Here is a 45,004-nt window from a genome sequence, read left to right as displayed (position 1 = left end):
CCAATCGCCAATCGCCAATCGCCAATCGCCAATCGCCAATCGCCAATCGCCAATCGCCAATCGCCAATCGCCAATCGCCAATCGCCCGAAATAAAAAAGAGCCGACACGAATGCCGGCTCTTTTTGTTTATTGGCCCAACTGCGCTTTACTTCTTCTTCGCGTTAGCAAACGCGGCGGCAAAGGCACCACCCATTGCGTTGTTGCTGTTGCTCGGCTGGCGGTCATGGCGCTGGCGAGGCTGTGGGTTGCGCTGGTTACCCTGAGGTCGGTTCTGCTGCGGCTTGCGGGCAGGCTTGTTATCCTGGCCCGGTTCGTCGCTAAGGCGCATCGACATCCCGATACGGTTACGCTGCAGATCCACTTCCATCACCTTGACCTTGACGATATCACCGGCCTTGACCACTTCGCGTGGGTCGGAGACAAACTTGTCCGACAGGGCCGAGATATGCACCAGGCCGTCCTGGTGGACACCGACATCGACGAAGGCACCGAAGTTGGTGACGTTGGTGATCACCCCTTCAAGCACCATGCCCGGGATCAAATCTTTGACCTCGTTGACCCCTTCGGCGAAGGTGGCGGTCTTGAACTCCGGACGCGGGTCGCGGCCCGGCTTGTCGAGCTCGCTGATGATATCGGTTACCGTCGGCAGGCCGAATTTTTCATCGGTATAGTCAGCGGCCTTGATGCTGCGCAGGAACTCGGTGTTGCCGATGATGGCATCGAGCGCCTTGTCGTTGGCTGCGGCGATGTTCTTGACCACGGCATAGGACTCCGGGTGAACCGCCGAGCTATCAAGTGGGTTCTTGCCGCCCATGATACGCAGGAAACCAGCACACTGCTCGAATGCCTTTGGCCCGAGGCGCGCGACTTTCTTCAGGGTGGTACGGCTGTCGAACCGGCCGTTCTCATCACGGTAGTTCACGATGTTCTGGGCGATGGTGCCATTCAGGCCAGCCACACGGGTTAGCAGCGCAGGAGAGGCGGTATTCACATCAACACCGACGGCGTTTACACAGTCCTCGACCACGGCATCCAGGCGCTTGGCCAGCATGCTCTGGCTGACGTCGTGCTGGTACTGGCCCACACCGATGGATTTCGGATCGATCTTCACCAACTCGGCCAGTGGGTCTTGCAGGCGGCGGCCGATAGACACGGCGCCGCGCAGCGACACATCCAGCTGCGGGAATTCGTTGGCCGCCAATTCTGACGCCGAGTAAACCGATGCACCAGCTTCACTGACCATCACGCTCTGGATCTTGAGATTATTGTCCTTGAGCACGCTGGCAACAAAGCTGTCTGTTTCACGTGAAGCAGTACCGTTACCAATCGCTATCAAATCAACCTTGTGCTTGTTCAGCAGTGCCAGCAAGGTCGCTTCGGCTTCCGCCACGCGGGCACGGGCGGTGTGCGGGTAAATAGTGGCCGTATCCAGCAGTTTGCCGGTCGCATCGACTACCGCTATCTTACAGCCGGTACGCAGGCCCGGGTCAAGAGCCAGTGTGACTCGGGGGCCGGCCGGGGCTGCCATCAGCAAATCTTTCAGGTTGTCGGCAAACACCTGCATGGCACCGTCTTCGGCTTTTTCCTTCAGTGCTGCCATTAGTTCGGTTTCCAGGTGCATGGCAATCTTGATGCGCCATGTCCAGCTGATCACCTGCTTGCGCCAGGTATCAGCGGCCTGGGTGCCCAGTTTCACGCCTAGGTGGTCGGCAATCATCACTTCGCAGTAGGAGCCGCGCACGCCTTCTTCCTGGTTGGGATCGGCGTTGAGGCTGATCTGCAAAAAGCCTTCGTTGCGACCACGGAACAGGGCCAAAGCGCGGTGCGAAGGAATATTCTTGAAGACTTCGTTGTACTCGAAGTAGTCTTTGAATTTGGCGCCTTCCTGCTCTTTGCCTTCCACCACACGCGAGGTCAGTTCGGCCTGTGAAAGGAGGTGGCGGCGGATTTTCTCCAGCAGCGCAGCATCTTCGGCAAAGCGCTCCATCAAGATAGCGCGGGCACCGTCGAGCACGGCTTTGGTGTCGGCAAAGCCCTTGTCGCTATCGACGTAAGCTGCAGCGCTGTCTTCCGGTGTTTGGCTCGGATCGTTCCACAGTGAGTCTGCCAGTGGCTCAATGCCTGCTTCAATGGCGATCTGACCTTTGGTACGGCGCTTGGGCTTGTAGGGCAGGTAGAGATCTTCAAGGCGGGTCTTGCTATCGGCACCCGTGATGGCCGCTTCGAGCTCGGCCGTTAATTTGCCCTGCTCGGTAATGGATTTGATGATCACCTGGCGGCGGTCTTCGAGCTCGCGCAGATAGCCGAGGCGAGATTCCAGGTTGCGGAGCTGGGTGTCATCCAGCCCACCAGTGACTTCCTTACGGTAACGGGCCACGAAAGGCACGGTGTTACCATCATCGAGCAAAGTGATTGCGGCTGTGACTTGTTCCTGGCGAACATTCAGCTCAGTGGCAATCATCTGGTTGATCGTATTGCTCATCCGTTCATTTCTCTTGTTGTCTGGTATTGGCCCATTTTACGGGCGATAGGAATGCAGGCAAGGCATCGCGTGTTAGCGGACTGTCAGTAACTGATGGCACTTCCACGCCTTGGGCTCACCTTGTGGCTATAGCCTCGCTTTACTGATAGCGAATGCTGTTGACGAACCACTCTTTCTTGCCGGCAGGCGTATTGACCTCGACGTCGTCATCGACTTCTTTTTTCAGCAGTGCTCGGGCCATCGGCGAGTCAATCGAGATGTAGTCGTTGCGGCCGTAGATTTCGTCCGGACCGACAATGCGGAAAGACTTGGTTTCGCCATCGTCGTTCTCGATTTCGACCCAGGCACCGAAGAACACCTTGCCATCTTGCTGGGGAGAGTAATCGACGACCTGTACCTGTTCGAGCCTTTTGCGCAGGTAGCGGACCCGGCGGTCGATTTCGCGCAGGCGTTTTTTATTGTACTGGTAGTCGGCATTCTCTGAACGATCGCCTAGGCTAGCGGCCCAGGTGACTTTCTTGGTGACTTCGGGGCGCTCTTCCTTCCATAGGAAATCGAGCTCGTTTTTCAGTTTGTCATAGCCCTCGCGGGTAATGAGGTTGGTTTTCATCGCAGGATCCGGTTTTTATCGGGTTGCTGGAAGCTGAATGTCTCTGTTGTTGCCAATAGTCGTTCGGCACGGGGCACAGATCAAGTCTCAACCACTCAGAATGCGTATTGCTTTGGATAGTTCCTTGAATTTAGGTTAGTTTAAAGGGTAGGTAAACAAAGATTGTTGTCACTATCGTAGAGATAAGCCACTCGAAAACGAGCGGTCCTGACATAAACGGTAACAATTTAGTGGTTATTTTAGCGGCAAATTTCAGCTAACCGCTGGGAACGTCGAGTAAAATACGCCCAAAGCACGATAACCTCAGTCGATGCAAGTAAGGTGAGATATGCAGGAAAATTATAAGATTCTAGTTGTTGATGATGACATGCGCCTGCGTGCGCTGCTGGAGCGTTACCTGTCTGAGCAGGGCTTCCAGGTGCGTAGCGTGGCCAACGGTGAGCAAATGGACCGCTTATTGTCCCGTGAAACCTTCCACCTGATGGTATTGGATTTGATGCTGCCGGGCGAAGATGGCTTGTCGATTTGCCGCCGTTTGCGTAATGCCAACAACATGCTGCCAATCCTGATGCTGACCGCCAAGGGTGACGAAGTAGACCGTATTGTCGGCTTGGAAGTCGGCGCTGACGACTACCTGCCTAAGCCATTCAATCCGCGTGAACTGCTGGCACGTATCCGTGCCGTACTGCGCCGCCAGACGGTTGAAGCACCCGGTGCTCCGAGTGTCGACAGCAAGATCATCGAATTCGGCGAGTTCCGCCTGAACTTGGGTACTCGCGAAATGTTCCGTGGCGAAGAGTCGATGCCGCTGACATCGGGTGAGTTTGCGGTATTGAAAGCGCTGGTAACCAATGCCCGCGAGCCAATGTCCCGCGACAAGCTGATGAACATGGCCCGTGGCCGTGAATACTCTGCGATGGAGCGTTCGATTGACGTTCAGATCTCCCGTCTGCGCCGGATGATCGAAGAAGACCCTAGCCGCCCACGCTACATCCAGACCGTATGGGGACTGGGCTACGTATTCGTACCGGACGGCAGCGAGGCGTAAGCCATGCGACTGTCGCCACGTAGTACCTTTACCCGGACACTGATCCTTCTGGCTGGCTTGTTGATAGCCAGCCAGATTTTCTCTTACCTGGCGGTACTCAACTATGCCTTGCTGCCAAGCTTGCAGCAGTTCAACCGGATCCTTGCCTACGAGGTGCGCTTAATGCTCAAGGAGGATGTTGAGCTCGCTGACGGCAATACTTTCCATCTCGATACCCCGCTGAGGCGGCAGTTGCTCGAGCAGCTCGGGGTGACCCTGCATGCCGAGGACGGGAGTGATCCTGACCACGATGATGAGCTGCAGGAATTCGCCAAAGCCACGGTGATTGAATATCTCAGCGCGGAGATGACCCAGGAGCTGGCGTCGCCAACCGAAGTGCGCTTGGTGCTGGGGGCCGACAGCTATGTGCTGTGGCTCAGGAGTGATTCAATACCCGGTTTCTTGATGCGGATCCCGCTGTCCGAATTGCAGGAAGACGACTTCTCACCGCTGTTCCACTACAGCTTGATCATTGCCTTTATGGTGATTGCCGGTGGCTGGTTGTTCATCCGGATCCAGAACCGCCCGCTGGTGGCGCTGGAACAAGCGGCCTTGCAGGTGGCAAAGGGGGAGACTCCACCGGTATTGCCTGAACGAGGCGCGTCGGAAATTCGTGCGGTAACCAAGGCATTCAACCGGATGTCGGCGGGGATCAAGCAGCTCGAAGATGACCGTGCCCTGCTGATGGCCGGTGTCAGTCATGACTTGCGTACACCTCTGACCCGCATTCGCCTGGCAACCGAGATGATGTCGCCGGAAGACAGCTATTTGGCCGAGAGCATGATCAACGATACCGAAGAGTGTAACGAGATCATCAGCCAGTTCATGGACTATCTCAAGTCGACCAAGAAGCAGGCAGAAGAGGAGCTCGAGCTCAACTACCTGCTGGAAGAGGTGGCTGAAGCCGAAGGGGGCTACGAGCGCCAGGTCGAGCTGGAGTTGGCGGATATCCCTGGTGTGATCATCGGCAATGGTGTCTCCATCAAGCGCTCTATCACCAACCTGGTGGTCAATGCCCAGCGCTACGGCAATGGCTTGGTCAAGATTTCCAGCGGTACCGCTGCCGATCGCAAGAGTGCCTGGTTCTGTGTCGAGGATGATGGCCCGGGTATCGACCCTGATCAGGTAGCGAGGATGTTCCAGCCGCTGACCCGCGGCGATACTGCCCGTGGTACTGACACCGAAGGCACCGGTTTAGGGCTGGCAATCGTCAAACGTATTATCGATCAGCATGAAGGGGTGATCCAGGTGTCCAATCGTCGTGAAGGTGGCCTGCGGGTGCAGATCAGCTTGCCGTTGCATGCCAAGAAATAGCTGCTAAGCAAGCTTGTTCAATGATAAAAAAGCGAGGATGAGACCTCGCTTTTTTATTGCCTGTTTTCAGGAATTAGCCCTGTTTTTAAGCATTGGAATAGTTCTCCCGCTGGCCGAGCCAGCGGTCGATGATGGCCTTGGCGTTGTCCGGGTAGTTATCGTGCAGGTAACGGGCCAGCTTCTGGACCTGCGGGATCAGGTGTTGGTCACGGACCAGGTCGGCGACCTTGAACTCGGCAATACCGGTCTGCTTGGTACCTAGCAATTCGCCGGGGCCGCGGATTTCCAAATCACGCTGGGCGATGACAAAGCCGTCACTGCTCTCGCGCAGTACCCCAAGGCGTTTCTGCGCGGTTTTCGACAGCGGTGCATGGTAGAGCAGTACACAGTGGCTGGCGACGCTGCCCCGACCAACCCGGCCGCGTAACTGGTGCAGCTGGGCCAGGCCGAGACGCTCCGGGTTCTCGATCACCATCAAACTTGAGTTGGGAACGTCAACACCGACTTCGATGACGGTGGTGGCAACCAGCAGGTGCAAATCCCCATCTTTAAATCGCTTCATCACGTCCTGTTTTTCAGCCGGTTTCATCCGGCCATGAACCAGCCCGATATTGAGTTCGGGTAATTGTGCGGTCAGCTCGTCGGCGGTATCGGAGGCGGCTTGGGCTTCCAAGACCTCGGACTCATCAATCAGGGTGCAGACCCAATAGGCTTGGCGGCCTTCATTGAGGCAGGCCGAGCGGATGCGCTCGATGATTTCCTGGCGGCGTGAGTCGGGCAGGGCGACGGTTTGGATCGGGGTCCGGCCCGGTGGCAGCTCATCGATGACCGAGGTTTCCAAATCGGCATAAGCGGTCATTGCCAGGGTACGCGGGATCGGGGTGGCGGTCATGATCAGCTGGTGTGGATAGCAGCCGCCATTGGCCCCTTTCTCGCGTAGCTCGAGGCGCTGGTGGACACCGAAGCGGTGCTGCTCGTCGATAACTACCAAGGCGAGGTTATTGAAGACGACTTGCTCCTGGAACAGGGCATGGGTACCAACCACCATCTTAGCTTCGCCGCTTTCGATGCGGGCGAGCTCCTTGTCGCGCGCCTTGCCCTTGAGCTTGCCGGCCAACCAGCCGACTTCAATCCCCAGCGGGTTGAGCCAGGCGGCGAAGTTGATCGCATGCTGCTCGGCCAGCAGTTCGGTTGGCGCCATCAGCGCGACCTGGTAGCCATGCTCGATGGCACGCAGGGCTGCGAGTGCTGCGACAAGGGTTTTGCCCGAGCCAACATCGCCTTGGACCAGGCGCATCATCGGGTGGGGTACAGCAAGGTCGCGCTCGATATCAGCCACTACCCGCTGCTGGGCACCGGTCGGGGTAAATGGCAGGCTGGCCAGCAATTTGCCTTTGAGGGTATTGCTCTCAGCCAGCGGCCAGGCGGCATGGCGCTGGCTTTTGTGGCGCACTGCCAGCATCGACAGGTTCTGTGCCAGCAGCTCTTCGAGGATCAGGCGCTGCTGGGCCGGGTGCTTGCCTTCCTCGAGTTGGTCGAGGGAAACATCCGGTGTTGGCCGGTGCATGATATGCAGGGCCTGCGCCAGGGTCATCTGGCGGTCGTACAGGCCTTCTGGCAGCAGCTCTCGCACCGCCGATTTGTCGAGCAGGCGCATGGCCTGGTCGGTGAGGTTGCGCAGGGTCAGCTGGCGCAGGCCGTCGGTAGTCGGGTAGACTGGTGTCAGGGTTTCCTCGGTACTGAGCTCGGTCGGCTCTGAGAAGACTTTGTAATCGGGGTGGATGATCTCAAGCCCGTACTTGCCGCGCTTGATTTCGCCATAGGCTTTGACCTGCTTGCCCTCACTGAGGCTATTTTTCATTGCGGCATTAAAGTTGAAAAAACGCAGGGTGGCACTGCCGCTCTGGTCACTGATCTTGACGGTCAGCATCCGGCGTTTGCCGAAAGTGATGTTGCTGCTCAGCACTTCGCCTTGAATTGTGAGGTGCTGGCCCGCCATGGCGCTGGCAATCGGCCAGATCCGGGTGCGGTCTTCGTAGCGGAGCGGCAGGTGGAAGAGGAGATCCTGCACCGTATGCAGGCCGATTTTTTCCAGTTTTTCTGCCATTTTGGCACCGACACCCGACAGTTCGGTCAGGGCTATAGTATCGAGAAGTTGTCCGCTCATTACTACTCCATTATGGCCACATCCGTTATGGCTGCATCCGTTTAAGGTAAGGTCTTTTTCTTTTTCGGCTCGGTCGCCTGCATGATGCTCCACCATTGTTCGTCGGCAGCGATTTGGCCATGCTCGTCCAGCGGCGGGTAAGGCAGCCCCTTGCGGCGGGCGACTTTTGCCAGCACTGGATGGCCGCGCTCGAACAGGATACGATGAACCACCTCATCAGGCAGCAGGGTTTTCTCCCGGTTATACATACCGGCGTTCTGGCGCTGGCGCTGTGCTTCGTACAGGATCAGGGCACTGGCGACTGAGACATTCAATGACTGTACCATACCTACCATCGGGATGATGATATCCTGATCGGCCATCGACAGCGCTTCAGCGGTGATCCCGTTTTTCTCACCGCCTAGAATTACAGCGGTCGGCTTGGTGTAATCCACTTCACGAAAATCAATTGCGGTGTCCGACAGGTTGGTGGCCAGTACCTGCATGCCCTGTGCCTTGAGGGTGCTGACCGCATTGACCATGGAGTCGTGGGTTTCAAGCTCGACCCAATTACGAGCCCCGGCTGAAGTATTGCCCAGCATACGCATGCCGCTGCTTGGCCATACGGCATGGACCTTGTGGATCCCGACTGCATCGGCGGTGCGGACAATGGCCGAGACATTGTTAGGCTTGTGGACTTCTTCCATGCACACCGTCAAGTCTGGCTGACGGGTGGCAAGGACCTCATGGATACGTTGGAAGCGTTCTGGGCTCATGTTCTGTTACCTAAAGAAAACGCCCGCGAGCGGGCGTTTTTTATTCTGTGGCGGGCCAGTTGGATACTGGCGTGGTTTAGTTTTTCTGGCGTGAAACACGCACCACGTTGGGCATTACTCGGATCCGGCGCATGATATTGGCCAGATGGATACGTCCCTTGGTGGTCAGGCGCACGGTAATGGTATAAAGGCGACCGTCTTTTTCTTCCGTTGCCAGGCCCTGGATATTCGATCCGGTGGCAGCAATGGTGTTGGTCAGATCGGCCAGTGCACCTTGGTGGTTCTGCATATCGACCTTGAGTGAGGTGACAAACTCCTGCTCGAAGTCCTCGCTCCACTCGACCGCCATGTATTTGTCCGGCTCTCGCTGGTAGCCGCGGATGTTGGCACATTCTTCGCGGTGAATAACCAGGCCTTTACCCGGGCTGACATGGGCCATGATCGGATCACCATGGATAGGGTGACAGCAGTTGGCAAAGGTCAGCAGGATGCCGTCCGCACCGCGGATAGGCAGGCGCTGATCGGACTCCTTCGGCGTTAGCTCATCGGCACTGCCAAGCAAGCGGCGGGCAATCACCACGCTCATCAGCTCACCAAGGCCAATCTCGGCCAGCAGATCTTCGAGGCTGGCCAGACGCAGGTCAGTCAATACCTGATGCAGGTTACCTTCATCGATCTGATCGATGTTGATCGCTCCCAACGCATGGTTGAGCAGGCGGCGGCCAAGGGTAATTGACTCTTCGCGACGCATGGTCTTGAGCACCTGACGGATCTTGGTGCGGGCGCGGGAGGTCACCACGTAGTTGAGCCATGCCGCGTTCGGGCGGGCACCCGGCGCACTGATGATCTCAATGGTCTGACCGTTTTTCAGCGGTTTGCTGAGCGGATAAGGCTGGCGTTCGACTCGGGCGCCGACACAGGCGTTGCCGACATCGGTATGTACTGCATAAGCAAAGTCGACCGCTGTCGCACCGACCGGGAGCTCAACAATTCGGCCTTTCGGTGTAAAGACGTAAAGCTCATCCGGGAACAGATCAGATTTAACGTTCTCAATAAACTCGAACGAGCTACCGGCACTCTGCTGCAGTTCCAGCAGGCTCTGCATCCAGCGCTGGGCTTTAACCTGTGCGGTGGTACCGGAGCTTTCACCATCTTTGTAGGCCCAGTGGGCGGCAACCCCTTTGTCGGCCATCTGATCCATATCTTCGGTACGGATCTGGACTTCGACGGGTACCCCGTGCGGGCCGACCAGTGAGGTATGCAGTGACTGATAGCCGTTGGCTTTCGGAATGGCGATATAGTCTTTCATCCGGCTCGGACGCGGCTTGTACAGGTTGTGGACCTGTCCCAATACGCGATAGCAGGTATCCAGATCCTTGACCAATACGCGGAAGGCGTAGATGTCCATGATCGAATGGAAGCGCTGCTCCTTGTTCTTCATCTTGTTGTAGATGGAGTAAAGGTTCTTCTCGCGGCCTTGTACCGTGCCTTCGATCCCCGCGTCTTTGAGGCGACCCTCAATTTCGGCGTGGATCTTGTTAATCATTTCTTTGCGGTTACCCCTCGCGGCAGCCACCACTTCCTTCAACACACGGTAACGGTTCGGATACAGGGCTTCGAAACCCAGCTCCTCCAGTTCGGTCTTGATGTTGTGGATACCCAGGCGGTGCGCCAGCGGAGAGAATATCTCCAGCGTTTCGCGGGCAATTCGGCGGCGTTTGTCCGGACGCAGGGCGCCTAAGGTGCGCATGTTGTGCGTGCGATCAGCCAGCTTGATGAGGATAACGCGGATGTCATGGGCCATTGCCATGATCATCTTGCGGAAGTTCTCGGCTTGCGCTTCTTTGCGGTCGCGGAACTTCAGCTTGTCCAGCTTGGAGACCCCATCTACCAGCTCGGCCACGGTAGAGCCAAAGCGACTGTCGAGATCGTCTTTGGTGACCTCGGTATCTTCGATGACATCGTGGAGCAGGGCTGCCATCAAGGTTTCGTAGTCGAGGCGCATTTCGGCCAGGATACGGGCAACGGCAATCGGGTGGATGATGTAAGGTTCGCCACTGGAGCGGGTCTGCCCTTCGTGGGCATCGCGCGCAACGAGATAGGCCTGCCTGAGCGCCTCTATTTGGGACTCAGGCAGGTATTCGATCGCGACTTCTTTCAGGCTATCAAAAAGATACAATTCGCCCGGTTCCCTGAATTAACGGTTGTCGCCGGCAATAGCGCTAACAGCGGCTAGCTCTGCTGCTTCTTGCTCTTGAAGTTCCTGACGCTCACGAGCATCTAGGATATCTTTGGTGATCAGGCCTTCTTCGATTTCACGAAGCGCGATCACTGTGTACTTGTCGTTTTCTTCTGGAACCAGTGGATCCTTACCGCCAGTTTGCATCTGACGAGCGCGGCGTGAAGCAATTTGGATTAGATCGAAACGGTTGCCAATTTTATCAACAGCGTCTTGAACGGTTACGCGTGCCATGGAGGACTCCAGTGGTTATATAAATAAAGATGGAAAATTGTACAAAAATACTTACTGTTCTGCCAGTAGAGCATTGAGCATGCTGTTATATTTAGCAGCTTGCTTGTCTTGCTTCAATCGTTCTGCACGGATAATGGCTTTGAAATCCATCAGCGCGACATCGAAATCATCATTGACGATCACATAGTCGTATTCGTTGTAATGGGAGATTTCCGAACGGGCTTCCTCCATGCGGCGGGCGATAACAGCATCGCTGTCCTGGCCACGGGCATTGAGGCGGCGCTCCAGCTCTTCTTTCGAAGGCGGCAGGATGAACAGGCTTTTTGCTTGTGGCATCTGCTTGCGGATCTGGCGGGCACCCTGCCAATCGATATCGAGGAATACATCGATACCCTTGTTCAGTTGCTGCTCGATCCAAGGGCGAGATGTGCCGTAGTAGTTGCCGAAAACTTCAGCGTGCTCAAGGAATGCACCTTGCTCTACTAGTTCTTGGAACTCTTCTACGCTAACGAAATTGTAATGAACACCGTGCTCTTCGCCCGGGCGCATGCCGCGGGTGGTATGAGAGACGGATACTTTCATGTCATAGATCGGGTTGGTTTCCAACAGGGCGTTAATCAGACTGGATTTGCCTGCGCCGCTCGGGGCCGACACAATGTATAGAGTACCTTTGCTCATTGCCATTTTCACTCAGTGATAGAAGGGCGCGCAGATTATCATGATCCGCGCGCAAAAGAAATTAGCTGGTTGCTTGAAAATTCAACTTTTTGCTCGAGTTAAAGTTAAGCCTAGTTGGAATTTATGATCATTTCATAATTGGCTGCCGCTGGCGCTCTGGTAATAGCCCGGATCAGGACGGGTCCGGGCCCGGTTCATTGCCTGCCTGCGTGAAGCCGCCATAAAGATCGAGCCTGCGGTGGCGCAGGTTGGTGACGGATCCTTCGGTATTGAGGAACTTGAGCTTGTCGAGCTCGACATCGGCGAAGATGATCATCTCCGTATTGGCACTGGCTTCGGTAATCGTGGCATCGTGGGGGAAATAGATATCGGAAGGCGAAAAGACCGCGGATTGGGCGTATTGGATATCGACATTATTGACCCGCGGCAGGTTGCCGACACTGCCACCGAGTGCGACATAGCATTCATTTTCAATGGCTCTTGCTTGGGCGCATAGCCTGACTCGCAGATAACCATTCTTGGTGTCCGTCCAGAACGGCACGAACAGGATTTGCACCCCTTGCTCTGCCAGCATTCGCCCCAACTCGGGGAATTCGGCATCGTAGCAGATGAGGATGCCGACCCGTCCGGCATCGGTCTCGAACACCTTGACCTTGTCGCCACCGTCAATGACCCAGTCCTTCTGCTCGTGCGGTGTAATATGGATCTTGTACTGCTCGTCGATACAGCCGTCGCGGTGCAGCAGATAAGAGACGTTATACAGGCGGTCATTTTCCAGCACCGGCATGCTGCCGGATATGATGTTGATGTTGTAGGTGACCGCCATTTGGGAAAAGCGTTGTTTGATGTCCTCGCTGAACTCGCTCAGGAAACGGATCGCCTCCACTGAGCTAAGATCGGGCCTGAGTCCCATCAGCGGAGCATTGAAGAACTCGGGGAAGAGCGCAAAGTCGGCCTGGTAGTTGGACAGCGAGGAGACAAAGAACTCGGCCTGGTCTATTAGGTCGTCCAGCGACACCATCTTCCGCATTTGCCACTGGACAATCCCTATCCGCACGATTTTCTTCTCGGACTCGATGACCGATGGCATTTCCTCGTCGTAGAACACATTGTCCCACTCCAGCAGGGTGGCGTAGCCGCAGGACTTGGCATCCTCCGGCAGGTAGTTCTTCATCAGCCGCTTGACATCAAAATCATTGGCAAGCTGGAACGACAGGATGGGATCGTGGATTTCCTTGCGCTTGACCTTCTCGAGGTACTCGATCACCGTGAGCTGGTCGGCCACCTTGTGGTAGCCTGGGAGGCGGCCGCCGGCCAGGATGGCCTTGAGGTTGGTGCTGCGGCACAGCTCCTTGCGGGCGTCGTAGAGGCGCCGGCCGAGGCGGAGCCCACGGTAATCCGGGTGGACAAAGACATCCAGACCGTAAAGTGCATCTCCCGTGACCTGGTGCTGGATGACGTTTTGTTCGGTGATGATATCGGTGTAGGCGTGGTTGAGGGAGAAGCGGTTGTAGTTGACCTTGATGGTCAGGGCGGCCCCGACTATCTTGCCGCTGTCCTCGATACAGATCTGGCCGTCGGGAAACTGGTGGATCAAATCCATGATGGTCATGCGCGGCCAGGCACCGCCGACATCGGCGAAGACCAGATCCATTAATGCAGCCAGCTCGTCGTAATCGCTCGGCTCGATGGCCCTAAGGTTCAGCAGGGGGGTATTGGTATCCATTCTCACCATCTCTTTTGTCGTGGGGCTCACCAGGTAAAAGAGAGCATGGCATGATACTGATGCGCTGCGTGAGCCACTTTGTGGTTTGGTGTTACTTAACTGTAGCTATTATGTATCGTTTTGGGCTGGTTGAGAATGGCTAATGTTAGGACGAGGTTATCAAAAGGAGCAAGGAGAGGATGAGCGATGGGGCCGGTAATATGAGCAGAAAGCCCTAAAAAATAGGGCTTTGTCGGTAGGCGGCGCGGTGGCTTATTCAATATTCTGGATCTGCTCGCGCATCTGCTCGATAAGCACTTTGAGCTCAACGGCTGCGGCAGTGATCTCGGTGTTGATCGATTTCGAGGCCAGGGTGTTCGACTCGCGGTTGAATTCCTGCATCATGAAGTCGAGGCGGCGGCCACAGGCTCCGCCTTTTTTCATGATTTTCTGGGTTTCCTTGACGTGTGAGTCTAGGCGGTCCAGCTCTTCGGCGACATCGCTCTTTTGCGCCAGCATGATCAGTTCCTGCTCAACGCGGTTGGCGTCTAGCTCGACCTTGGCTTCTTCCAGGCGGGTCATGATGCGCTCGCGCTGCCAGTTCAGTACTTCCGGCATCATGCTGCGTACCTTGGTTGCCTCGACAGAGATTGCCTCAAGGCGCTGATCGATAAGCGCTTTCATGTTTTCACCTTCGCTGGCGCGGGCGGCAATGAAGTCATCGACTGTGCTGTCGAATGCAGCGAGCAAGTCTTTGTTGATGGCATCGAGATCTTGCTCCGGCGCTTCCATCACACCCGGCCAGTTCAGAACCTGGAATGGGCCGACACTGCCTTCGCCAGCCGTTTCTTTCACCCACTTGGCGGCATTGATCACCTGCTTGGCCAGCTCTTCGTTGATTTTCAGCTCGGTATTGGCTGCCGGGTTCACTTCGAAACGCAGGTTGCACTCTACCTTGCCGCGGGCCAGACGCTTGCGGAAACGCTCGCGCAGAACAGGCTCCAGGCTGCGGAATTGCTCAGGCATACGCAGGTAGGTCTCAAGGTAGCGTTGGTTTACCGAGCGGATTTCCCATACGGCAGTACCCCAGTCGGCTTTGACTTCGCGACGGGCGTAGGCGGTCATGCTATGAATCATTGGCTAGTGGCCTCTAATAGTGGTGGTTGATAACTGCTTAGGGTGGGGTGCCATGGGCAAGCCACCGTCATTGATGTACAAGTGGTGCGCAGTTATCCGGATGTCACGATTATACTTAGCCTTAAGCATATACCCAAGTAACTTCAAGCGGCTTGGTTTAGCGACTGTGAGTTGGTGGCGAGATGGTGATTCTGCCAGCAGTCAGTGCGGTAAATACCGCGCTGGTTGGGTTTCACGTGCACAACCGGTTGGTTGTGGCTATAATCGCCGGTTAATGTCATCCAGCCAGAGGGAGCCACTGATGCGTCCAAGCGGAAGAAGCAACAACCAAGTTCGTCCTATTACTATTACCCGTAACTTTACTGCCCATGCCGAAGGTTCGGTACTGGTAGAGTTTGGTGATACCAAGGTAATTTGTACTGCAAGTGTGGAAGAGAACGTGCCACGCTGGCTGAAAGGCAAAGGACAAGGTTGGGTGACGGCGGAATACGGCATGCTGCCGCGTGCAACACACTCACGCAACCGCCGTGAAGCAGCTGGTGGCAAGCAAGGTGGTCGCACCATGGAAATCCAGCGCCTGATCGCTCGTAGCCTGCGTGCTGCGGTTGATCTTGAAGCACTGGGTGAGCAGATGATCACGGTTGACTGTGATGTTATCCAGGCTGATGGCGGTACCCGTACTGCTTCTATTACCGGTGCGATGGTCGCTTTGGTTGATGCTATCAACTATATGCTGGAAAAAGGCATGCTCAAGGCCAGCCCGCTCAAAGGCATGGTCGCGGCGGTGTCTGTAGGCATCTATAACGGTGAAGCCATTTGTGATCTGGAGTATGTCGAAGACTCGGCAGCGGAAACGGACATGAATGTGGTCATGACCGAAGAAGGCAAGATGATCGAGATCCAGGGTACGGCAGAAGGCGAAGCCTTTAGCCACGAAGAGTTGCTGGCGATGCTGGCTCTGGCGAAAGACGGCATTGCCGACATTGTTAGCGTTCAGAAGCAAGCGCTGGAAAGTTAGTTTTTTGAAGCGGTTCCTATTGGAGCCGCTTTTTTTTGGCCTGGATTTCGGTTGCCTGGCACTGCAATCCAGACCTTAGATTTGAATCGTGTAATCACAAGTTGCATCTAATAAGGAGAAACCATGAAAGCATATCAGCGTCAGTTCATCGAATTTGCCTTGGAGAAGGGCGTACTGAAGTTTGGTGAGTTCACACTGAAATCTGGCCGCAAGAGCCCGTACTTCTTCAATGCGGGTTTGTTCAACACAGGTCGTGACCTTGCACGCCTAGGCCGTTTTTACGCTGAGGCTTTGGTAGATGCCGGTGTCGAGTACGATGTGTTGTTCGGCCCTGCGTACAAGGGGATCCCAATCGCGACAACAACAGCGGTGGCGCTGGCGGATCACCATGATGTGGACACCCCATACTGCTTCAACCGTAAGGAAGCCAAAGCCCACGGTGAGGGTGGCAACCTGGTAGGTAGCGCGCTGGAAGGCCGTATCATGCTGGTTGATGATGTGATCACTGCCGGTACGGCAATCCGTGAATCGATGGAAATCATCAAGGCGAACGGTGCTGACTTGGCTGGTGTATTGGTTGCTATCGACCGCCAGGAGAAAGGCAAGGGCGAGCTGTCTGCTATCCAGGAAGTCGAGCGTGACTTCGGCTGTGCGGTCATTTCTATCGTATCGCTGGGCGATGTGGTGAATTACCTAGCCGAGCAGGACGGCATGGAGCAGCACCTGGAAGCGGTGAAAGCGTACCGTGCGGAGTACGGGGTATAAAAACTGGCCCCGGGGAAGAGCGGCTATTGGCGCGAGGCAGAGCAGGTTGGTCGTCGCTGGTCATATCATGTTTGCCAATAGCCAATAGCAGGCTTGGCCGAAAATTAAAAAAGCGAGAGACTTACGCCTCTCGCTTTTTTATTTATTTTTTCTATGAACTAGGATCTAGCAGCCTGTTGCGGTTTTACCCAAGCTCTGCGCTCAGCAGGTGCCAGTAGTCATCGAAGTTGGCGGTCGGCTTGTACTTGAAGTTCGAGCGGACGAAGCGGTTTAGGCTGCCTTCTACTTGGCCCAGCAGTTGGGCGGCAAGGATAGACTCGTCAACCGGGAAGCCCTTGCCTTCGCGCAGTTTGCGCTCGCGCAGGATCTGGCGCAGCTGGGTTTCGATACGCTCGAACAGCTGGTTGATACGGGCCTGGAGGCGGTCTTGTTCAAACATCAGGGCGTGGCCGGTCATGATGCGGGTCAGCCCCGGGTTGCGCTCGGCAAAGCCGAGGATCAGCTGCAGCACCATGCGCAGGCGTTGCAGGGTGTCTTTCTCGTCATCGAGGATGCGGTTGATCCGGGTGGTGATGGCGTCTTCGATAAACTCGATCAGCCCCTCGAACATTCTCGCCTTGCTTGGGAAGTGGCGGTAGAGGGCGGCTTCCGAGACACCAACCTGGGCGGCCAGCTTAGCGGTCGTAATACGTTGGCTGCCTTGGGCAGATTCCAGCATTTGTGCCAGCGCTTGCAAAATTTCTTCGCGGCGGTTGTTTTTCTTGTTGCCAGCCATGAATAACCGTTCCTTTTCAAAATAAGACTGTCAATGGACAGGATGAAACCCGCCTATCTTAGCGGCGTAAACCTGCCGTGAAAAGCACTGCCCGCCGATACTGATCTCTTTATCGACAAAAAAAGCCCAACCTGAAGTATTGGGCTTTATATTTGATCTTATTCGGTTAATTCATCAGCAACAGCGGGAGGAGTAAACCTATTTCCCGGCTTTGAATAGCGAGACGATTTCGCTGACCAGCTGTGCACCCAGCTCGGCCTTGGTGGTCAAAGGCAGGGCTTTGTCGCCTTGCGGCCAGAATAGGTGCAGGGCATTCTGGTCGCTGTTGAAGCCTTGTCCTTCGTTTGAGACATCATTGGCACAAATCAGGTCGAGGTGCTTGCGAGCCAGTTTGCCACGGGCGTACTGCTCGACATCCTGGGTCTCGGCGGCAAAACCGACGGTGAAGGGGCGCTGGGCATCAAGCGCTGCAACACAGGCGATAATGTCAGGGTTCTTGACCAGACGGATCACCATGTCATCTTCGCCGTCTTTCTTCTTCATTTTCTGCTCGCTGACGTCTGCCGGGCGGAAGTCGGCCACAGCGGCACAGCCGATGAAAATATCACTGGTCGTGGCATGCTCCATCGCAGCCTGGTGCATTTGCTCGGCGCTGCTGATATCGATGCGCTCGACGCCTGCCGGGGTCTTTAGGTTGGTCGGTCCACTGATCAAGGTGACCGTTGCGCCGCGTTTGGCAGCCGCTTCGGCAATGGCATAGCCCATTTTGCCGGAGCTGTGGTTGGTCAGGTAGCGCACCGGATCGATCGCCTCTCGGGTTGGCCCGGCAGTAATGGTCAGTTTGAGGCCACCTAGGTCTGCCGGCTTGAAGAAATCTTCTGTCATGTGCACTAGCTGCATGGGCTCGAGCATCCGGCCTGGACCAACGTCGCCACAAGCCTGCTCACCGCTGGCAGGGCCCCAGATATGACAACCGCGGCGGGCAAGGGTGGCAATGTTTTCCTGGGTTGCCACATGGCGGTACATCTGCTGGTTCATCGCTGGCGCAACGGCAACCGGTGCGTCTGTTGCCAGGCAAAGGGTGGTAAGCAGGTCATTGCCCATGCCTGCGGCCATACGGGCAATCAAGTCGGCGGTTGCCGGTGCCAATAGCACCAAGTCAGCCCATTTGGCGAGTTCGATGTGGCCCATTGAGGCTTCAGCTGCTGGGTCGAGCAAGCTGTCGGAGACCGGCCTGCCGGATACCGCCTGCATGGTAAGCGGGGTAATGAACTCCTTGGCGGCCTTGGTCATAACGACTTGTACTTGGGCACCGCGCTCAATCAGTCGGCGTGTTAGCTCTGCACATTTGTATGCCGCGATGCCGCCGCTGATCCCAAGAAGAATTTTTTTTCCTGCCAAAGTTTGCATCTTATTGCCTGCTCTCGATATCCGGAATGTCAATGCGCCACACCTTACCACCAAAAAATGCCAGCCACCAAAAAAAGCCGGCTTCCTTGCCCGGGATCAAAATTTAGCTGGGGGCAATAGGGAGATAGGCCAGTGGCACAATGCGAGCGGGTTGGCAATTCTCTGTTGGGTGCAACCGTCATGTATGGGCATTTTGCGGTAAGGGCAGGAGAACAGGGTGACTTGCCTTGGCAAACAAATGGCAAGCGCCCTAGCTTGGCCTCAGGAGGAAACAATATGTCGCTAAAGCTATTGCCTGAGCAATCCAGGCCGAGAGAAAAACTGTTGGATCGTGGACCGGGCGCGCTCTCGGATGCCGAGCTTTTGGCTATTTTTTTGCGGACCGGGATTGCCGGGATGAATGCGATAGAGCTGGCAACAGAGCTTTTGCAACAGTTCGGTTCGCTACGGGGGCTGCTGGCGGCGGACAGGGCGACGTTCTGTCAGTATAAAGGGTTGGGGCCGGCCAAGTATGCCCAATTGCAGGCGGTACTAGAGATGAACCAGCGTCATCTCGAGGAAACGCTTAAGAAGGAGGATGCACTGACAAGCCCTTCCCATACAAGGCGTTACCTCACCCATGTACTGCGCGATCGCCATCGCGAAGCGTTTTATATTTTGTTTCTTGATAACCAGCACAGGGTGCTCAGCGGCGAGGTACTTTTCGAGGGGACCATCGATGCTGCGAGCGTTTATCCACGGGAAGTTGTAAAAAGATCGCTAGAACTTAATGCAGCCGCGCTCATTTTAGCGCATAATCACCCGTCAGGCGTGGCAGAGCCGAGTCAGGCAGATCGCCGAATTACCCGCCGGATCAGTGATGCACTGGCATTGGTGGATATTCGGGTTCTGGATCACTTTGTTGTCGGTGACGGAGACATCACTTCTTTTGCAGAGCGAGGATGGCTATAAAATAGTCATTTTTTGCTTAAAAAGTTGAGAAAGGACTGCTCGGGACTTGAGCAACTGGTTTTGACTTAGTATAATGCGCGACCTTTGATAGCTGTGGTTGTATGTGAGAATTCATTTTCCGCATTGAAATAGCCATGGTAGATATCGAGCTGAAACGATTTGGAGAAGACAGTAATGTCCCGAGTATGCCAAGTAACTGGTAAGCGTCCTGTAACGGGTAACAACCGTTCACACGCACGTAATGCCACCAAGCGTCGTTTTCTGCCGAACCTGCAAACTCATCGTTTCTGGGTAGAAAGCGAAAAACGCTTCGTTAAACTACGCCTTTCTGCGAAAGGTATGCGTATCATTGATAAGAAAGGTATCGACGCCGTTCTTACTGATATGCGTGCTCGCGGCGAGAACGTTTAAGAGGATTTGAACAATGGCTAAAGGCATTCGTGAGAAGATCCGTCTAGTATCATCTGCTGGTACAGGCCACTTCTACACTACCGACAAAAACAAGCGTAACATGCCAGGCAAATTCGAGATCAAAAAATTTGATCCTGTAGTTCGCAAGCACGTTATGTACAAAGAAGCTAAAATCAAGTAATTGGTTATTTGCTTTTTTGATAAAAACCCAGTTTTCTAACTGGGTTTTTTTATACCTGAAACTCGCCTCCCAACTCCCATAGCTGCTTTTCCTGATCGTTTCCTGCTTCAATAACCCTGCATTCTTTTAACCTTGGCGGTATAGTTTGTTAATCCATACTTTGCCGGACTTTCAAGGAGTGTTGCCATGAGGCTGTCTCGCCGTGGCTGGAACAATGTCATTATCATTGCTGTGATCTGCTTTATTGCCGTGGTCCAGTTACCGGAGTTGGTCAAACAGCGCTTTGGCGGTGAGGAAGAGGCCCAAGCCCGAACCCAGGCAGGGATGACCGCACTGTTGCCTGAACAGTCGGTTATCGAGCAACTGCATCTACCACTCACCAGCCTCAACCTCGAGGATAATAGTTGGCGGGCCCAACCAAGGGTGGCATTGCCGGCTGATCAGCTTATCGACCATTGGCAGTCCCTGGCAGGGACCGCTGTCAGTGATGAGGTGGTGGGCAAGCTCAAACCGACCCTGCCGCCCCCGAGCAGCGTCGAAATATGGTTGGCAAAAAAAGAAGAGCCAATCAGGGTAACCGTCTATCAGCAACCGCAGTTTTGGCTGATGAACAACTGGCAGGGGGAATGGCTGGCGGTATCGGTAGAAGAAGCCTATTTGTTTCCGCCAGTGTTATAGTGAACCGATAATTCGAACAATTACTGAGAAAGCCATGCCTGAATTGCCTGAAGTTGAAGTCAGTCGGATGGGGATCGCTCCCCATGTCACCAATCAGACAGTCACCCGGATTATTGTCCGCAACGCCAAACTGCGTTGGCCGGTACCGGAGGAAATCAGTCAGATCGAAGGACAGGTGATCCGCCGGGTCACCCGGCGGGCGAAATACCTGATGCTCGAGACTGACGCTGGCTATGCCATCGTGCACCTGGGGATGTCAGGTAGTCTGCGGGTACTACCAGCGGGGATCCCGCCGGAAAAACACGACCATGTTGATTTGTGCCTGTCGAGTGGTGAAGTATTGCGTTACAACGACCCCCGCCGCTTTGGCGCCTGGCTGTGGCAGGCCGATGACGGTGAGCATCCGGTTTTGGCCAAGCTAGGCCCTGAACCGCTCAGCGAGGCATTCACCGCAGATTACCTGCAGGAGAAAGCCAAAGGCAAACGCACGGCGGTGAAGCAGTTTATTATGGATAACCATGTGGTGGTCGGGGTCGGGAATATCTACGCCAATGAGTCCTTGTTTGCCGCGGGGATCCACCCCAAGCGGGAGGCTGGCAAAATCTCGGGCCAGCGTTTGGCGTTGTTGGTTGACGAAATCAAGTCGGTATTGGCCTTTGCCATCGAGCAGGGCGGCACGACCCTGAAAGACTTCAAGAATGCTGACGGCAAGCCGGGGTATTTTGCCCAGGAGCTCCAGGTCTACGGCAAAGGCGGAGAGCCTTGTCCGCGCTGCGACAAGCCGCTTAGCGAAGTGAAAATAGGTCAGCGGGCGTCGGTCTACTGCAGTGATTGCCAGAAATAAGCTTGCTCAAAGTTGATTGTTTCAAGCTTACTGAACCTTGGTGTCAGATATATTGACCCGGCTTTTGCTTTGTGGCGCTACCGTCGTTAGCACGCGGGTGCTATGATCCGGCCACGCATCGTTATACTAAGTATGGGTAACGACTACATTTTGTAAGGTCTATGCAGATGAAGAAGTATTTGGTTACCGGCGCAGCCGGCTTTATCGGGAGTGCCGTGGTGGAGCGGCTGTGTGCCATGGGGTACGAGGTGGTCGGGATTGATAATCTCAATGATTATTATGAGGTGTCGCTCAAAGAAGCGCGCCTGGCGAGAATTTCCCACCCGCACTTCACTTTTACTGCGCTAGATCTGGCTGACCGCGACGGTATTGCCAACTTGTTTGCCGAGCAGCAGTTTGACCGTGTGATCCATCTTGCGGCTCAGGCTGGTGTTCGTTACTCGATCGACAACCCGCTGGCGTATGCCGACAGTAACCTGGTTGGTCATTTGACTATTCTTGAAGGCTGCCGCCACCATAACATCGAGCACTTGGTATATGCCTCTTCCAGCTCGGTTTATGGCCTTAACCAGAAGATGCCGTTCGATACCGCCGACAGTGTCGATCACCCAATCTCCCTATATGCTGCGACCAAGAAGTCGAACGAGCTGATGGCGCATACCTATTCGCACCTCTATGGCGTACCGACTACTGGCCTGCGTTTCTTTACTGTATACGGCCCTTGGGGGCGCCCGGACATGGCGCTGTTCAAGTTTACCAATGCGATCATCGAGGGGCGTGAAATCGATGTCTACAACAACGGTGACATGCGCCGTGACTTTACGTACATCGATGACATTGTTGAAGGGATCATCCGTATCCAGGATGTCATTCCTGCCAAGACGCCAGACTGGACAGTCGAAGCCGGTACCCCAGCCACCAGCTCGGCCCCATACAATGTGTACAACATTGGTCATGGCAGCCCGGTCAAATTGATGGACTTCATCGAGGCGCTGGAAGAAGCGCTGGGTATCGAAGCGAAGAAGAACTTCATGCCGATGCAGCCAGGCGATGTCTATGCCACTTACGCGGATACCAAAGATCTGTTTGAAGCGACGGGCTACCAGCCAGAAGTGAAGGTCAAGGAAGGCGTAAAAGCCTTTGTCGACTGGTACCGTAAGTACTACCAGCTGTGAGGGTTAATGCAGCCCGAGGCGGACATTCAGAATGAATAAAGAAGGAGGCGAATGCCTCCTTCTTTGTCTTTGCGGGGGTTATTTTTTGCTGAGCTTTTCTAGCAGCGCATCGCAAATAACCGGATCGACGAACTGGCTGACATCGCCTTTGTGCAGGGCGACTTCCTTGACGATGGTGGAAGAGATAAAGGAGTTCTCCTCGGCTGGCGTCAGAAATACTGTCTCCAGTTCAGGCATCAGGCGGCGGTTCATGTTGGCCAGTTGGAATTCATATTCGAAATCAGATACTGCACGCAGGCCGCGCACTAAGACATTGGCTTGGTATTCTTTGGCAAAATCGACCAACAGCCCTGAGAAGCCGACAATATCGACGTTGGGCAAGTGCTGGGTGATTTGCTGTGCCAAATCAACACGCTCACTGAGGTCAAACAAGGGCTTCTTGCTCGGGCTGTAGGCAATGCCGACCACTACATGGTCAAACATGGCCGCCGCGCGCTCGATCAAGTCGAGATGACCATTGGTAATGGGATCAAACGTGCCAGGGTAAATTACGCGGGTTGTCATATTGAATACCAGTCAGTAAATATCAAATTAGGAAATCAGTTGGTCCAAAATAGCCGTGACATCATCAAGCTGGATGTCTTGCATTAGAGTGTCACCCTTGACCCGGGTACCCCATGGCAGCTCCGACACGGGCTTGCCATGCTGTTGTTCGGCATGCTTGTCATAGACACTGGCAACATAGGCTAGGCTGTTGTAAGGGCCGGTACGTTTTGGGTTACTGTGGGCATACAGGCCAATAACCGGAGTCCCCTGGGTGGTAGCCAGGTGGGCCGGGCCGGTATCGGGGGCGACAACGACGTCGGCTGCGCCAAGCAGGGCGGTCAGCTGTTTGAGGCTGGTCTTGCCGATCAGGTTCACCGGGGCATACTGGCAATGTTGGCTGATAGCCTCGCCCAAAGCGATCTCGCGCGGTGCCGGCGAGCCACACAGGATGACCTGCATCCCTTTCTCCGTCGCATAGTCGGCGAGTTGGCTGTAGCGCTCGGTCAGCCAGTTGCGCTCGTCCTTACTTGCCGCGGGAGAGATGATCAGGGTGGGTTTGCTATCGATCTGCTGCTGGGCAAAGGCTTGGTCATCGTCGCTCAGCGGAATGTTCCAGTGCGGGGCATCGAAAGGAACACCGAGATAGCGAGCGAAGTCGGCAAAATTATCCAACACGTGGAAGCTTTCAGTATTTGGCAGGTGGCGGTTGGTGAACAGCCACTGGCCTTCTTTGGTGCGGTTTTTGCTAAAACCGATACGGTATCTAGCTTTGATCCCAACAGACAGAGCACTGGCACGAAGCGCTGCCTGCATATGGAGCAGCGCATCGAATTTCTGGCCTTTGAGTGCTTGCCATACGGCCTTCATCCCGGCCCATCCCGCTTTCTTATCAAAGACCACTACCTTGATACCGGGCAGATCGCCGATCAGCTGGGCTTCGATTTTCCCGCTTACCCAAGTGATCTCGGTAGACGGCCAGTGGGCTTGGATAGCCTGCACGACAGAAATAGCGTGGCAGACATCGCCGATGGCAGATAGCCTGAGAATACAAATTGAGCGTGGCGGGGCGGTAAATAACGCCATGACAAAGTCCTGTTAATCAATCAGAGGTGAAATTATGCAGTTCAGGTAAGTGATTGTAAAATACTCTGTCCCTTAAGTTTGGAGATAAAGCGTGCAAGAAATAGCAAGCCGTAACCAGCGGATCTGGTTTGCCCCGGATTTGCTGGCGGAAGATCCGCAGCAGTGCTTCGACCCCGCCTTCTGGCAGCACCAGGGCTTGGTGATTGGATCAGCCCAGGGCCGTGGTACTACATGGTTTGTCAAAGGGGGCCATCTTGAGATGGCATTGCGCCATTACCGCCGGGGTGGGTTGTTCGGCAAGCTAGTCGAGGATGCATATTGGTTTACGGGCTGGGAAAAAACCCGCTCGGCCGAGGAGTTCAAATTGCTGGATAAGCTTGCCCGTGGTGGTGTGAGGGTGCCGCGTCCGGTTGCCGCCCGTGCGATCAAGCAGGGATTGACCTACCGTGCTGATCTCCTGGTGGAGAAGGTGCCTAAGGCCAAAGATCTGGTGGCCCTGCTGGAACAGGCTGCCTTACCGCAAGAGAGCTGGCTGGCGATAGGGGCGATGGTCAGGAAAATGCATGATTTGCAGGTCTGCCATACCGATCTCAATAGCCACAATATATTGCTGGATAGTCAGCAGCAGATCTGGCTTATCGATTTTGACAAGTGCTATGAGAAAGAAGGCGAGGGTTGGAAGCAGGAAAATTTGTCCCGCCTGCACCGCTCTTTTGTCAAAGAGCAGGGCAAGCGGGGAATACAGTTTGAACCGCAATGCTGGCAGTGGCTGCTGAATGGCTATCAAGCTGGTTGATTTAACGCTTCCTTTTAACGTTGTCAGGCGTTCCGCCTGTTAGGTTTTGGCGAGTTGCTGGTCGATGACGGCCAGCGTTTTGGCAACAGCCCCTTGGTTATTCTTCACCACCTCGCAGCCCGCTTCACCCATGCGCTTACATTGCGCTGGGTCGGACAGCAGGGCACTAAGTCGCTCGCCTATCTCGCCAGCATTGTGACAGACTTCCAGTGCCCCGGCGGTTTCGAGCTGCTGGGTAATGTCGGCAAAATTGTAATAGCTTGGTCCGGTCAAAATGGGCTTGGCTAGGGCGGCCGGCTCAAGCATGTTATGGCCACCGACCTTGTCGCCGATCAGGCTGCCGCACATCACGGTAATATCCGCCGCGCCCATCAGCAAGAGCATCTCCCCCATGGTATCGGCCAGGTAGACATCGGTTGCGCTATCCACGGCTTGGCTGGACGTGCGGCGGACACAGCTCAGTTGCTGTGATTGGCACAGCTCGGCGACACTGTCGAAGCGTTCCGGGTGGCGTGGCACCAGGATCAGCAGGCATTGGGGGTGCTGTTTTTTCACCGCCTTGAAGGCCGCGAGGATTTGCTCGTCCTCCCCCTTGTGGGTACTGGCGGCAATCCATACCTGTCGCGTGTCACCCAGCTGCTGGCGTAGCTGCTGGGATTGTTCGACGAGCGTAGGCTCTATCTGGATATCGAATTTGACCGAACCGGTGACACTGAGTCTGTCTTTAGCTACGCCCAAGCGGACAAAGCGCTCGGCATCATCCTGATGAAGGCACAAAAGGTGGTTGAGGTTGGCGGAAATCATATTGAAAACCGGTTGGAATTTGGCATACCGCTGGGCAGAGCGCTCCGACAGGCGGGCATTCATCACAATGACAGGTATGCCAGCCCGATGGACGGTAGCCAGGGTGTTGGGCCAGAGCTCGGTTTCCATGATCAGCATGGCTGAAGGGTTGGTAGCCTTGAGGAACCCCCGTACGCACCAGGCAAAGTCTATCGGCATGTAGCGGTGCTCGACCAAGTCGCCCAGTTTGCTGACTTGCTCCGCCCCGGTACTGGTAGTCGTAGTGACCACTATTGTTTGTTCTGGGTTTTTGGCTTTGATGGCTTTGATCACAGGGATCGCGGCAATCGACTCGCCAACAGATACCGCATGGATCCAGATCGGCTGGGCTTTTGGTAAGTCTGCAAGCGGTGGGGTAACACCGAAATGCTCTTTCCAGCGCGACCCGAAAGCCGGTTTGTTGGGCCGGCGGCGGTAGAGGCCGAAGAGAAGGATGGGAGAGGCGGCACAGAGCAAGAGCGTGTAAATTGAACGTATGAGCATATTGGGAGCCTTCAGGTGCTTGGGGATCAATGCCAACAACAGGAAAAGCAAAGAAGATGACATTAATGGGGTATTTTACCAAGCTTTATGTTCTAGGGCAGGGAGATATCATATTTTCTGGTATGATTGACGGTTAATGAATTTTGTCGGCGCCATCAGACAATTGGCATAAAGAAGTTAGGCTTGGAAAAGACAATGCAATCTAATGGTAATGTGACGTCCAACCACAATGTCCACCGTTTCCTGTTCTATGTGGAGCAGAACTACTCTTTTGCTATTTTGCGGCCGTTGCAGCAATACGCACAAGCACAGGGGCATGAGGTCAGGTGGCTGTTGGTGGGAAAAGATATCTCCGCGGATTTTTTGCTGCCGGGGGAGGTACGCCTCGACAGTATAGACGCGGCTGTAGCCTACCGGCCAGATGCAGTCTTTGCTCCGGGGGATCGCATCCCGAGCTTCATTCCGGGATTGAAGGTTCAGGTGTTTCATGGCCTCAACGAGAGCAAGCGCGGTAACCTTTATCCTGAGCGTGGCCTGTTTGACCTCTACTGTACTGAAGGGCATGAGCGAACTGGGACCTTGCTGCCGCTGTCAGAGCAACGGGGTTACTTCAAGGTGGTTGAAACCGGCTGGATCAAGCTTGACAGTTTGTTCAACCATACCCCACCGGAGGGTGAGCCTGATGACAAGCCGCAGGTTGCATTTTCCTCAACTTTTTCGCCAAGCCTATCCTGTGCCGAGTTGGTGTATGAGCAAATCAAGCAGATGAGCCTGCAGGGCACTTACCATTGGCTGGTTACCTTGCATCCCAAGATGGCCGCGGAGACGGTGGCGAAGTATAAGGCGCTGGAAAGTGATAACCTGACCTTCTTTGATAACAGCAGGGTGATCGAGTTGTTGCACCGGGCCGATGTCATGGTGTGCGACAACTCATCCATCTTCCAGGAGTTCTTGTTGCTGGGCAAGCCAGTGGTGACTGTTAACAACCGCGAGGTACAGCCTAGTTTTATCAATATCACCCGTCCTGAAGAGTTGGCTGGCGCCATAGAGCGCGCGCTCAGCCCCGATGCCGAACTGTTGGCGCATATTGCCAACTATGGCCCAGCGATCACTCCCTACCTCGATGGTAAGTCAGCACCAAGGGTGCTGGCGGCTGTCACGGCAATGCTTGAACAGGGCTGGCAAGATCGCAAGCCGAAGAACATCTGGCGTAATTTAAAAATGAGAAAGTCGCTTGACTATTGGAAATGGTAACTTCATGCGAAAACATACCTTATCTGTAATTCTTATTACTAAAAATGAAGCCGACCGGGTGGAGGCATGCTTGAAATCAGTTGCTCCGGTTGCTGATGAAATCATTGTATTGGACAGTGGTTCGACTGACCAAACGGTCGAGATTTGCCGCCGTTACACCGATAACGTTACCGAGACCGATTGGCCAGGGTTTGGCAGGCAGAAACAGCGAGCCTTGGACAAGGCTTCTTGCGACTGGGTGCTATCCATTGATGCTGATGAGGCATTGGATGGCACTATGCAGCAGGCGCTGTCAGCTATGCTGGAACAGGATGTCATCGAGCACACCGCTTATCGCCTACCATGGGGTGTCACCCTGTATGGCAAAACCCTGAGGTATGGCAGAAGTGCGCGCTCGGTGTTGCGCCTTTTTCAGCGTGAGGGATCCCGTTACACCCTTGATGAGGTGCATGAAACGGTTGTTCCGGCTAAGGGTTCAACCGGTGTCATGAAGGGGTATCTGTTGCACTATACCCACCGGGACTATGGTCACGGTTTGGACAAGGCGGCACAGTATGCCTGGCTAGGCGCACAGAAATACCACCGCAAGGGTAAAAAATCTCATGGTCTTTTTCTTGCGTTACTGCGGGCAATCTGGACTTTCTTCCACATTTATGTGATTCGTCGTGGATTCCTGGATGGTAGCGTAGGCTTCATTATTGCAATGACTTATGCTCAGGTGAATTTTAACAAATATGTGGGGCTATGGCTGCTGGAGCGGGAAGAGACAACGGAAGGTTAAGCGAGATCGGCCACGATGGAAAAATAAAACCAGCCACGATGGCTGGTTTTATTTTAATGTTTCAGTTTATAACCCAGATAACTGAAAGGTAGCTTAAAAAAGCGTCTTAATTCCAGTAACTGCTGCACTGGGGAAAAAGGAATCTTTAGTGAAGGATCGCAGTATTTTCGGTATAACTTTAACCAATCATAGTGGCTGTATTCATTGGCCCTTTTTAGCTTGCGAACAGATATTTTCCGCAGTCCGATCCCGCTGTGCTGGGGGTCGGCAATGATGATATTGCTGGCCAGGAAGCGCTCCCAGAAAGCAATACTTTGCGCATTGTTATCAAAGCGGTGCCTCATCAATGGTGCCTTCTCTGGAAGTAAGGCTTTGAGCCAGATTTGGCAGTAGGCCTGCTCGGCTTCCAGTTGCTGATCGTTAGGGGCTACAAGGGTTGCCATTTCGGCAAGTTCTTGCCCAAAAGGTTGTTGCTCAAACACCGGCTGATCCCAGATTTTTAGTAAGTCTGAGGTGCGGCCGTAGTAGAAAAAATCACTGGGGCTCATGATCACCCGCTGGCCGTGAGATGTGCGTCGGAAGAGGTTTGCGTTAATGACAACTTTCTCGGCAAAGGCTTGCTCGGTTTTTTCAACTGAAGGAAAGGCTTGCTGCAAGGCAACAAACTCATTGCCTGTTAGGAAATTATCACTACGAAGCTTTACCGCGTAAGGCGTTTCAACCTGCTTAAGGCCGGCTTTGGTCGAGAGAATTTGGCGGTAGTAGTTAACAGGACAAAATGCATCGGCATTTTGCCCTGGATCATCACTGATGACCAGCTTGTCGTAATCTAAGCCATCCAGATCCTGTCCCGGCCAGGTGGAAAGGATAATCTTGGCTCCGGGAAGGTACTGGCGGATACTGGCTAGGCAGCGCAGTGTGATCCCTTCTTCGTGGTGGGTACGGCCCTTGTAGTTTTGTACCGGACCTTGTACAACAACAGTGATATGTTGGAAAGGTTGGCTCATTTTGTACCTTTGGCAAAGTGAAAATATTCATCCGGTACACCACAAAAGATCACATCTTGGCGGTCAATTAGGTGATAGTGAATGTTTAATTTGTCGGCGATCAGCTGGTTGTACAGCGGGGCAATATAAAGCTCCCCCTTGGCCCAAGTATCCACCGGGCGCGCCAGCTCCTGGCGGTAGGCATCGAGGAAATCGCTCGTGCGGGCAAAGTAATACAGCCCGGTACTGCACAGGTTGGAAATAGGCTTTTTCTCTGCCGTTTCCACCACCCGGGTCGAGCCCGGGCGCTCAGGCCGGGCGAAGGACCAGTTATCACCGCTGCCTTCAAACACTTCCAAGTAGCCATCCCACTGTGCAATATTTTCCGGGAAGGTAAAGCCGGGGCGGAAGGTATCAATATTAAAGATTGTTATTGGTCCATCCTCAGCAGCCAAGGTTTGTAAGCCTAGATATACTGTTTCCGCCTGCCCGCGAGTTTCTTCCTCAAGGGTAACAATATGTGCCTGCTTGATGCCTAACCTGTCCACTTCTTTTTCTATGAACGCTTTGGTACCGAAGACGTCCCTGATGATAAACAAAAATTGCTCCTGCTCGAAATAGTGAGCAAAACTTTTGACTGCATGGGCAAATAAGGTATCGCCTTGTGCTTCGAGCATGTATTTGGGCTTGGTAAACCCGGCATTGAAAAATCGGGAGCTGAGTCCTGCCATTGGAATTACAATCATTGTTCTGTTTCCTTTAGCAATTGATAGAGGCGAAAGGCATTGGCCATCAAAGCTTGTTGGCGAGAAGGATCATCTGCATGCAGTGGCAACATAGACAAGAATAACTGAATTTGCATGGCATACAGCGATTTGTCATTTAGCTGGTATTTACGTTTAACCATGCCAAGGAACAGCTGCTGGATTGCCTTGATATGTTTAGGAACTTCAAGTGTAAAGTCAATTTGTTGCTGGGTGATATTGACTTGGTAGTAGCCGGCAATAATCCAGTCATAAAGTCCTAGGATTGAGTGGCTCAGCTTGGCGATATCGTATCGGTTGTCGCCATAAATAGTGAAGTTCCCATCAAGATCCAGGCCGCGAGGATCAATAGTTTTAATCTTGTTACTACGAAAATCATAGAGAATATTGCTAAAGCAAAAATCACCGTGAATAACGTGATGTTGTTGACCATCTGTGGGTAAGCATTGTTCGCTGAGATTGATAATGTCAGCAAATGATGCAGAAAAAATATTGTTGTAGACCCATTGGGTGTCGAAATCACACCCTATCGCCTGGCAATACTCTATCAGCCTATCATGGGTTTTTTTACCGAACAGGGTGGGTAGATCCATTGAGTTATCGGCGGTACCGCTATAAGAGTATTGCTGGCAGTTATCGATAAACTCCAGGCAGCTGTTGAGGATTTGCTGCCACACCAGTTCGGGCAGGGTTGAGAAAACGAACAACTCGTTCAGTGCGGTGTGGTGTAAGTACTCTAACTGATAGGAGACGGTTTGGCCATCATTTGCCGAGCCGAGATATTGCGGTAAAAAGGTCCGTAGCGCTGGCGGGACACTGTCGTACCAGTTTGCTTCGGCCGCAATCTTGTTGCTATTGATGCTCGATTTTCTGATCCACCGAGAGGTGATTTCAAGGTGGTTGAAAGCACGCTGGGTCGTAAATTTGGCTTTCGAGGTGTAATACGTATTCAAGTGGCCGAAATCTAACCAGCCCTCACTCTCTACACTGCTTAATCCACACTCGTCATGGTAATAGTTGAGCGCTTTGATGAAGTCCCAGTGAGCTACCGTTAGGCACTTGAGCAATTGCTTTGGCTGGCTGAATTTAAAAAAGCCGGCCACTACGCTGCTATGATCTAGCTGCTCTCTTTGCTCCGGCGTGTTTAGCCAGTGTGAGTTGTCACTGGTTACCATAGCCCAGTCATAGCTGTTATCTACCTGCGAGACGGAAATAATATCTTCGCCTTCAGGCAGTTCGCTAAACAGAGTGTCGCCGAATAGAATACTCAATGAGTGTTGGGGGCTGTAGTCAGCAAGAGTGAGAGCCGCGACCAAAGATGCCCCAAGAGACAAGCCTTCGGAGATACGAAGCAGGGTGACATTGTGCTGGGCCAGCCATGCTTCATCGTGTGGCAGCAATGTATAGCCGTTGGGGATCGTCAGATAGATAGACTTACCTTCCGGGATGCTGTCAACCTGGTGCTGAAAAAGGCGGCGGTTGCCCAGAGGTAGGAAGGCCGGCGGGATAGTGCCGAATTCTGACTCTAGCTCCTGGCTTACGTAGGCTGCCGACATGATCAGGAACATGCTTTTTCCTTGTCTAATAGATCGTTGATCTCTTGAAAACTCAGCGAGGTAAACTCTGACGGTCGGATAGCACGATCGTCGATGTAAAACCCATCATGGCCGCACCAAGGCTTGCCAACGAGGATTTCATCATAAGGCACGCCATGCTTATCCAGCCACGCCGTAATTATCGGCAAGGTATGTATATTTATCTTGCCAACATTACCTTCGAAAGTACGCATGTTACGAGCGGTACTAATAGTGATGGTGAAGCCTTGCTGCTTGTATTCGTGCAATGACTTAATAACATCTAGGTTAGGCGAGACGTTCTCGTAATCATTGGTATCGGCCAGGGTGATAGTACCGTCCAGATCAACAACCAACTTTTTCATCATTGTGGTTCCTTGAAGGGGTTATTGTTCCAGCAGGATGTCAAAATAAGCGATATGATGCTTGACGGTTTGCTGCGCGTTAAATTCGTTACTGAGCTTTTCTTTTGCTGCTGCGCTGAAAGACGCAATTTTCTCACGGTCGTTAATCAACTTGTTCATGGCTTCAGCCAGTGCCTTGGCATCTTTGGTCGGCACGATATAGCCGGTTATGCCGTCATCGACTAGCTCGGGCGAGCCGCCGGTTGTGGTGACGACCGATGTTGTGCCATTGGCCATGGCTTCGATGATGGTGCGAGGTAGCCCTTCACCGCTGACAGAAGGCTGTACCTGGAAGTCGGCCATTGCCATAATTGACGGGACGTCTTTTCTGTGTCCAACCAAGTGTATCCTATCGGCCATCGGGCTTTGTTTGATCTCGTCAAAATGCGGTTCAAACCCACTTCCGACCAGCAGTAAATGGAAGTTGGGGTTGTCGATATGGTGGGTAGCTTCTACCAGAACGGATATACCCTTACTTGGTCGAACATGAGCGGCGGTCACCGCAATAATGTGATCGTCATTTAGGCCAAACTCTTCCCGCTTGGTGGCCGGTACTTGATACCATTCAAGCTGGTGGCCTTTGTAAATGGTTTTGATTAGCTCTGGCTTTTTCCACACCCGCTTGATGACATCCTGACGAACGGCTTCAGAGACACAGACAATACCATCCACCCGAGGGTGAAGATGGGTCAGGTAGGCGCTTGGGTCATGGCGGTAAAGCCCACCGGTTGTACCGCGGTAGGTAACAAGCTTGGCCCGGGTGCCGATACAGGCAAACGCGGCGTTGGGAATGGTCTTGGAGTTGAAGGCGTAGCAAATATCATAGTCGCCATCTTTTAGTTCGCGATGCAGGGTGCGAATAGTCGACAGGCAAATTTTCCCCTTGGGGTAGCAGTCGATCACTTTCACGCCGTGGTCGCGAAATCGCGAAACATACTCTGCATCGCCTTGGGTAGCTACAGTCACTTCGTGGCCCTGCTTGACCATCTCAATGAACATTTCGGCTTCCGGCCGGACACTGTTCCACGCATGGTGGTAGGAGCTGGCAATTAGAATTTTCATACTATTCACTTGTTAGAATTATGTAGTTTGAACCGCAGGTTATGGACTTCACGTCTAATGAGTTCGCTGAGGTTGAACCACTCGCGCTTGCAGCGGGTGTAGAAGCTGCGTGAGGCTTTTTTGCCATATCCAATCTCTGAATCAAATTTAGGGTCGTTTGTTAGGCAGGCAGGGATAGTACCGTAGCACTCCACTTGGTTGACCCAAAAGCGATCCATATAGATGTCAACGGCCATGTACCAGCGGCTGGAGTGCTGAATAAGTTTTTCTGCGGCAGCTGGGGTCAGATAATATCCTGTGGTGCTCATATGCCCCTTGCTGAATTTAGCAATTGCCAGCTCACCAATTTTTTTTACGGGAGATGAGCGAAATGAGCGGCGCTTATTACTGAAAAGCCTAATACATTCAAACTCACTGCTCAGGGTAGGTAACTGCTCGATAAAGGCCATAAATTGCGCTGGGTAAAGCAGGGTATCATCTTCGATGACCAGAATAGGCTCATTGAGTTCCAGGCATTTTTCCCATAGCAGGTAGTGGCTAGCATAACAGCCGAGTTGGCCTGCGCTTAATGTCTTACCACGGTAAAGCTTGCTGAGCCCTTCGTCATACTTTTCGAATAAAGGATGATTGCCTTTTCGGCCATCTACAGCCGGAAAGATCTCGAAGGGTAGCTTGAGTTGGTCGAGCTGTTGGCTGATATTGTCTCTGCGATCAACAGAAGATGGCAGGTTGATGACAAAGATTTTATTCATAGCTTTCTTTATTTTGTGTAGTTGTTTGTAAAGTGCATATCAATAAGAGATAAAGCAGTAAGGTCTGAGCATGGTTAAAGGGGACATCAGTCAGGCCAGCAATCGCGTAGAGCAGAACTAATGAACTAAGCATATAGCGTGTTACTCGGGTTTTGTCTGATATTGAAAGTAGCGGTGTTACCAGCAGAGCAATCAGAAGGAATAAACCGATGACGCCATCTTTTATCAGTTTATCAATATATTGGTTATGGTAATGGGCTGGATTGAAGTGCTTGAGAGCTTTTGACACATCCCCCTGCTTGTAAAGGCTGTTAAACCTTTTGTAATGTTCACTACCCTGGCCGAAGATGATATGTCCTTCAATTAACTGTGGGGTTAGTTGCCACATTTGCAGCCTTAATCCGAAGGAAGTATCTAAATCCCCGTGTGCTATCTTGTTTACTTCATCAATAGTTGTGTTAACTCGAGACTCAATAACAGGTTTTAAGGTGAATCCACAGAGGGCAACAATTGCTATGGCAATTAACGTAACCTTTTTGTGTGCGAGTAAGTCCTTAAACTTGATGATAAAAATGACACCCGTTATTGCAAAATACCCTAACCATAAGCCCCTGGTTTGACTCAATAAGATAGCAATCGTACACATAACAAATGTGAATATTGAGATGGTGCGATGTTTGTCGCTGGTTATAGAGAGAGACAAAGCGATAAGCCCAATAGAGGCACTAATTGTTGCTTGGGGTATTGCGTTTATGGGCCAGGCACTGCGAGATAAAGATAAATATTGCCCATAGTAAAAAGCAAAAAACACAGAGCAGAGGCTACCAATAGCCATCATCACCGATAGATATCTCAGTGAGAACAGGTGACGGGGGAAAAAGGACAAGAATAGCGCAGCACAAAGTATGGCGCGAAGCCCTCTGGAGCTATACCCATGGTAATAGTAGCTAAATATCGTATATGCTGTCACCGCCAAGATAACCCACAAGAATTTGTCTTGCTTGATATTGACTTTAATGGTGCTGAACCCGTAGCAGCAAAGTGTGGTGATGATCGAGATGATCACCATGGCTACCATGGGTTTGTCCCCTCCGCTCATCAGGAGCATGCCACTGAACAGCCAGTAAAAAGGCAATAATATCAGGGTGTTGTAAATGCTGCTTTTATTCATACTACTTTTTGCTATACGGGTTTTCCCCGCCGTCAGGCCGGGTCTTCAACAAACGTAAAATCCACATGTACTGCTCAGGGCGCTCGGTAACGTACTGCTCGATACACTGGTTCATCAAACGGGCGTCTTGCTCCTCGGTTTCCAGCGGAAATGGAGAGAGCGGTGGATAGATGTCTATCTCGTATTTGCCGGTCTCGCTGTTGTAAATCGAGTACAACGGCACAATCTTGGCGCGGCTCAGCTTTGCCAGGCGGCCCAACCCAGCAATGGTGGCCTTGGTGGTGGCAAAGAAATCGACGAACACACTGTGTTCGGCCCCCAGGTCTTCATCCGGCAAATAGTAACCCAAGTAGCCCTCGCGGATAGACTTGATGAAGGGTTTGATCCCGCCACTGCGCTCGTAAACACGGCCACCGTATTGTACACGCTGTCTGTGCATCAACCAGTCTGATACGATATTTTTCTGCTTTTTCGCCATCGCCGAAACCGGCAAACCGCGGGATGCGAGCAAAACGGCTGGAATATCAATGGCCCAGGTGTGTGGTACCAGCAAGATGGCACTGTCGCCATTGTCTTTCAGTGCTGTCAGGTGTTCTTCACCCCGGACAATGGTATTGTCTTCCAGCCATTGGCGGTTGCGCATGCTGAGGGCAGCAAAGCCCATCAGGAAACTGCCTGCGGTAATATAGTTCTCGAGTAGCATAGCCTCGCGCTCTTCCTCGCTTTTATCGGGGAAGCACATCTTTAAATTAACGCGGGCACGCTGGTTAGCCTTGTTGTTGAACTTCACTGCGCGCTTGGCAAACAGGCTCGCAATAGCACGGCGTACGCGGTGCGGCAGTAGGCACAGCAGGGCAGCAAAGGCAACAGCCAGCCAGGTCCCCCAATATTTCGGGTGGAGAAAGGCCTTGCTGAATTCCGGGTTGTAAGCTTGTTTATCGTAATGGTCTTTCATCTATTATTTTATTTTGTCTGGTTGATACTTGCCATGTACTCGGCCACACCTTCGGCGACAGACTTAAATGGGTCTGTGTAACCTGCGGCTCGTAATTGGGTGAGATCGGCTTCGGTAAAGGCTTGGTAGCGGCCTTTTAGGTGTTCTGGGAACGGGATCTCTTCGATTTCGCCTTTGCCGTGGTATTTGATCACCGCTTTGGCCACTTCACTGAATGGCTCGGCCTTGCCGGTACCGCAATTAAAGATCCCGGAGACGCTATTCTGCCAGAACCAGAGGTTGACCTTGCACACATCGCCGACAAACACGAAGTCACGCTTGAGGCTGTCCGAGCCTTCGAACAGTTTTGGGTTGTCGCCTTGATTGATCTGGTTGTTGAGGTGGAATGCCACCGAGGCCATGCTGCCTTTGTGCTGCTCACGCGGGCCGTAGACGTTGAAGTAGCGGAAGCCGGTGATTTGCGACAGGGTTTCGCCGTGCTCTTCGGCATCCTGCCACAGGCGGCGAACATAGTTGTCGAACAGCTGCTTGGAATAGCCGTAGACATTGAGGGCACCTTCGTACTCGCGGGCTTCGATAAAGTCGTGGTCACGGCCACCGTAGGTAGCGGCAGAAGAGGCATACAGGAACGGGATGTGGCGCTCGAGGCAGTAATGCAGCAGCTCTTTGGAATATTCGTAGTTGTTGAGCATCATGTACTTGCCATCCCACTCGGTGGTGGATGAGCAAGCCCCCTGATGGAAGACGGCGTCAATCGGCCCGAACGCATCCCCAGCCATGATCTGGGTAATGAAGTCTTCCTTGTCCATGTAATCGGCAATATCCAAGTCGACCAAGTTGGCAAATTTGGTGCCGTCTTTGAGGTTGTCGACCACCAGAATATCGCTGCGGCCCTGCTCATTGAGTGCTTTTACGAGGTTGCTGCCGATCATCCCGGCACCACCAGTTACTATAATCATGGCTCTTCCAGTCTGTTGGGTGGATAACAAGGGTTAGACCCGCTGTTATAGAATAGGTTTATGATAGTATTAGCAGATTGCCAAATTATCTGGGCAGAGAAGTGAGAAGCAAATGAAAACCCGTGACAAAATTATCCTGGCTGCACTGGAGCTTTTCAACGAAAGCGGTGAGCCGAACATTACCACTAACCATATTGCTGCCCATTTAGGGATTAGCCCCGGTAACCTGTACTACCATTTCCGCAATAAGGAAGAGATTATACACAGTATTTTTGATCAATACGCGCATGATCTCAGTATTCACTTCCAACCCCTTGAACATGCTCAAATAACTGCCGACAACTTGCTGGTTTATCTGGATTCGGTGTTCATGCTGATGTGGCGCTACCGATTCTTCTACGCCAACCTGCCGGATATCCTGCAGCGCGATCCTGAGCTGCAGCAGAAATATCTGGCGGCGCAGGAAGGGCTGCACAAGGACATCATGGCGATGATGGCCAGCTTCCGCAGTGGAGGCCTGCTGGATATCGAGGAAGACGAGCTGGAGAATCTGGCCACGACCCTCAAGCTGGTTGCCTCGAGCTGGATTTTCTACCAGACCACCCAAGCCCCCGGAGCCAAGATCACCAAAGCGGTGCTCTACCAGGGCGTGCTGCATATTCTGGGTATTGTCAGACCGCTGACAACGGCGGAAGGCAAAGCACAAGTGCTTCAGCTCAAAGCGCACTACCGCGAGCAGATCGAAAAAGATATCTAACTGACTAGATAGCCCTGGTTAAGAGGGGGGAGCAAGCTCGGAGAGCCTGACCAACTGAATGCCTTGCTCTTCTAGATCCGGAATCGCTCGGCTGAGTGCATCTAGGGTGACCGGGTAGGGGTGGCCGATGGCAATGGCGTAGCCGTTCTTCTTGGCTTGATGAACAGCTCTTGATAGTTGCTGGTTGACAAACTTCTCGGTACTGAGGTGATCAAGGAAAACATGACGGCGCAGAGCGGGAACATTCTGCTGTTTGGCTTGTTTAAGAGCAACCGACTTTGCAGTGGTACGGCTATCGAGGAAAAACAGTCCTTGTTCGGAGAGGACTTCCATTACCCAGTCCATCGCCTGTGGGCTCTGGGTCAGGGCACTGCCCATGTGATTGTTGACGGCAATGGCGTCAGGTACCCGTTGTAATCCCTTGCGTAGCACATGTTGCATCGTCTGCTGGTCCATATCCTGAGTCAGGGTCGTCATTTCGAGCGGTGCCCGGTGCAAGGGTTCCATCGGCATATGGAGCAGTACATCGCGTCGCTGTTGGTGGGCTCGTTGGCTCGTTGCCCTGTCATAGGGGGTATCGGGCAAGATAGAGACACTGACTTGGGGCGGCAGTGCCGATAAGGCTGCTGGCATAGGCTGGTAGCCCAGATCGTCGATAACAATCGCCAATTTGGCCGCAAGGGCCAAACTTGGGGCCGCAAGGCTTGCAATGAAGGTGAGGCTATAAACCCATTTCTTTAATCTACGACTTTTTGCCAAAAGCGATCCCTTGCTAATCCGTTGCAATGAAAGCGTATTGCTTAAGTGTATGGTAAAAAATATATATTTGTTATCGAGTTAGCCAAGCTCGCGGATTGGTCGGCGAGCCTTTGCGGCGGATCTCAAAGTACAGGGATGACTGCTCCTGGCCGCCACTGTCACCGATCAAGGCGATACTTTCATTGGCTTGTACCGTATCGCCAACCTTTTTCAGCAAGGTCTGGTTATAGCCGTAGAAGCTCATGTCGCCCTTGCCGTGATCGACCGCAAGTACCAAGCCATAGCCACGTAGCCAGTCGGCAAACACCACTTTACCCGGGTATATCGCCCTGACCGGGTTACCTGCTGACTGGGCGATGACCATGCCTTTCCAGTGCAGCTCGCCTTGCTGGCTGGTGCCATAGTTATGCAGGATCTTGCCTTTGACCGGCCATGGCAGCTTGCCTTTTTGTTTTGCCAGGCCATCCATCGGTACCCGGCGGGCCGCTTCTGCCGCCGCTCGGGCTCTTTCGATTTCTTTGACCAGGCGCTGTTCGTTTTCTTTGAGCTCGGCCAGGTACTGGTTGTCGGTGGTCAGCTGGCTACGCAAACCCTTCACGGTTTTCTGACGTTGGCTACGTTCTGATTCCAGCTTGCGTTTTTGCTCATTGAGCTTGGTCAGCAAAGCCTGCTGCTCTTTTTGTTGCTCACCCAACTGGTGCTGTTTGAGCTGTAATTCGGTGGTGGTGGCCGCCAGTTCGTCAAGCGCATGACTGCGGGCTTGGCTGAGGCGCTCGGCATAAACGGTAAAGCGGTCGAGCTGGCTGCTGTCTTCACCGCTGAGCATCAGGGCCAACTGGCTCTGCCTGCCTTGCTTGTAGTGGGCATTGAGCAGCTCTTTGAGCAGTTCCTGCTGGCCGAGCCGTTGCTGGCGCAGCTGTTCGAGTTGTTGTCTCAGCGTGCGGATAGATGTTTCCAGTTCGCCGGAGCGCTGCTCGGCTTGGTGGATAGCCTTGGCGGTCTCGGCAATACCGACTTCCTGCTGGCGCAGGCTTTTTTGCAATTGGTCGACCTTCTTGCGGTTGCTGGCGACCTGACTTTGCTGGCGTGATATTTCCTGCTTGACCCCTTTGAGCTGGCCCTCATCGGCCAAGGCGCTAGTGCCAAATAGCAGGCATAGAAAAGCGCCAGTGCAAAATGCACTGGCGCGAAGACTATGGTGTAGGTGTTTGATAACTTCCCGCATAGGAGAGATTATTTCAGATCAAACAGCACCTGACCAGTCATCTCTGCAGGGATTTCCATATCTGTTAGGGCCAGCATCGTTGGCGCCAGATCAGACAGTTTACCGCCTTCTTTCAGCGTCAGCGCTTTGTTGCCCAAGTACACTAGCGGTACAGGTAGGTTGGTGTGCGCCGTGTGGATACCACCGGTTTCAGGGTTAACCATCATCTCTGCGTTACCGTGGTCGGCAGTGATCAGCAGTTGGCCGTCCATTTCACGGATAGCTTCCACTACGCGGCCAAGGCAGCCGTCAACCGCTTCGGTGGCTTGTACTGCTGCGTCGTAAACGCCAGTGTGGCCAACCATATCAAGGTTAGGGTAGTTACAGATGATAGTGTCGAACTCACCGCTCTTGATGGCAGCAACCAGCTTGTCAGTCAGTTCCGGTGCGCTCATTTCAGGCTGAAGATCGTAAGTCGCGACTTTTGGCGATGCCACTAGCTGGCGCTCTTCGCCGTCGAACTCATTCTCAACGCCGCCGTTGAAGAAGAAGGTGACGTGAGCGTACTTCTCTGTTTCAGAGATACGTAGCTGCTTCTTGCCTTTCTTCGATAGCCATTCACCCAGGGTGTTGACTAGGTCTGCTGGCGGGAAAGCGATAGGCAGGTTGATGTCAGCGGCGTACTGGGTCAGCATCACCACATCAGCAAGTGCAGGGAACTGGGCACGCTCGAAGCCAGCGAAGTCAACTTCGAAGGCACGGGTGATCTGGCGCGCACGGTCAGCACGGTAGTTCATGAAGATAACCGCATCGCCATCTTCCATTGCCGCAACGTCCTGGCCTTCGGCGCGGATTTCAGTGGCTTTAACGAACTCGTCGTTCTCGTCACGGGCGTAAGCCGCTTGTAGGCCTTCCACGGCAGACGCGGCGCTGAACTCAGCTTTGGCGGCTGTCAGTAGGTTGTAGGCAACTTCAACGCGATCCCAGTTGTTGTCACGGTCCATTGCGTAGTAACGACCCACTAGAGAAGCAACGCGGCCTTTGCCTAGCTCAGCAAACAGGGCGTCGAAACGCTCCAGGGATGCCTGTGCGCTACGAGGTGGCGTGTCACGGCCGTCAAGGAAGCAGTGTAGGTAGATTTTCTCAGCGCCACGCTTAGCTGCCATTTCAACAGCAGCGGCGATGTGGTCTTCGTGGCTGTGAACGCCGCCCGGAGACATCAGACCCATGATGTGAACGGCTTTGCCTGCGTTAACCGCCTTGTCGATAGCGCCTGTCATTGCAGGGTTTTCGAAGAAATCGCCGTCGGCAATTGACTTGGTGATGCGGGTTAGATCCTGGTAAACGATGCGGCCAGCACCGATGTTGGTGTGACCTACTTCAGAGTTACCCATCTGGCCGTCAGGCAGGCCAACATCCATACCTGATGCTGAGATCAGGGTATTTGCTTCGTTAGCCATCAGGCCGTCGATAACTGGCGTGTTGGCGTTAGCAATAGCGTTGTTGGCGTTGTCTTGGCGGTAACCCCAGCCATCTAGGATAACCAAAGCCAATGGCTTCTTAGCAGACATATGCTGTCCCTCGTATGTTAAAACCTGAAATGTAATTTCGAACAATTACCTTAACCCTCAACACGCTAGGGCTAAGGTAATTGATCACAGCGGCCGTAATTTTACTACAGTTTATGGCGCAAACTGTAGGTCAAGATCAAACTATGCTGTAAATAGATTGTTATCTTCCTACGGAAATATATGCATTTCTGCCTTTTAGTGTAAGCCCTGAAGCACAGTTTTTTTACTTTTTATTGTGCTGCAATAATGTTCAACCCAGTTAAGACTTATACTGAGAGCGCTAAAGGCCAGTGAGCCGCCGCGCGGATTTATTGCATCTTGCTGTACAACTAGCCTGTCGCGGGTATACTCGGGGTCTTTGAATTTTGTCGACTCGGGCCTGGGTTACCGCAGGCTGGTATTAGGAATATAGAGCGAAGGTCATGCAGCAATACATTGATTTTGTAACAAGTAACCCTATTTTGTCATTGGTATGGGTTGGCTTGGTGGTGGCTATCATTTCGTCTTACGTCAAGCAAAAGACGGCAGGCTACAAGATTGTTACCCCGAACGAAGCAACCGTGATGGTCAACCGTGAAGACGGTGTGTTTGTCGATATCCGCAGCCGCGACGAATACCGTGGTGGTCATATTGCTGGCGCACTTCACATTTTGCCTAGCCAAATCAAAGAACAGAACCTGGCAGATCTTGAAAAATACAAGCAAGCCCCAATCATCGTAGTATGCAAGACAGGTCAAACGGCGCAAGAGAGTGCTAACCTGCTAGCGAAAGCCGGTTTCGAAAACGTAAGCCTGCTGAAAGATGGCCTGATTTCATGGAACGAGGCGAATCTGCCGCTGATCCGCAGCAAATCAGGCAAGGCGAAGAAGTAATCTCGCCATCCCGCTGATGTCGATAACCGTGCAGCGGGACCCTTGAATTTTGTGCAGTTGTGATAGTTATCATGGTTGCGATATTGATTGGCCCACCCGTGGGCACGAGAGAAAAAGGACTCTAACATGGCTGAAGCAGCAAACAACGAAGCGCAGCAGAACTTCCAAATCCAGCGTATCTTCCTGAAAGACGTATCTTTCGAAGCCCCTAATTCACCACAGATGTTCCAGAAAGAGTGGAACCCGGATGTGAAACTGGATCTCGATACCCAGAGCCGCGAACTAGGTGAAGGCGTATTCGAAGTTATTCTTCGTCTGACTGTGACAGTGAAGAACGAAGAAGAAACGGCATTCCTATGTGAAGTTCAGCAGGGCGGTATCTTCTCTGTTGCTGGTATGGAAGCCCCTCAGCTTGCACACTGCCTTGGCGCATTCTGCCCGAACATCCTGTTCCCATATGCTCGCGAAACAATTTCAAGCCTAGTCGTTAAGGGTACTTTCCCTCAGCTGAACCTAGCACCGGTTAACTTCGATGCACTGTTCATGAACTACCTTCAGAACCAGGCGCAAGCTAACCCAGAAAACACTGAAGCTTAAGCTTTAGGGTGGACACAATGAATCCAGGCTCAGAACAAGCAATTTCCATGGCGGTGCTAGGTGCCGGCTCATACGGTACCTCATTGGCGATTTCCTTGGCCCGTAATGGTGCCAATGTGATCCTATGGGGCCACGAGCCGGAGCATATGGCACAGCTGGAAATGGACCGTGCCAACGAGGCATTCTTACCGGGGGTCGCTTTTCCTGACTCCCTGATCGTGACGACTGATTTGGAGCAGGCGGTCAAGGCCAGCCGCGACTTGTTGGTCGTGGTACCGAGCCATGTGTTCGGCGAGGTCTTGGGCAATGTCAAACCGCATTTGCGTGAAGATTCACGTATTTGCTGGGCAACCAAGGGGCTGGAGCCGGAAACGGGTCGCCTGCTTAAGGATGTTGCCGTTGAAGCGCTTGGCGAGCAGGTACCGCTGGCGGTATTGTCAGGGCCGACGTTTGCCAAAGAGCTTGCTGCGGGTATGCCGACAGCTATTTCGGTAGCATCGCCGGACGATGAATTTGTTCGCGATCTGCAGGATAAAATCCACTGTAGCAAAACCTTCCGGGTTTACAGCAACAGTGACTTTACCGGTATGCAGCTGGGCGGCGCGGTCAAGAATGTGATCGCCATTGGCGCAGGTATGTCGGACGGTATTGGCTTTGGTGCTAATGCCCGTACCGCATTGATCACCCGAGGCTTGGCGGAAATGTCTCGCTTGGGTGCGGCATTGGGTGCACAGCCGGAAACCTTCATGGGGATGGCCGGCCTTGGCGATTTGGTACTGACCTGTACCGATAACCAATCTCGCAACCGCCGTTTCGGCTTGGCGCTGGGTCAGGGTAAAGACGTTGACCAAGCCCAGGAAGAGATCGGCCAGGTGGTCGAGGGATACCGCAATACCAAGGAAGTCTGGGTTCTTTCTCAGCGGATGGGGGTCGAAATGCCGATCACCGAGCAGATCTATCAGGTGCTTTACCAGGGCAAAGATGCCCGCGAGGCGGCCAAAGATCTGTTGGCTCGCGAGAAAAAAGACGAATAGCAGCTTGGACGCCATGGGCATCCAAATTGTGACTTAATGATGCAACGTAGGCTGCTTGGCCTGCGTTGTTTTTTTTTCAGGGCGCGTTAAAGTTAAAGCAAGCCGATACTAACAGTAACGATACCGAGGGTAATGTGAGGGAATGTCAACAATATGCCGTTTGGCAGGCAATCAAGCAGGAAGCAAGGGAGCAATCAGAGCAGGAGCCGATGCTCGCGAGCTTTTACCATGCCACCATTATCAAGCACGATAACCTGGCCGCGGCGCTGAGCTATATTCTGGCCAACAAACTGGCGACACCATCGATGCCGGCCATGGCTGTACGAGAAGTGATAGAAGAGGCTTTTGCCGCCGACTGTTTGATCACCGAATCAGCAGCATGTGATATCCGCGCCGTTGTTGAGCGCGATCCGGCGGTAGAGATGTTTTCTATCCCTTTGCTCTACCTCAAGGGCTTCCATGCCCTGCAGGGCTACCGGGTAGCCAATTGGCTGTGGAAGCAGAACCGCGTGGCACTGGCAGTGTATTTGCAAAATCAAATTTCGGTGGCGTGTCAGGTGGATGTCCACCCGGCAGCGCGTATCGGCCAGGGGATCATGTTCGACCACGCGACTGGGATTGTCATTGGCGAAACGGCGGTTATCGACAATGACGTCTCCATTCTGCAGGACGTCACCCTGGGTGGTACCGGTAAGGAAGGGGGCGATCGTCACCCGAAAATCCGCGAGGGCGTAATGATCGGTGCCGGTGCCAAGATCCTGGGTAATATCGAAGTGGGCGAGGGCGCCAAGATTGGCTCTTGCTCGGTGGTGCTCAATCCGGTGCCGCCGCATACCACAGTCGCCGGTGTACCAGCCAAGATCGTCGGCCGCCCGAGCAGCGACAAGCCGTCGATGGACATGGATCAGCAGTTCAACGGTACCAGCCAGACGTTTACCGCCGGGGATGGGATTTAAGATCAGGCCAGAGGCCATAGGCTTGAGGCGATAGGAACCGCGATGTTCAATGGTTTAGTGGCACCCTTGAGCCGATTTAAACACTGTCTTTAAACTAAAAAAGCGAGAGGTGCCTTCCTCTCGCTTTTTTTATGGTAAACAATCCTGACTAGCCACTAGCCACTAGCCACTAGCCACTAGCCACTAGCCACTAGCCACTAGCCACTAGCCACTAGCCACTAGCC

The 45,004-nt window shown here is 53.4% G+C and carries 44 protein-coding genes; 18 read left to right on the top strand and 26 right to left on the bottom strand.

The window, feature by feature from the left end:
- Nucleotides 1-146: 146 nt before the first annotated feature.
- Both R2X38_RS20155 and greB read right to left on the bottom strand, forming a co-directional pair.
- Nucleotides 147-2,483 (bottom strand): Tex family protein, encoded by a 2,337-nt coding sequence (locus R2X38_RS20155; protein ID WP_317524135.1) that lies wholly within the window; start codon nucleotides 2,481-2,483, stop codon nucleotides 147-149.
- A 139-nt stretch (nucleotides 2,484-2,622) separates the two neighbouring features.
- On the bottom strand, nucleotides 2,623-3,093 hold the full coding sequence (gene greB / locus R2X38_RS20150) for a transcription elongation factor GreB (protein WP_317524134.1): 471 nt from the start codon (nucleotides 3,091-3,093) through the stop codon (nucleotides 2,623-2,625).
- Between the two features lie 328 nt (nucleotides 3,094-3,421).
- On the opposite strand from greB, the gene ompR reads away from it, so the two are divergent.
- Complete coding sequence (gene ompR, locus R2X38_RS20145) at nucleotides 3,422-4,141, top strand: two-component system response regulator OmpR (protein WP_039457175.1); 720 nt, start codon at nucleotides 3,422-3,424, stop codon at nucleotides 4,139-4,141.
- A 3-nt stretch (nucleotides 4,142-4,144) separates the two neighbouring features.
- Nucleotides 4,145-5,494, top strand: coding sequence for a two-component system sensor histidine kinase EnvZ (gene envZ / locus R2X38_RS20140; RefSeq protein WP_317524133.1), 1,350 nt, complete (start codon nucleotides 4,145-4,147; stop codon nucleotides 5,492-5,494).
- Between the two features lie 85 nt (nucleotides 5,495-5,579).
- On the opposite strand, the gene recG is transcribed toward envZ, so the two are convergent.
- The 7 genes from recG to R2X38_RS20105 all read right to left on the bottom strand — a co-directional run bounded on the left by recG (nucleotide 5,580) and on the right by R2X38_RS20105 (nucleotide 14,409).
- The gene (gene recG / locus R2X38_RS20135) at nucleotides 5,580-7,661 is read right to left on the bottom strand and encodes an ATP-dependent DNA helicase RecG (protein WP_317524132.1); all 2,082 of its coding nucleotides are present in this window, start codon (nucleotides 7,659-7,661) and stop codon (nucleotides 5,580-5,582) included.
- A gap of 41 nt (nucleotides 7,662-7,702) precedes the next feature.
- Nucleotides 7,703-8,416 carry a tRNA (guanosine(18)-2'-O)-methyltransferase TrmH gene (trmH, locus tag R2X38_RS20130; RefSeq protein ID WP_107298953.1) on the bottom strand — a complete coding sequence of 238 codons (714 nt, stop codon included), beginning with the start codon at nucleotides 8,414-8,416 and terminating at the stop codon, nucleotides 7,703-7,705.
- A 76-nt stretch (nucleotides 8,417-8,492) separates the two neighbouring features.
- On the bottom strand, nucleotides 8,493-10,595 hold the full coding sequence (spoT, locus tag R2X38_RS20125) for a bifunctional GTP diphosphokinase/guanosine-3',5'-bis pyrophosphate 3'-pyrophosphohydrolase (RefSeq protein WP_317524131.1): 2,103 nt from the start codon (nucleotides 10,593-10,595) through the stop codon (nucleotides 8,493-8,495).
- Nucleotides 10,596-10,613: 18 nt separating this feature from the next.
- Nucleotides 10,614-10,889 carry a DNA-directed RNA polymerase subunit omega gene (gene rpoZ, locus R2X38_RS20120; RefSeq protein WP_107349751.1) on the bottom strand — a complete coding sequence of 92 codons (276 nt, stop codon included), beginning with the start codon at nucleotides 10,887-10,889 and terminating at the stop codon, nucleotides 10,614-10,616.
- A gap of 51 nt (nucleotides 10,890-10,940) precedes the next feature.
- The gene (gene gmk / locus R2X38_RS20115; protein ID WP_317524130.1) at nucleotides 10,941-11,567 is read right to left on the bottom strand and encodes a guanylate kinase; all 627 of its coding nucleotides are present in this window, start codon (nucleotides 11,565-11,567) and stop codon (nucleotides 10,941-10,943) included.
- 172 nt (nucleotides 11,568-11,739) lie between these two features.
- The gene (locus tag R2X38_RS20110; protein WP_317524129.1) at nucleotides 11,740-13,293 is read right to left on the bottom strand and encodes a bifunctional GNAT family N-acetyltransferase/carbon-nitrogen hydrolase family protein; all 1,554 of its coding nucleotides are present in this window, start codon (nucleotides 13,291-13,293) and stop codon (nucleotides 11,740-11,742) included.
- Nucleotides 13,294-13,545: 252 nt separating this feature from the next.
- On the bottom strand, nucleotides 13,546-14,409 hold the full coding sequence (locus R2X38_RS20105; RefSeq protein WP_317524128.1) for a YicC/YloC family endoribonuclease: 864 nt from the start codon (nucleotides 14,407-14,409) through the stop codon (nucleotides 13,546-13,548).
- Between the two features lie 301 nt (nucleotides 14,410-14,710).
- Here R2X38_RS20105 and rph point away from each other — a divergent pair, with 301 nt between their 5' ends.
- Both rph and pyrE read left to right on the top strand, forming a co-directional pair.
- Complete coding sequence (rph, locus tag R2X38_RS20100) at nucleotides 14,711-15,427, top strand: ribonuclease PH (protein ID WP_107298957.1); 717 nt, start codon at nucleotides 14,711-14,713, stop codon at nucleotides 15,425-15,427.
- A gap of 123 nt (nucleotides 15,428-15,550) precedes the next feature.
- Nucleotides 15,551-16,192 (top strand): orotate phosphoribosyltransferase, encoded by a 642-nt coding sequence (gene pyrE, locus R2X38_RS20095; RefSeq protein ID WP_317524127.1) that lies wholly within the window; start codon nucleotides 15,551-15,553, stop codon nucleotides 16,190-16,192.
- A 184-nt stretch (nucleotides 16,193-16,376) separates the two neighbouring features.
- Here pyrE and slmA read toward each other — a convergent pair whose 3' ends face one another.
- Nucleotides 16,377-16,967 carry a nucleoid occlusion factor SlmA gene (gene slmA, locus R2X38_RS20090; RefSeq protein ID WP_044622315.1) on the bottom strand — a complete coding sequence of 197 codons (591 nt, stop codon included), beginning with the start codon at nucleotides 16,965-16,967 and terminating at the stop codon, nucleotides 16,377-16,379.
- A 198-nt stretch (nucleotides 16,968-17,165) separates the two neighbouring features.
- Nucleotides 17,166-18,377, bottom strand: coding sequence for a bifunctional phosphopantothenoylcysteine decarboxylase/phosphopantothenate--cysteine ligase CoaBC (gene coaBC, locus R2X38_RS20085; RefSeq protein ID WP_317524125.1), 1,212 nt, complete (start codon nucleotides 18,375-18,377; stop codon nucleotides 17,166-17,168).
- A 276-nt stretch (nucleotides 18,378-18,653) separates the two neighbouring features.
- On the opposite strand from coaBC, the gene radC reads away from it, so the two are divergent.
- The 6 genes from radC (at nucleotide 18,654) to R2X38_RS20055 (ending at nucleotide 22,617) form a co-directional block, all read left to right on the top strand.
- Nucleotides 18,654-19,328: a RadC family protein gene (radC, locus tag R2X38_RS20080; protein ID WP_317524165.1), complete on the top strand. Its 675-nt coding sequence runs from the start codon at nucleotides 18,654-18,656 to the stop codon at nucleotides 19,326-19,328.
- Nucleotides 19,329-19,502: 174 nt separating this feature from the next.
- Entirely contained in the window at nucleotides 19,503-19,739 is a 237-nt protein-coding gene (rpmB, locus tag R2X38_RS20075) for a 50S ribosomal protein L28 (protein ID WP_036818767.1), read from the top strand.
- 13 nt (nucleotides 19,740-19,752) lie between these two features.
- Nucleotides 19,753-19,920 carry a 50S ribosomal protein L33 gene (rpmG, locus tag R2X38_RS20070; protein WP_004405486.1) on the top strand — a complete coding sequence of 56 codons (168 nt, stop codon included), beginning with the start codon at nucleotides 19,753-19,755 and terminating at the stop codon, nucleotides 19,918-19,920.
- Nucleotides 19,921-20,106: 186 nt separating this feature from the next.
- Nucleotides 20,107-20,598 carry a hypothetical protein gene (locus R2X38_RS20065; RefSeq protein ID WP_317524119.1) on the top strand — a complete coding sequence of 164 codons (492 nt, stop codon included), beginning with the start codon at nucleotides 20,107-20,109 and terminating at the stop codon, nucleotides 20,596-20,598.
- Nucleotides 20,599-20,632: 34 nt separating this feature from the next.
- Nucleotides 20,633-21,442 (top strand): bifunctional DNA-formamidopyrimidine glycosylase/DNA-(apurinic or apyrimidinic site) lyase, encoded by an 810-nt coding sequence (gene mutM / locus R2X38_RS20060; protein WP_317524118.1) that lies wholly within the window; start codon nucleotides 20,633-20,635, stop codon nucleotides 21,440-21,442.
- Between the two features lie 167 nt (nucleotides 21,443-21,609).
- A complete protein-coding gene (locus R2X38_RS20055) occupies nucleotides 21,610-22,617 on the top strand; it encodes an NAD-dependent epimerase (protein WP_317524117.1) in 1,008 nt (335 codons plus the stop codon).
- A gap of 78 nt (nucleotides 22,618-22,695) precedes the next feature.
- Here the strand turns inward: R2X38_RS20055 and coaD are convergent, their stop codons facing one another.
- Together coaD and R2X38_RS20045 are read right to left on the bottom strand one after the other, a co-directional pair.
- Nucleotides 22,696-23,181: a pantetheine-phosphate adenylyltransferase gene (gene coaD, locus R2X38_RS20050; RefSeq protein ID WP_317524116.1), complete on the bottom strand. Its 486-nt coding sequence runs from the start codon at nucleotides 23,179-23,181 to the stop codon at nucleotides 22,696-22,698.
- A gap of 27 nt (nucleotides 23,182-23,208) precedes the next feature.
- Nucleotides 23,209-24,246, bottom strand: a complete 1,038-nt coding sequence (locus R2X38_RS20045) for a glycosyltransferase family 9 protein (RefSeq protein WP_317524115.1) — start codon at nucleotides 24,244-24,246, stop codon at nucleotides 23,209-23,211.
- A 91-nt stretch (nucleotides 24,247-24,337) separates the two neighbouring features.
- On the opposite strand from R2X38_RS20045, the gene R2X38_RS20040 reads away from it, so the two are divergent.
- Complete coding sequence (locus R2X38_RS20040) at nucleotides 24,338-25,042, top strand: 3-deoxy-D-manno-octulosonic acid kinase (RefSeq protein WP_317524114.1); 705 nt, start codon at nucleotides 24,338-24,340, stop codon at nucleotides 25,040-25,042.
- Nucleotides 25,043-25,081: 39 nt separating this feature from the next.
- Here the strand turns inward: R2X38_RS20040 and waaA are convergent, their stop codons facing one another.
- The gene (gene waaA, locus R2X38_RS20035) at nucleotides 25,082-26,368 is read right to left on the bottom strand and encodes a lipid IV(A) 3-deoxy-D-manno-octulosonic acid transferase (protein WP_317524113.1); all 1,287 of its coding nucleotides are present in this window, start codon (nucleotides 26,366-26,368) and stop codon (nucleotides 25,082-25,084) included.
- A 195-nt stretch (nucleotides 26,369-26,563) separates the two neighbouring features.
- On the opposite strand from waaA, the gene R2X38_RS20030 reads away from it, so the two are divergent.
- Both R2X38_RS20030 and R2X38_RS20025 read left to right on the top strand, forming a co-directional pair.
- Nucleotides 26,564-27,622 carry a CDP-glycerol glycerophosphotransferase family protein gene (locus R2X38_RS20030; RefSeq protein ID WP_317524112.1) on the top strand — a complete coding sequence of 353 codons (1,059 nt, stop codon included), beginning with the start codon at nucleotides 26,564-26,566 and terminating at the stop codon, nucleotides 27,620-27,622.
- Nucleotides 27,623-27,626: 4 nt separating this feature from the next.
- Nucleotides 27,627-28,403 (top strand): glycosyltransferase family 2 protein, encoded by a 777-nt coding sequence (locus R2X38_RS20025; protein ID WP_317524111.1) that lies wholly within the window; start codon nucleotides 27,627-27,629, stop codon nucleotides 28,401-28,403.
- A gap of 53 nt (nucleotides 28,404-28,456) precedes the next feature.
- On the opposite strand, the gene R2X38_RS20020 is transcribed toward R2X38_RS20025, so the two are convergent.
- From R2X38_RS20020 to rfaD, 9 genes are read right to left on the bottom strand one after another with little or no spacing between them, the layout of a single operon-like run.
- A complete protein-coding gene (locus R2X38_RS20020) occupies nucleotides 28,457-29,410 on the bottom strand; it encodes a WavE lipopolysaccharide synthesis family protein (RefSeq protein ID WP_317524110.1) in 954 nt (317 codons plus the stop codon).
- On the bottom strand, nucleotides 29,407-30,135 hold the full coding sequence (locus R2X38_RS20015; RefSeq protein WP_317524109.1) for a glycosyltransferase family 2 protein: 729 nt from the start codon (nucleotides 30,133-30,135) through the stop codon (nucleotides 29,407-29,409). Before R2X38_RS20015 ends, R2X38_RS20020 begins: the two co-directional genes overlap by 4 nt.
- Complete coding sequence (locus tag R2X38_RS20010; RefSeq protein WP_317524108.1) at nucleotides 30,132-31,721, bottom strand: capsular biosynthesis protein; 1,590 nt, start codon at nucleotides 31,719-31,721, stop codon at nucleotides 30,132-30,134. The genes R2X38_RS20015 and R2X38_RS20010 overlap by 4 nt, the downstream gene beginning before the upstream one ends.
- Nucleotides 31,712-32,092, bottom strand: coding sequence for an HAD hydrolase family protein (locus R2X38_RS20005; protein WP_317524164.1), 381 nt, complete (start codon nucleotides 32,090-32,092; stop codon nucleotides 31,712-31,714). The genes R2X38_RS20010 and R2X38_RS20005 overlap by 10 nt, the downstream gene beginning before the upstream one ends.
- Before the next feature lie 21 nt (nucleotides 32,093-32,113).
- Complete coding sequence (locus R2X38_RS20000) at nucleotides 32,114-33,193, bottom strand: glycosyltransferase family 4 protein (protein ID WP_317524107.1); 1,080 nt, start codon at nucleotides 33,191-33,193, stop codon at nucleotides 32,114-32,116.
- 5 nt (nucleotides 33,194-33,198) lie between these two features.
- On the bottom strand, nucleotides 33,199-33,945 hold the full coding sequence (locus R2X38_RS19995) for a glycosyltransferase family 25 protein (protein WP_317524106.1): 747 nt from the start codon (nucleotides 33,943-33,945) through the stop codon (nucleotides 33,199-33,201).
- The gene (locus R2X38_RS19990) at nucleotides 33,938-35,116 is read right to left on the bottom strand and encodes an O-antigen ligase family protein (RefSeq protein WP_317524105.1); all 1,179 of its coding nucleotides are present in this window, start codon (nucleotides 35,114-35,116) and stop codon (nucleotides 33,938-33,940) included. The genes R2X38_RS19995 and R2X38_RS19990 overlap by 8 nt, the downstream gene beginning before the upstream one ends.
- 1 nt (nucleotide 35,117) lies before the next feature.
- On the bottom strand, nucleotides 35,118-36,071 hold the full coding sequence (gene lpxM, locus R2X38_RS19985) for a lauroyl-Kdo(2)-lipid IV(A) myristoyltransferase (RefSeq protein ID WP_317524104.1): 954 nt from the start codon (nucleotides 36,069-36,071) through the stop codon (nucleotides 35,118-35,120).
- Nucleotides 36,072-36,079: 8 nt separating this feature from the next.
- A complete protein-coding gene (rfaD, locus tag R2X38_RS19980; RefSeq protein WP_317524103.1) occupies nucleotides 36,080-37,030 on the bottom strand; it encodes an ADP-glyceromanno-heptose 6-epimerase in 951 nt (316 codons plus the stop codon).
- A 112-nt stretch (nucleotides 37,031-37,142) separates the two neighbouring features.
- Between rfaD and R2X38_RS19975 the strand changes: the two genes are divergently transcribed.
- Nucleotides 37,143-37,787, top strand: a complete 645-nt coding sequence (locus tag R2X38_RS19975) for a TetR/AcrR family transcriptional regulator (protein WP_317524102.1) — start codon at nucleotides 37,143-37,145, stop codon at nucleotides 37,785-37,787.
- Between the two features lie 18 nt (nucleotides 37,788-37,805).
- On the opposite strand, the gene R2X38_RS19970 is transcribed toward R2X38_RS19975, so the two are convergent.
- From R2X38_RS19970 to gpmM, 3 genes are all read right to left on the bottom strand, one after another.
- Entirely contained in the window at nucleotides 37,806-38,546 is a 741-nt protein-coding gene (locus tag R2X38_RS19970; protein WP_317524101.1) for a divergent polysaccharide deacetylase family protein, read from the bottom strand.
- Between the two features lie 70 nt (nucleotides 38,547-38,616).
- The gene (locus R2X38_RS19965; RefSeq protein ID WP_317524100.1) at nucleotides 38,617-39,771 is read right to left on the bottom strand and encodes a peptidoglycan DD-metalloendopeptidase family protein; all 1,155 of its coding nucleotides are present in this window, start codon (nucleotides 39,769-39,771) and stop codon (nucleotides 38,617-38,619) included.
- An 8-nt stretch (nucleotides 39,772-39,779) separates the two neighbouring features.
- Nucleotides 39,780-41,321 carry a 2,3-bisphosphoglycerate-independent phosphoglycerate mutase gene (gene gpmM, locus R2X38_RS19960; protein ID WP_317524099.1) on the bottom strand — a complete coding sequence of 514 codons (1,542 nt, stop codon included), beginning with the start codon at nucleotides 41,319-41,321 and terminating at the stop codon, nucleotides 39,780-39,782.
- A gap of 422 nt (nucleotides 41,322-41,743) precedes the next feature.
- On the opposite strand from gpmM, the gene R2X38_RS19955 reads away from it, so the two are divergent.
- From R2X38_RS19955 to cysE, 4 genes are all read left to right on the top strand, one after another.
- A complete protein-coding gene (locus tag R2X38_RS19955) occupies nucleotides 41,744-42,193 on the top strand; it encodes a rhodanese-like domain-containing protein (protein WP_317524098.1) in 450 nt (149 codons plus the stop codon).
- A gap of 126 nt (nucleotides 42,194-42,319) precedes the next feature.
- Nucleotides 42,320-42,790, top strand: a complete 471-nt coding sequence (gene secB / locus R2X38_RS19950; protein ID WP_317524097.1) for a protein-export chaperone SecB — start codon at nucleotides 42,320-42,322, stop codon at nucleotides 42,788-42,790.
- 17 nt (nucleotides 42,791-42,807) lie between these two features.
- Nucleotides 42,808-43,824 (top strand): NAD(P)H-dependent glycerol-3-phosphate dehydrogenase, encoded by a 1,017-nt coding sequence (gpsA, locus tag R2X38_RS19945; RefSeq protein ID WP_317524096.1) that lies wholly within the window; start codon nucleotides 42,808-42,810, stop codon nucleotides 43,822-43,824.
- A gap of 134 nt (nucleotides 43,825-43,958) precedes the next feature.
- A complete protein-coding gene (gene cysE / locus R2X38_RS19940; RefSeq protein WP_317524094.1) occupies nucleotides 43,959-44,780 on the top strand; it encodes a serine O-acetyltransferase in 822 nt (273 codons plus the stop codon).
- The last annotated feature ends 224 nt before the right edge of the window (nucleotides 44,781-45,004 follow it).

The organism is Photobacterium rosenbergii (assembly GCF_033022775.1).
GTDB lineage: Bacteria > Pseudomonadota > Gammaproteobacteria > Enterobacterales > Vibrionaceae > Photobacterium > Photobacterium rosenbergii_A.
Note: the sequence above shows the minus strand (reverse complement) of the source record. Positions and strands in the feature narration are given on the sequence as shown.

What these genes read in the sequence shown, in the direction of transcription:
- R2X38_RS20155 (WP_317524135.1), bottom strand. Translation starts at nt 2,483, where the DNA reads ATGAGCAATACGATCAACCAGATGATTGCCACTGAGCTGAATGTTCGC.
- greB (WP_317524134.1), bottom strand. Translation starts at nt 3,093, where the DNA reads ATGAAAACCAACCTCATTACCCGCGAGGGCTATGACAAACTGAAAAAC.
- ompR (WP_039457175.1), top strand. Translation starts at nt 3,422, where the DNA reads ATGCAGGAAAATTATAAGATTCTAGTTGTTGATGATGACATGCGCCTG.
- envZ (WP_317524133.1), top strand. Translation starts at nt 4,145, where the DNA reads ATGCGACTGTCGCCACGTAGTACCTTTACCCGGACACTGATCCTTCTG.
- recG (WP_317524132.1), bottom strand. Translation starts at nt 7,661, where the DNA reads ATGAGCGGACAACTTCTCGATACTATAGCCCTGACCGAACTGTCGGGT.
- trmH (WP_107298953.1), bottom strand. Translation starts at nt 8,416, where the DNA reads ATGAGCCCAGAACGCTTCCAACGTATCCATGAGGTCCTTGCCACCCGT.
- rpoZ (WP_107349751.1), bottom strand. Translation starts at nt 10,889, where the DNA reads ATGGCACGCGTAACCGTTCAAGACGCTGTTGATAAAATTGGCAACCGT.
- gmk (WP_317524130.1), bottom strand. Translation starts at nt 11,567, where the DNA reads ATGAGCAAAGGTACTCTATACATTGTGTCGGCCCCGAGCGGCGCAGGC.
- R2X38_RS20110 (WP_317524129.1), bottom strand. Translation starts at nt 13,293, where the DNA reads ATGGATACCAATACCCCCCTGCTGAACCTTAGGGCCATCGAGCCGAGC.
- R2X38_RS20105 (WP_317524128.1), bottom strand. Translation starts at nt 14,409, where the DNA reads ATGATTCATAGCATGACCGCCTACGCCCGTCGCGAAGTCAAAGCCGAC.
- rph (WP_107298957.1), top strand. Translation starts at nt 14,711, where the DNA reads ATGCGTCCAAGCGGAAGAAGCAACAACCAAGTTCGTCCTATTACTATT.
- pyrE (WP_317524127.1), top strand. Translation starts at nt 15,551, where the DNA reads ATGAAAGCATATCAGCGTCAGTTCATCGAATTTGCCTTGGAGAAGGGC.
- slmA (WP_044622315.1), bottom strand. Translation starts at nt 16,967, where the DNA reads ATGGCTGGCAACAAGAAAAACAACCGCCGCGAAGAAATTTTGCAAGCG.
- coaBC (WP_317524125.1), bottom strand. Translation starts at nt 18,377, where the DNA reads ATGCAAACTTTGGCAGGAAAAAAAATTCTTCTTGGGATCAGCGGCGGC.
- radC (WP_317524165.1), top strand. Translation starts at nt 18,654, where the DNA reads ATGTCGCTAAAGCTATTGCCTGAGCAATCCAGGCCGAGAGAAAAACTG.
- rpmB (WP_036818767.1), top strand. Translation starts at nt 19,503, where the DNA reads ATGTCCCGAGTATGCCAAGTAACTGGTAAGCGTCCTGTAACGGGTAAC.
- rpmG (WP_004405486.1), top strand. Translation starts at nt 19,753, where the DNA reads ATGGCTAAAGGCATTCGTGAGAAGATCCGTCTAGTATCATCTGCTGGT.
- R2X38_RS20065 (WP_317524119.1), top strand. Translation starts at nt 20,107, where the DNA reads ATGAGGCTGTCTCGCCGTGGCTGGAACAATGTCATTATCATTGCTGTG.
- mutM (WP_317524118.1), top strand. Translation starts at nt 20,633, where the DNA reads ATGCCTGAATTGCCTGAAGTTGAAGTCAGTCGGATGGGGATCGCTCCC.
- R2X38_RS20055 (WP_317524117.1), top strand. Translation starts at nt 21,610, where the DNA reads ATGAAGAAGTATTTGGTTACCGGCGCAGCCGGCTTTATCGGGAGTGCC.
- coaD (WP_317524116.1), bottom strand. Translation starts at nt 23,181, where the DNA reads ATGACAACCCGCGTAATTTACCCTGGCACGTTTGATCCCATTACCAAT.
- R2X38_RS20045 (WP_317524115.1), bottom strand. Translation starts at nt 24,246, where the DNA reads ATGGCGTTATTTACCGCCCCGCCACGCTCAATTTGTATTCTCAGGCTA.
- waaA (WP_317524113.1), bottom strand. Translation starts at nt 26,368, where the DNA reads ATGCTCATACGTTCAATTTACACGCTCTTGCTCTGTGCCGCCTCTCCC.
- R2X38_RS20030 (WP_317524112.1), top strand. Translation starts at nt 26,564, where the DNA reads ATGCAATCTAATGGTAATGTGACGTCCAACCACAATGTCCACCGTTTC.
- R2X38_RS20025 (WP_317524111.1), top strand. Translation starts at nt 27,627, where the DNA reads ATGCGAAAACATACCTTATCTGTAATTCTTATTACTAAAAATGAAGCC.
- R2X38_RS20020 (WP_317524110.1), bottom strand. Translation starts at nt 29,410, where the DNA reads ATGAGCCAACCTTTCCAACATATCACTGTTGTTGTACAAGGTCCGGTA.
- R2X38_RS20015 (WP_317524109.1), bottom strand. Translation starts at nt 30,135, where the DNA reads ATGATTGTAATTCCAATGGCAGGACTCAGCTCCCGATTTTTCAATGCC.
- R2X38_RS20010 (WP_317524108.1), bottom strand. Translation starts at nt 31,721, where the DNA reads ATGTTCCTGATCATGTCGGCAGCCTACGTAAGCCAGGAGCTAGAGTCA.
- R2X38_RS20005 (WP_317524164.1), bottom strand. Translation starts at nt 32,092, where the DNA reads ATGAAAAAGTTGGTTGTTGATCTGGACGGTACTATCACCCTGGCCGAT.
- R2X38_RS20000 (WP_317524107.1), bottom strand. Translation starts at nt 33,193, where the DNA reads ATGAAAATTCTAATTGCCAGCTCCTACCACCATGCGTGGAACAGTGTC.
- R2X38_RS19995 (WP_317524106.1), bottom strand. Translation starts at nt 33,945, where the DNA reads ATGAATAAAATCTTTGTCATCAACCTGCCATCTTCTGTTGATCGCAGA.
- R2X38_RS19990 (WP_317524105.1), bottom strand. Translation starts at nt 35,116, where the DNA reads ATGAATAAAAGCAGCATTTACAACACCCTGATATTATTGCCTTTTTAC.
- lpxM (WP_317524104.1), bottom strand. Translation starts at nt 36,071, where the DNA reads ATGAAAGACCATTACGATAAACAAGCTTACAACCCGGAATTCAGCAAG.
- rfaD (WP_317524103.1), bottom strand. Translation starts at nt 37,030, where the DNA reads ATGATTATAGTAACTGGTGGTGCCGGGATGATCGGCAGCAACCTCGTA.
- R2X38_RS19975 (WP_317524102.1), top strand. Translation starts at nt 37,143, where the DNA reads ATGAAAACCCGTGACAAAATTATCCTGGCTGCACTGGAGCTTTTCAAC.
- R2X38_RS19965 (WP_317524100.1), bottom strand. Translation starts at nt 39,771, where the DNA reads ATGCGGGAAGTTATCAAACACCTACACCATAGTCTTCGCGCCAGTGCA.
- gpmM (WP_317524099.1), bottom strand. Translation starts at nt 41,321, where the DNA reads ATGTCTGCTAAGAAGCCATTGGCTTTGGTTATCCTAGATGGCTGGGGT.
- R2X38_RS19955 (WP_317524098.1), top strand. Translation starts at nt 41,744, where the DNA reads ATGCAGCAATACATTGATTTTGTAACAAGTAACCCTATTTTGTCATTG.
- secB (WP_317524097.1), top strand. Translation starts at nt 42,320, where the DNA reads ATGGCTGAAGCAGCAAACAACGAAGCGCAGCAGAACTTCCAAATCCAG.
- gpsA (WP_317524096.1), top strand. Translation starts at nt 42,808, where the DNA reads ATGAATCCAGGCTCAGAACAAGCAATTTCCATGGCGGTGCTAGGTGCC.